53 protein-coding genes (1 of these 53 running past the window's edge) are annotated in these 57,671 nt (G+C 51.5%); 34 read left to right on the top strand and 19 right to left on the bottom strand.

Annotated elements, in window-relative coordinates:
• Positions 1-849: the 3' portion of an RNA polymerase sigma factor RpoH gene (rpoH, locus tag M977_RS10310; RefSeq protein WP_034499532.1), read on the top strand. It extends 6 nt beyond the left edge of the window; the window shows 849 of its 855 coding nt (coding positions 7-855); its start codon lies beyond the left edge, outside the window; the stop codon is at positions 847-849.
• A gap of 221 nt (positions 850-1,070) precedes the next feature.
• A complete protein-coding gene (locus tag M977_RS10305; protein ID WP_157092065.1) occupies positions 1,071-2,174 on the top strand; it encodes a branched-chain amino acid ABC transporter substrate-binding protein in 1,104 nt (367 codons plus the stop codon).
• Between the two features lie 281 nt (positions 2,175-2,455).
• Here the strand turns inward: M977_RS10305 and panM are convergent, their stop codons facing one another.
• Positions 2,456-2,836 (bottom strand): aspartate 1-decarboxylase autocleavage activator PanM, encoded by a 381-nt coding sequence (panM, locus tag M977_RS10300; RefSeq protein ID WP_064514641.1) that lies wholly within the window; start codon positions 2,834-2,836, stop codon positions 2,456-2,458.
• A 416-nt stretch (positions 2,837-3,252) separates the two neighbouring features.
• On the opposite strand from panM, the gene livK reads away from it, so the two are divergent.
• The 10 genes from livK to ugpQ all read left to right on the top strand — a co-directional run bounded on the left by livK (position 3,253) and on the right by ugpQ (position 13,297).
• On the top strand, positions 3,253-4,365 hold the full coding sequence (gene livK, locus M977_RS10295) for a high-affinity branched-chain amino acid ABC transporter substrate-binding protein LivK (protein ID WP_064514639.1): 1,113 nt from the start codon (positions 3,253-3,255) through the stop codon (positions 4,363-4,365).
• Positions 4,366-4,436: 71 nt separating this feature from the next.
• On the top strand, positions 4,437-5,363 hold the full coding sequence (livH, locus tag M977_RS10290) for a high-affinity branched-chain amino acid ABC transporter permease LivH (RefSeq protein ID WP_064514637.1): 927 nt from the start codon (positions 4,437-4,439) through the stop codon (positions 5,361-5,363).
• The gene (locus M977_RS10285) at positions 5,360-6,646 is read left to right on the top strand and encodes a high-affinity branched-chain amino acid ABC transporter permease LivM (RefSeq protein WP_064514635.1); all 1,287 of its coding nucleotides are present in this window, start codon (positions 5,360-5,362) and stop codon (positions 6,644-6,646) included. Before livH ends, M977_RS10285 begins: the two co-directional genes overlap by 4 nt.
• Complete coding sequence (livG, locus tag M977_RS10280) at positions 6,643-7,410, top strand: high-affinity branched-chain amino acid ABC transporter ATP-binding protein LivG (RefSeq protein WP_034460506.1); 768 nt, start codon at positions 6,643-6,645, stop codon at positions 7,408-7,410. The genes M977_RS10285 and livG overlap by 4 nt, the downstream gene beginning before the upstream one ends.
• A gap of 1 nt (position 7,411) precedes the next feature.
• Entirely contained in the window at positions 7,412-8,125 is a 714-nt protein-coding gene (livF, locus tag M977_RS10275) for a high-affinity branched-chain amino acid ABC transporter ATP-binding protein LivF (protein ID WP_034499522.1), read from the top strand.
• 202 nt (positions 8,126-8,327) lie between these two features.
• Complete coding sequence (gene ugpB, locus M977_RS10270) at positions 8,328-9,647, top strand: sn-glycerol-3-phosphate ABC transporter substrate-binding protein UgpB (protein WP_064514633.1); 1,320 nt, start codon at positions 8,328-8,330, stop codon at positions 9,645-9,647.
• A 106-nt stretch (positions 9,648-9,753) separates the two neighbouring features.
• Positions 9,754-10,641, top strand: coding sequence for a sn-glycerol-3-phosphate ABC transporter permease UgpA (gene ugpA / locus M977_RS10265; protein WP_064514631.1), 888 nt, complete (start codon positions 9,754-9,756; stop codon positions 10,639-10,641).
• Complete coding sequence (gene ugpE, locus M977_RS10260; RefSeq protein ID WP_064514629.1) at positions 10,638-11,483, top strand: sn-glycerol-3-phosphate ABC transporter permease UgpE; 846 nt, start codon at positions 10,638-10,640, stop codon at positions 11,481-11,483. Before ugpA ends, ugpE begins: the two co-directional genes overlap by 4 nt.
• Positions 11,484-11,486: 3 nt before the next feature.
• Positions 11,487-12,557 (top strand): sn-glycerol-3-phosphate import ATP-binding protein UgpC, encoded by a 1,071-nt coding sequence (locus tag M977_RS10255; RefSeq protein WP_064514626.1) that lies wholly within the window; start codon positions 11,487-11,489, stop codon positions 12,555-12,557.
• Positions 12,554-13,297: a glycerophosphodiester phosphodiesterase gene (gene ugpQ / locus M977_RS10250; protein ID WP_064514624.1), complete on the top strand. Its 744-nt coding sequence runs from the start codon at positions 12,554-12,556 to the stop codon at positions 13,295-13,297. The genes M977_RS10255 and ugpQ overlap by 4 nt, the downstream gene beginning before the upstream one ends.
• On the opposite strand, the gene M977_RS10245 is transcribed toward ugpQ, so the two are convergent.
• Positions 13,284-13,736 carry a DUF2756 family protein gene (locus tag M977_RS10245; RefSeq protein WP_064514621.1) on the bottom strand — a complete coding sequence of 151 codons (453 nt, stop codon included), beginning with the start codon at positions 13,734-13,736 and terminating at the stop codon, positions 13,284-13,286. The genes ugpQ and M977_RS10245 overlap by 14 nt on opposite strands.
• 252 nt (positions 13,737-13,988) lie before the next feature.
• On the opposite strand from M977_RS10245, the gene ggt reads away from it, so the two are divergent.
• The 3 genes from ggt to msrA are packed head-to-tail and all read left to right on the top strand — an operon-like array spanning position 13,989 to position 17,196.
• Positions 13,989-15,755 (top strand): gamma-glutamyltransferase, encoded by a 1,767-nt coding sequence (gene ggt, locus M977_RS10240; RefSeq protein WP_064514619.1) that lies wholly within the window; start codon positions 13,989-13,991, stop codon positions 15,753-15,755.
• Positions 15,756-15,786: 31 nt separating this feature from the next.
• The gene (gene msrB, locus M977_RS10235; RefSeq protein ID WP_245163502.1) at positions 15,787-16,440 is read left to right on the top strand and encodes a peptide-methionine (R)-S-oxide reductase MsrB; all 654 of its coding nucleotides are present in this window, start codon (positions 15,787-15,789) and stop codon (positions 16,438-16,440) included.
• A 30-nt stretch (positions 16,441-16,470) separates the two neighbouring features.
• Complete coding sequence (msrA, locus tag M977_RS10230; protein ID WP_064514617.1) at positions 16,471-17,196, top strand: peptide-methionine (S)-S-oxide reductase MsrA; 726 nt, start codon at positions 16,471-16,473, stop codon at positions 17,194-17,196.
• A 33-nt stretch (positions 17,197-17,229) separates the two neighbouring features.
• On the opposite strand, the gene yhhY is transcribed toward msrA, so the two are convergent.
• Positions 17,230-17,733 carry an N-acetyltransferase gene (gene yhhY / locus M977_RS10225; RefSeq protein ID WP_064514615.1) on the bottom strand — a complete coding sequence of 168 codons (504 nt, stop codon included), beginning with the start codon at positions 17,731-17,733 and terminating at the stop codon, positions 17,230-17,232.
• A 456-nt stretch (positions 17,734-18,189) separates the two neighbouring features.
• On the opposite strand from yhhY, the gene M977_RS10220 reads away from it, so the two are divergent.
• The 5 genes from M977_RS10220 to gntU all read left to right on the top strand — a co-directional run bounded on the left by M977_RS10220 (position 18,190) and on the right by gntU (position 23,398).
• The gene (locus M977_RS10220; RefSeq protein ID WP_064514613.1) at positions 18,190-19,227 is read left to right on the top strand and encodes an oxidoreductase; all 1,038 of its coding nucleotides are present in this window, start codon (positions 18,190-18,192) and stop codon (positions 19,225-19,227) included.
• Positions 19,228-19,351: 124 nt separating this feature from the next.
• Positions 19,352-20,047: a pirin family protein gene (locus tag M977_RS10215; RefSeq protein ID WP_064514611.1), complete on the top strand. Its 696-nt coding sequence runs from the start codon at positions 19,352-19,354 to the stop codon at positions 20,045-20,047.
• Positions 20,048-20,152: 105 nt separating this feature from the next.
• The gene (gene gntR / locus M977_RS10210; protein ID WP_064514609.1) at positions 20,153-21,148 is read left to right on the top strand and encodes a gluconate operon transcriptional repressor GntR; all 996 of its coding nucleotides are present in this window, start codon (positions 20,153-20,155) and stop codon (positions 21,146-21,148) included.
• A 379-nt stretch (positions 21,149-21,527) separates the two neighbouring features.
• Positions 21,528-22,061, top strand: a complete 534-nt coding sequence (gntK, locus tag M977_RS10205; RefSeq protein ID WP_064514608.1) for a gluconokinase — start codon at positions 21,528-21,530, stop codon at positions 22,059-22,061.
• Complete coding sequence (gene gntU / locus M977_RS10200) at positions 22,058-23,398, top strand: gluconate transporter (protein ID WP_064514606.1); 1,341 nt, start codon at positions 22,058-22,060, stop codon at positions 23,396-23,398. The genes gntK and gntU overlap by 4 nt, the downstream gene beginning before the upstream one ends.
• Before the next feature lie 119 nt (positions 23,399-23,517).
• Here the strand turns inward: gntU and xylB are convergent, their stop codons facing one another.
• Together xylB and xylA are read right to left on the bottom strand one after the other, a co-directional pair.
• On the bottom strand, positions 23,518-24,972 hold the full coding sequence (gene xylB, locus M977_RS10195; RefSeq protein WP_064514604.1) for a xylulokinase: 1,455 nt from the start codon (positions 24,970-24,972) through the stop codon (positions 23,518-23,520).
• 190 nt (positions 24,973-25,162) lie between these two features.
• Entirely contained in the window at positions 25,163-26,485 is a 1,323-nt protein-coding gene (gene xylA / locus M977_RS10190; protein ID WP_064514603.1) for a xylose isomerase, read from the bottom strand.
• Positions 26,486-26,861: 376 nt separating this feature from the next.
• Between xylA and xylF the strand changes: the two genes are divergently transcribed.
• From xylF to xylR, 4 genes are all read left to right on the top strand, one after another.
• Positions 26,862-27,854 (top strand): D-xylose ABC transporter substrate-binding protein, encoded by a 993-nt coding sequence (gene xylF, locus M977_RS10185; protein ID WP_064514601.1) that lies wholly within the window; start codon positions 26,862-26,864, stop codon positions 27,852-27,854.
• 58 nt (positions 27,855-27,912) lie between these two features.
• Positions 27,913-29,445, top strand: coding sequence for a xylose ABC transporter ATP-binding protein (locus tag M977_RS10180; RefSeq protein ID WP_064514599.1), 1,533 nt, complete (start codon positions 27,913-27,915; stop codon positions 29,443-29,445).
• Positions 29,432-30,613, top strand: coding sequence for a xylose ABC transporter permease XylH (gene xylH, locus M977_RS10175; RefSeq protein WP_064514597.1), 1,182 nt, complete (start codon positions 29,432-29,434; stop codon positions 30,611-30,613). The genes M977_RS10180 and xylH overlap by 14 nt, the downstream gene beginning before the upstream one ends.
• A gap of 93 nt (positions 30,614-30,706) precedes the next feature.
• Positions 30,707-31,885: a D-xylose utilization transcriptional activator XylR gene (gene xylR, locus M977_RS10170; protein WP_064514595.1), complete on the top strand. Its 1,179-nt coding sequence runs from the start codon at positions 30,707-30,709 to the stop codon at positions 31,883-31,885.
• 78 nt (positions 31,886-31,963) lie between these two features.
• On the opposite strand, the gene M977_RS10165 is transcribed toward xylR, so the two are convergent.
• The gene (locus tag M977_RS10165; protein WP_034460478.1) at positions 31,964-32,797 is read right to left on the bottom strand and encodes a protein bax; all 834 of its coding nucleotides are present in this window, start codon (positions 32,795-32,797) and stop codon (positions 31,964-31,966) included.
• A 314-nt stretch (positions 32,798-33,111) separates the two neighbouring features.
• Here M977_RS10165 and M977_RS10160 point away from each other — a divergent pair, with 314 nt between their 5' ends.
• Together M977_RS10160 and avtA are read left to right on the top strand one after the other, a co-directional pair.
• Positions 33,112-35,130 (top strand): alpha-amylase, encoded by a 2,019-nt coding sequence (locus M977_RS10160; protein ID WP_064514593.1) that lies wholly within the window; start codon positions 33,112-33,114, stop codon positions 35,128-35,130.
• A gap of 190 nt (positions 35,131-35,320) precedes the next feature.
• Positions 35,321-36,574: a valine--pyruvate transaminase gene (gene avtA, locus M977_RS10155; RefSeq protein ID WP_064514591.1), complete on the top strand. Its 1,254-nt coding sequence runs from the start codon at positions 35,321-35,323 to the stop codon at positions 36,572-36,574.
• 43 nt (positions 36,575-36,617) lie between these two features.
• On the opposite strand, the gene M977_RS10150 is transcribed toward avtA, so the two are convergent.
• The 4 genes from M977_RS10150 to hydN form a co-directional block, all read right to left on the bottom strand.
• Positions 36,618-37,640 carry a HoxN/HupN/NixA family nickel/cobalt transporter gene (locus M977_RS10150; RefSeq protein ID WP_064514916.1) on the bottom strand — a complete coding sequence of 341 codons (1,023 nt, stop codon included), beginning with the start codon at positions 37,638-37,640 and terminating at the stop codon, positions 36,618-36,620.
• A gap of 4 nt (positions 37,641-37,644) precedes the next feature.
• A complete protein-coding gene (gene hypF / locus M977_RS10145) occupies positions 37,645-39,864 on the bottom strand; it encodes a carbamoyltransferase HypF (RefSeq protein WP_064514589.1) in 2,220 nt (739 codons plus the stop codon).
• A gap of 115 nt (positions 39,865-39,979) precedes the next feature.
• Positions 39,980-42,130: a formate dehydrogenase subunit alpha gene (gene fdhF, locus M977_RS10140; protein ID WP_064514586.1), complete on the bottom strand. Its 2,151-nt coding sequence runs from the start codon at positions 42,128-42,130 to the stop codon at positions 39,980-39,982.
• Between the two features lie 52 nt (positions 42,131-42,182).
• The gene (gene hydN, locus M977_RS10135) at positions 42,183-42,728 is read right to left on the bottom strand and encodes an electron transport protein HydN (protein WP_064514584.1); all 546 of its coding nucleotides are present in this window, start codon (positions 42,726-42,728) and stop codon (positions 42,183-42,185) included.
• Between the two features lie 260 nt (positions 42,729-42,988).
• Here hydN and M977_RS10130 point away from each other — a divergent pair, with 260 nt between their 5' ends.
• Positions 42,989-43,303, top strand: a complete 315-nt coding sequence (locus tag M977_RS10130) for a type II toxin-antitoxin system RelE/ParE family toxin (protein WP_064514582.1) — start codon at positions 42,989-42,991, stop codon at positions 43,301-43,303.
• Positions 43,300-43,584 (top strand): helix-turn-helix domain-containing protein, encoded by a 285-nt coding sequence (locus M977_RS10125; RefSeq protein WP_083962926.1) that lies wholly within the window; start codon positions 43,300-43,302, stop codon positions 43,582-43,584. Before M977_RS10130 ends, M977_RS10125 begins: the two co-directional genes overlap by 4 nt.
• 77 nt (positions 43,585-43,661) lie before the next feature.
• On the opposite strand, the gene hycI is transcribed toward M977_RS10125, so the two are convergent.
• The 9 genes from hycI to hycA all read right to left on the bottom strand — a co-directional run bounded on the left by hycI (position 43,662) and on the right by hycA (position 51,474).
• On the bottom strand, positions 43,662-44,135 hold the full coding sequence (gene hycI / locus M977_RS10120; RefSeq protein WP_064514580.1) for a hydrogenase maturation peptidase HycI: 474 nt from the start codon (positions 44,133-44,135) through the stop codon (positions 43,662-43,664).
• The gene (locus M977_RS10115) at positions 44,128-44,538 is read right to left on the bottom strand and encodes a formate hydrogenlyase maturation HycH family protein (RefSeq protein WP_064514579.1); all 411 of its coding nucleotides are present in this window, start codon (positions 44,536-44,538) and stop codon (positions 44,128-44,130) included. The genes hycI and M977_RS10115 overlap by 8 nt, the downstream gene beginning before the upstream one ends.
• Positions 44,538-45,302, bottom strand: coding sequence for an NADH-quinone oxidoreductase subunit B family protein (locus M977_RS10110; RefSeq protein WP_064514577.1), 765 nt, complete (start codon positions 45,300-45,302; stop codon positions 44,538-44,540). Before M977_RS10110 ends, M977_RS10115 begins: the two co-directional genes overlap by 1 nt.
• Complete coding sequence (locus M977_RS10105; protein ID WP_064514575.1) at positions 45,299-45,844, bottom strand: formate hydrogenlyase complex iron-sulfur subunit; 546 nt, start codon at positions 45,842-45,844, stop codon at positions 45,299-45,301. Before M977_RS10105 ends, M977_RS10110 begins: the two co-directional genes overlap by 4 nt.
• Positions 45,845-45,856: 12 nt before the next feature.
• On the bottom strand, positions 45,857-47,566 hold the full coding sequence (locus M977_RS10100; protein WP_064514573.1) for a hydrogenase large subunit: 1,710 nt from the start codon (positions 47,564-47,566) through the stop codon (positions 45,857-45,859).
• A gap of 17 nt (positions 47,567-47,583) precedes the next feature.
• On the bottom strand, positions 47,584-48,510 hold the full coding sequence (locus M977_RS10095; protein WP_064514571.1) for a respiratory chain complex I subunit 1 family protein: 927 nt from the start codon (positions 48,508-48,510) through the stop codon (positions 47,584-47,586).
• A 10-nt stretch (positions 48,511-48,520) separates the two neighbouring features.
• Positions 48,521-50,329, bottom strand: a complete 1,809-nt coding sequence (hycC, locus tag M977_RS10090; RefSeq protein ID WP_064514569.1) for a formate hydrogenlyase subunit 3 — start codon at positions 50,327-50,329, stop codon at positions 48,521-48,523.
• Positions 50,326-50,931 (bottom strand): 4Fe-4S dicluster domain-containing protein, encoded by a 606-nt coding sequence (locus M977_RS10085; protein ID WP_064514567.1) that lies wholly within the window; start codon positions 50,929-50,931, stop codon positions 50,326-50,328. The genes hycC and M977_RS10085 overlap by 4 nt, the downstream gene beginning before the upstream one ends.
• Before the next feature lie 87 nt (positions 50,932-51,018).
• Entirely contained in the window at positions 51,019-51,474 is a 456-nt protein-coding gene (hycA, locus tag M977_RS10080) for a formate hydrogenlyase regulator HycA (protein WP_064514566.1), read from the bottom strand.
• Between the two features lie 414 nt (positions 51,475-51,888).
• Here hycA and hypA point away from each other — a divergent pair, with 414 nt between their 5' ends.
• From hypA to flhA, 6 genes are all read left to right on the top strand, one after another.
• Positions 51,889-52,248 carry a hydrogenase maturation nickel metallochaperone HypA gene (gene hypA, locus M977_RS10075; RefSeq protein WP_034460458.1) on the top strand — a complete coding sequence of 120 codons (360 nt, stop codon included), beginning with the start codon at positions 51,889-51,891 and terminating at the stop codon, positions 52,246-52,248.
• The gene (gene hypB, locus M977_RS10070) at positions 52,241-53,104 is read left to right on the top strand and encodes a hydrogenase nickel incorporation protein HypB (RefSeq protein WP_064514564.1); all 864 of its coding nucleotides are present in this window, start codon (positions 52,241-52,243) and stop codon (positions 53,102-53,104) included. Before hypA ends, hypB begins: the two co-directional genes overlap by 8 nt.
• Entirely contained in the window at positions 53,095-53,355 is a 261-nt protein-coding gene (locus M977_RS10065; protein ID WP_034460456.1) for a HypC/HybG/HupF family hydrogenase formation chaperone, read from the top strand. The genes hypB and M977_RS10065 overlap by 10 nt, the downstream gene beginning before the upstream one ends.
• Complete coding sequence (gene hypD / locus M977_RS10060) at positions 53,355-54,476, top strand: hydrogenase formation protein HypD (protein ID WP_064514562.1); 1,122 nt, start codon at positions 53,355-53,357, stop codon at positions 54,474-54,476. Before M977_RS10065 ends, hypD begins: the two co-directional genes overlap by 1 nt.
• Complete coding sequence (gene hypE, locus M977_RS10055) at positions 54,473-55,483, top strand: hydrogenase expression/formation protein HypE (protein WP_064514560.1); 1,011 nt, start codon at positions 54,473-54,475, stop codon at positions 55,481-55,483. The genes hypD and hypE overlap by 4 nt, the downstream gene beginning before the upstream one ends.
• Before the next feature lie 116 nt (positions 55,484-55,599).
• Positions 55,600-57,671, top strand: a 2,072-nt coding sequence (gene flhA, locus M977_RS10050; RefSeq protein WP_064514912.1) for a formate hydrogenlyase transcriptional activator FlhA, incomplete at its 3' end; no start/stop codon positions are given.

The following is a 57,671-nucleotide window of genomic DNA, read 5'->3' as shown; positions in this document are numbered from 1 at the left end:
AAAGAAATGCAAAATTTAGCTTTAGCCCCTGTTGGTAACCTGGAATCTTATATCCGGGCCGCTAATTCCTGGCCGATGTTAACGGCTGAGGAAGAGAAGGAGCTGGCTGAAAAGCTGCATTACCAGGGCGATCTGGAAGCAGCGAAAAGGCTGATCCTGTCTCACCTGCGCTTTGTTGTTCATATCGCTCGTAATTACTCGGGCTATGGCTTGCCGCAGGCTGACTTGATTCAGGAAGGCAACATCGGCCTGATGAAGGCTGTGCGCCGCTTTAACCCGGAAGTGGGTGTCCGTCTGGTGTCGTTCGCCGTGCACTGGATCAAAGCTGAAATTCACGAATACGTTCTGCGTAACTGGCGTATTGTGAAAGTGGCAACCACTAAAGCGCAACGTAAGTTGTTCTTTAACCTGCGTAAAACTAAACAACGTCTGGGTTGGTTCAACCAGGACGAAGTGGAAATGGTCGCCAACGAGCTGGGGGTTTCCAGCAAAGATGTCCGTGAAATGGAATCTCGAATGGCGGCGCAGGACATGACGTTTGACATGGGCAACGACGACGATTCAGACAGCGCGCCAATGGCTCCTGTGCTGTTCTTGCAGGATAAGTCTTCTAACTTTGCCGATGGCATTGAAGACGACAACTGGGAATCGCACGCGGCTGATAAACTCAGCGACGCTATGCTGGGACTGGATGAACGCAGCCAGGATATTATCCGTGCCCGTTGGCTCGACGAAGACAACAAAAGCACGCTGCAAGAACTGGCCGACCGCTACGGCGTTTCCGCTGAGCGTGTGCGTCAGCTTGAAAAGAACGCGATGAAAAAACTGCGCATGGCTATCGAAGCGTAAGTTATTTCGTCAGATAAAAAACCGCCTTCCGGGGCGGTTTTTTTATGCCCGTCACTTTCCCATTCAACTTGTGAAAAAATTGTTATTCCAAAAGCCGCAAATTCGGGTATGTTTTTAACTCTGAGTGCGGCGAAGGCACACGCGGTATTCGTAAATGAAAAATAAAATCGTGCCAAAACAACACAACAAATATCAATCAGAATAAGAATGGGGATCTCAGGATGAAAATGAAGGGCAAAGCGTTATTGGCGGGTTGTATTGCGCTTGCGATGAGCAACGCGGCATTTGCTAAGGACATCAAAGTAGCGGTAGTTGGGGCGATGTCTGGCCCGGTTGCACAGTATGGCGACCAGGAGTTTACCGGTGCAGAACAAGCGGTTGCTGACATTAATGCCAAAGGCGGCATCAAAGGCGACAAACTGGTTATCACTAAATACGACGATGCTTGTGACCCGAAACAAGCGGTAGCGGTCGCCAACAAAGTGGTTAACGACGGCATCAAATATGTTATCGGTCACCTGTGTTCTTCTTCCACTCAGCCTGCGTCTGACATCTACGAAGACGAAGGTATTCTGATGATTACACCAGCGGCAACAGCGCCTGAGCTGACCGCGCGTGGTTACAAATTGACAATGCGCACCACCGGCCTGGACTCCGATCAGGGCCCAACGGCGGCAAAATACATCCTTGAGCATGTAAAACCGAAAAATATCGCGGTAATTCATGACAAGCAGCAGTATGGCGAAGGCCTGGCGCGCTCGGTTCAGGACAACCTGAAAAAAGGCGGCGCTAACGTGGTGTTCTTTGACGGTATCACCGCAGGCGAGAAAGACTTCTCAACGCTGGTGGCACGCCTGAAGAAAGAGAACATCGACTTCGTTTACTACGGTGGCTACCACCCGGAAATGGGCCAGATCCTGCGTCAGTCTCGTGCAGCAGGCCTGAAAACTCAGTTCATGGGTCCAGAAGGTGTGGCGAACGTTTCGCTGTCTAACATCGCGGGTGAATCAGCCGAAGGCTTGTTAGTGACTAAGCCGAAGAACTACGACCAGGTTCCGGCGAACAAACCGGTTGTAGATGCGATTAAAGCGAAGAAACAAGATCCAAGTGGTGCGTTCGTATGGACCACATACGCAGCACTGCAATCTCTGGCTGCAGGCCTGAACAAGTCAGAAGATCCGGCTGAAATCGCGACGTACCTGAAAGGCGCAACGGTTGATACTGTAATGGGTCCGTTGAGCTGGGATCAGAAGGGTGACCTGAAAGGGTTCGAGTTTGGTGTGTTTACCTGGCATGCGAACGGTACTGCTACCGACGCCAAATAATTTATCGGGCACCTTTCGCGCCGCAGATGCGTTGGCTGCGTTGTTACTCGGCCCATCCTTGGGCCTCGCCCTTGTAGGGCCGCTGCAAGCAGCGTTCAAATCTGTTCCTGAGAGATTTGTTAACCCCGGTCACTTACTGGAGTAAGCTCCCGGGGATTTCACAACTTGCCGCCTTCCTGCAACGCGAAATGCTTCGATAAATAGGGGAGTGATAACAATTACAGTTATATCCCCCCATTTTTGTAGGTCGGATAAGCGAAGCGTCATCCGACGCTTCTATATCACTTTCCCCAACCGCTATTCTCAGCAGTAAACCCTACCGCTTCCATAAACGCATTCATCACATCGCGGTCTTCTACTCCCGCGTCGCTCATCCACCAACCGGTGATGTCAGGATTATCACGAATTACTTCTTCGACCAGATACTGCCCAACGCCACGGCGACGGGTGATTTCACGTACCCGCAGCGAATCCAGCGCGGCTTCATTGCCCGCGAGCGTAACCCGCACCGCGCCGAGCAGTCGGTCATTAAATTTTGCAGCGTAAATTCTGTGAGTATCAGTCAAAGCAAGCGAAGCGCTGGAGTATTCCGGCCAGATCTTAGCAAGATCAATCTCATCCTGAGCACTACACTCAAACAGACGAATGATGGTGAGTTTCATAAGCGAGCTAACCAAAAAGCGGGAAAACCCCGAGTGTAACCAATTTATTTGCGCCAGACGCTTTATCTTTTATCTGTCATATACCAGACGATTAATTTTTACGGCAAACGTATGCCAGTTCGATAAGCGGTAGATTGAAATATGGTCAGTATAAAACCCTAAAACCTAGTGATTTATTCCGCTCTTTGTATCGCTATTTTATGCTGAAAAAGCTGCTTTTTTTTGTTTAACTATGAGCAAATACAGAATAATATCTTTGCTTAATAGCCTGAAAAATAGAGAGTTTAGCTTTAAAAATTGTAAATTTTGGCGCTAAGCCCTTAAAGGCGCTCATAAAAATGGTTAAAGGCTAAAAAACACACAGTGCGTTTTTTGGTCACTATAAAACCACATAATCACGAACAGGAATTGGATCTATGAAAATGAACGCGAAGACATTACTCGCTGGAGTTATTGCGCTGGCGGTGTCTCACGCGGCAACCGCAGCAGACATCAAAGTTGCGGTTGTTGGTGCAATGTCTGGCCCGGTTGCGCAGTGGGGCGATATGGAATTCAACGGCGCGCGCCAGGCAATTAAAGACATCAACGCTAAAGGCGGCATCAAAGGCGACAAACTGGTTGCGGTTGAATACGACGATGCTTGTGATCCGAAACAAGCGGTAGCCGTTGCCAACAAAATCGTTAACGACGGTGTGCGTTATGTCATTGGCCACCTTTGCTCCTCTTCCACTCAGCCTGCGTCTGATATCTACGAAGACGAAGGCATCCTGATGATCACTCCGGGTGCAACGAACCCAGAGCTGACTGCCCGTGGTTACAAAATGATTATGCGTACCGCTGGCCTGGATTCTTCCCAGGGCCCAACGGCGTCTAAATACATTCTCGACACTGTGAAACCGAAGCGCATCGCGGTCATTCATGACAAACAGCAATATGGTGAAGGCCTGGCACGCTCTGTACAAGACGGCTTGAAAAAAGGCGGCGCGAACATCGTCTTCTTCGACGGTATCACTGCGGGCGATAAAGACTTTTCCACGCTGGTTGCGCGTCTGCAAAAAGAAAACATCGACTTCGTTTATTACGGTGGCTACTACCCGGAAATGGGGCAGATTCTGCGCCAGGCACGTGCTGTTGGCCTGAAAACCCAGTTTATGGGGCCAGAAGGCGTGGGTAACGCGTCACTGTCTAACATCGCGGGTGCAGCAGGTGAAGGTATGTTAGTGACCATGCCAAAACGCTATGACCAGGACCCGGCGAACAAAGCTATCGTAGACGAGTTGAAAGCTGAGAAGAAAGATCCGAGCGGCCCGTATGTCTGGATCACTTACGCAGCCGTGCAGTCTCTGGCGACCTCGCTTGAGCGCACGGGTAGTGCAGAACCTGCTGATTTAATCAAAGATTTGAAAGCAAACGGTGCGAAAACCGTGATTGGGCCGCTGAACTGGGATGAGAAAGGCGATCTGAAGGGATTTGATTTTGGTGTCTTCCAGTGGCATGCCGACGGTTCGTCTTCTGTAGCGACGAAATAGTAGCGGCAATTCTGGGTCATCCCACTTCTCCGGCGGCTATGCGCCGGAGAGGGTATAAATAAGGTTATTGTATGTCCGAGCAGTTCCTCTACTTCCTGCAACAGATGTTTAACGGCGTCACGCTGGGCAGTACTTACGCGCTGATTGCTATCGGTTACACCATGGTTTACGGCATTATCGGCATGATCAACTTCGCCCACGGCGAGGTGTATATGATCGGCAGCTACGTCTCGTTTATGATCATCGCAGCGCTGATGATGATGGGCATTGATGTGGGCTGGATGCTGGTGGGTGCAGGTTTCATTGGTGCTATTGTCATCGCCAGTGCCTACGGCTGGAGCATCGAACGTGTTGCTTATAAGCCTGTGCGTAATTCTAAGCGTCTGATTGCACTGATCTCTGCTATCGGGATGTCCATCTTCTTGCAAAACTACGTCAGCCTGACTGAAGGTTCACGTGATATTGCGCTGCCAAGCCTGTTTAACGGCCAGTGGGTCGTCGGTGCTAGCGACAACTTTACCGCAACCATTACCACCATGCAGTTGGTGATTTGGGTGGTGACATTCCTTGCGATGCTGGCGCTGACGCTGTTTATTCGCTACTCCCGCATGGGTCGTGCGTGCCGTGCGTGCGCAGAAGATTTGAAAATGGCGAGCCTGCTCGGAATTAACACCGACCGCGTTATCTCCCTGACCTTCGTGATTGGCGCAGCCATGGCTGCGGTAGCGGGTGTTCTACTGGGCCAATTCTACGGCGTTATCAACCCATACATCGGTTTTATGGCCGGGATGAAAGCCTTCACCGCAGCGGTTCTTGGCGGTATCGGCAGTATTCCTGGTGCGATGATTGGTGGCCTGATTTTAGGTGTTGCAGAAGCGCTGACCTCCGCGTATCTGAGCACTGAATATAAAGATGTTGTCTCCTTTGCGCTGCTCATCGTGGTTCTGCTGGTTATGCCTACCGGTATCCTGGGTCGCCCGGAGGTAGAAAAAGTATGAAACCGATGCATGTTGTTTTGGCGCTGCTTTCGGCGGCCATATTTTTCGTGCTGGCGGGCGTCTTTATGGGCGTTCAGCTAAGTCTTGATGGCACTAAGCTTGTAGTCCACAGCGCTGAAACGGTGCGCTGGGAATGGGTGTTGATTGGTACGGCGATTGTCTTCGTCTTCCAGTTACTGCGCCCTGCATTCCAGAAAGGTATGAAAAAAGTCTCCGGGCCGAAGTTTGTGCTGCCTGCGTTAGACGGTTCTACGCCGAAACAAAAACTGTTCCTGGCGGCACTGTTGGTGCTCGCTGTTGCGTGGCCGTTTGTGGTGTCACGCGGTACGGTGGATATCGCCACGCTGACCATGATTTATATCATTCTCGGTCTTGGCCTGAACGTGGTTGTCGGTTTGTCTGGCTTACTGGTTCTGGGCTACGGCGGTTTTTATGCCATCGGCGCTTATACCTTTGCGCTGCTCAACCACTACTACGGTTTAGGGTTCTGGACATGCTTGCCAATCGCCGGCCTGGTGTCTGCGGCGGCAGGTTTCCTGCTCGGCTTCCCGGTGTTGCGTTTACGGGGCGACTACCTTGCGATTGTGACGCTCGGCTTTGGTGAAATCGTCCGTATTTTGCTGCTCAACAACACCGAAATTACCGGTGGCCCGAACGGTATCAGCCAGATCCCAAAACCTACGTTGTTCGGTCTGGAATTCAGCCGCAGTACGCGTGAAGGCGGTTGGGACACTTTCAGCAACTTCTTTAACGTCGCATACAACCCCGGCGACAGGATTATCTTCCTGTACCTCGTTGCGCTGTTGCTGGTTGTGCTGTCGCTGTTTGTGATTAACCGACTGCTGCGTATGCCGCTGGGCCGCGCGTGGGAAGCGTTGCGTGAAGATGAAATCGCTTGCCGTTCGCTTGGCCTGAACCCAACGCGCATCAAACTGACCGCGTTTACCATCAGCGCCGCGTTTGCAGGCTTTGCCGGTACGCTGTTTGCTGCACGTCAGGGCTTTGTTAGCCCGGAATCGTTCACCTTTGCCGAATCCGCATTCGTGCTGGCGATTGTCGTACTGGGTGGTATGGGCTCGCAATTTGCCGTTATCCTCGCCGCCGTGCTGCTGGTGGTGTCGCGTGAATTGATGCGTGATCTGAACGAATACAGCATGTTGGTACTTGGTGGCTTGATGGTGCTGATGATGATTTGGCGTCCACAAGGCTTGCTGCCAATGTCGCGTCCGCAATTGAAGCTTAAAAAAGAGCAAGTGGAACAAGTGAAAGGAGAGCAGGCATGAGTCAGCCATTGTTATCCGTAAACGGCTTGATGATGCGTTTTGGCGGCCTGCTCGCCGTAAACAATGTTTCTCTGGAACTGCATCCACAAGAAATTGTTTCGTTAATCGGCCCTAACGGTGCCGGTAAAACCACGGTGTTTAACTGCCTGACCGGCTTCTACAAGCCATCAGGCGGTACGATTCTGTTGCGTGATCAGCACCTTGAAGGGCTGCCGGGTCAACAAATTGCACGAATGGGCGTGGTGCGTACTTTCCAACACGTTCGTCTGTTCCGTGAAATGACCGTGATTGAAAACTTGCTGGTTGCTCAGCATATGCAGCTGAAAACGGGTGTGTTCTCAGGTCTTTTGAAAACGCCTGCTTTTCGCCGCTCACAAAGCGAAGCGCTGGACCGCGCTGCAACTTGGCTTGATCGTATTGGCCTACTTGAGCAGGCTAACCGCCAGGCGAGCAACCTGGCGTATGGCGATCAACGCCGCCTTGAGATTGCACGTTGCATGGTGACTCAGCCAGAAATTCTGATGCTTGATGAACCAGCGGCTGGCCTTAACCCGAAAGAAACGCATGAGCTCGATGAATTAATCATGGAGTTACGCAACCATCACAACACCACCGTGCTGTTAATCGAGCACGATATGAAACTGGTGATGGGCATTTCTGACAGGATTTACGTGGTAAACCAGGGGACGCCGCTTGCGAATGGCACGCCGGAGCAAATCCGTAATAACCCTGACGTAATCCGTGCATATTTGGGTGAGGCTTAATATGGAAAATATCATGTTGTCATTTGACCATGTGAGCGCCCACTACGGAAAAATCCAGGCGCTTCATGAGGTCAGTCTGCATATTAAACAGGGCGAAATTGTTACCCTGATTGGCGCGAACGGCGCGGGAAAAACAACGCTGCTCGGCACATTGTGTGGTGATCCGCGCGCTTCCAGCGGCAAAATTACTTTTGATGGTAAAGACATTACCGACTGGCATACCGCGCGCATCATGCGTGAAGCCGTGGCGATCGTGCCTGAAGGCCGCCGCGTGTTTTCTCGCATGACTGTAGAGGAAAACCTGGCGATGGGCGGCTTCTTTGCGGAACGCGACCAGTATCATGAACGCATCCAACGCGTTTACGAACTGTTCCCGCGCCTGCTGGAGCGCCGTATTCAGCGTGCGGGCACTATGTCCGGTGGTGAGCAGCAAATGCTGGCGATTGGCCGTGCATTGATGAGCCAGCCGCGTCTGTTGCTGTTAGATGAACCATCGCTCGGTCTTGCGCCAATTATCATCCAGCAGATTTTCGACACTATCGAACAACTGCGCAGCGAAGGCATGACCATCTTCCTGGTCGAGCAGAACGCCAACCAGGCGTTGAAACTCGCTGATCGCGGCTACGTGCTGGAAAACGGCCACGTGGTGCTGGAAGACACCGGTGATGCGCTTCTGGCTAACGAAGCGGTACGTAGCGCCTACCTCGGCGGCTAGTTTATCGCTTCAAACCTAAGGAGCCTTTTGGCTCCTTTTTTTATGACATTTTGCCTCCAGTCATAATTCCTTCACTTCATCGTAACGATCCTGTCACCTCACGGTTATTTTTCTGTCATTCGCGCATGTCATGTTTTGATGCGAACAAAAACGCGTATTTTCGCGCAACTTATTCAACTCAAAATAATTCGAGAGATAAGACATGACTGCATCGTTACGACACACCGCAATTTGCCTTGCGCTAGGATGCGTATTTAGCAGCAGCGCTATCGCCGCCACCTCCATTCCGTTCTGGCATTCAATGGAAGGCGAACTGGGCAAAGAAGTTGATTCACTGGCTCAACGCTTTAACCAGACGCATCCAGACTACAAAATTGTTCCGGTTTATAAAGGTAACTACGAACAAAACCTGGCGGCAGGGATTGCGGCTTTCCGCTCGGGTAATGCGCCAGCTATTTTGCAGGTTTACGAAGTAGGCACGGCGACCATGATGGCCTCGAAAGCTATCAAGCCTGTGTATGAAGTGTTTAACGATGCGGGCATTAAGTTCGACGAATCCCAATTTGTGCCGACGGTTTCCGGTTACTACACCGACGCGAAAACCGGGCATCTGCTTTCCCAGCCTTTCAACAGCTCCACGCCAGTGCTGTATTACAACAAAGATGCCTTTAAGAAAGCTGGCCTCAACCCGGACCAGCCGCCAAAAACCTGGCAGGACCTGGCTGAATACACCGCAAAACTTAAAGCGGCAGGCATGAAATGTGGTTATGCCAGCGGCTGGCAGGGCTGGATTCAAATTGAAAACTTCAGCGCGTGGAACGGCTTGCCGGTTGCGACCAAAAACAACGGTTTTGATGGTACTGACGCCGTGCTGGAATTCAATAAACCAGAGCAGGTGAAACACATCGCTCTGCTGGAAGAGCTGAATAAGAAAGGTGATTTTAGCTACTTTGGCCGTAAAGATGAGTCCACCGAGAAGTTCTACAACGGTGATTGCGCCATCACAACCGCCTCTTCCGGTTCGCTTGCTGATATCCGCCATTACGCCAAATTCAACTACGGCGTGGGCATGATGCCTTACGACTCAACCATTCCGAACGCACCACAAAACGCCATTATCGGTGGGGCAAGTCTGTGGGTTATGCAGGGTAAAGACGCCGCAACATACAAAGGCGTTGCCGAGTTTATGCAGTTCCTTGCTCAGCCAGAAATCGCCGCTGAGTGGCACCAGAAAACAGGTTATCTGCCAATTACCAAAGCTGCGTATGACCTGACGCGCGAACAAGGCTTCTACGAGAAAAATCCAGGTGCTGATATCGCTACGCGCCAGATGATGAACAAGCCGCCATTGCCATTCACCAAAGGTCTGCGTCTGGGCAACATGCCACAGATTCGTACCATCGTAGATGAAGAACTGGAATCGGTATGGACCGGTAAGAAAACCCCTCAACAGGCGTTAGATAGCGCGGTTGAACGTGGAAATCAGCTGCTGCGCCGTTTCGAGCAGTCGACGAAGTCTTAAGTTTTGTTGGTGTCGGATGGCGCTTCGCTTATCCGACCCACGAAAGCCGTTGTAGGGTGGATTAGCGCATGCGACATCCACCATTAATCTCTATAAGAGCAACACTATGTCATCATCTCGTCCGGTGTTTCGTTCCAGCTGGCTTCCGTATGCCCTTGTCCTGCCGCAACTGGTTATCACCATTATCTTTTTCATCTGGCCTGCGGGCGAAGCGCTGTGGTATTCACTCCAGAATGTCGATCCGTTTGGGCTTTCGAGTACTTTTGTCGGGCTGGATAACTTCAAACAGCTTTTCCACGACAGCTACTATCTCGACTCTTTCTACACCACCTTAATTTTCAGTGGATTAGTGGCGGGTAGCGGCCTGCTGGTATCACTGTTTTTCGCCGCCCTGACGGATTACGTGATTCGTGGCAGTCGTATTTACCAAACGCTCATGCTGCTGCCGTATGCGGTGGCCCCGGCGATTGCCGCCGTATTGTGGATCTTCTTGTTTAACCCTGGGCGCGGCCTGCTAACCCACGTTCTTGAGCAGTTTGGTTACCACTGGAACCACGCGCAAAACAGTGGCCAGGCGATGTTCCTCGTGGTGTTTGCTTCGGTCTGGAAGCAAATCAGCTACAACTTCTTGTTCTTCTTTGCCGCCCTGCAGTCGATTCCTCGATCCCTGGTCGAAGCCGCTTCCATTGACGGAGCAGGCCCGGTGCGCCGCTTCTTCAAGTTGTCGCTGCCGTTGATTGCCCCGGTCAGTTTCTTCCTGCTGGTGGTAAACCTGGTTTATGCCTTTTTCGACACCTTTCCGGTTATCGACGCCGCAACAGGCGGTGGGCCAGTGCAGGCGACCACCACGCTTATCTACAAAATTTATCGCGAAGGTTTTGCCGGACTCGATCTCTCCGCGTCGGCAGCGCAATCAGTGGTGTTAATGCTGCTGGTGATCATCCTGACCGTAGTTCAGTTTCGCTTTGTGGAACGTAAGGTACGCTACCAATGATTGAGAACCGCCGTGGGCTGACGATTTTCAGCCACACCATGCTGATTCTTGGCATCATCGTGATTCTGTTCCCGCTGTACGTCGCATTTGTGGCGGCAACGCTGGATAACGAAGCCGTTTTTCAGACGCCAATGACGCTGATTCCGGGCACGCATCTGCTGGAAAACATGGGCTATATCTGGACGCACGGCGTGGGTGCCAACAGTGCGCCATTTGGCCTGATGCTGCTGAACAGTTTTGTCATGGCGATGGTGATTACCATCGGCAAAATCACGGTTTCCATGCTCTCCGCTTTCGCCATTGTCTGGTTCCGCTTTCCGCTGCGTAACCTGTTCTTCTGGATGATTTTTATCACTCTGATGCTGCCGGTTGAAGTGCGTATTTTCCCGACGGTGGAAGTGATCGCCAATCTCAAAATGCTCGATAGCTACACCGGCCTGACGCTGCCGTTAATGGCATCAGCGACCGCAACCTTCTTGTTCCGCCAGTTCTTTATGACGCTGCCTGACGAGCTTATGGAAGCGGCGCGTATCGACGGTGCATCGCCGATGCGTTTCTTCCGCGACATCGTGCTGCCGCTCTCAAAAACCAACCTCGCAGCGCTGTTCGTCATCACCTTTATCTACGGCTGGAACCAGTATCTGTGGCCGTTGCTGATTATCAGCGACGTTAACCTCGGTACGGCTGTCGCGGGTATTAAAGGGATGATGTCGTCTGGCGAAGGCTCTACACAGTGGAACCAGGTGATGGCGGCGATGCTGCTGACGCTGATTCCGCCGGTAATTATTGTTTTAGCCATGCAACGCGCGTTTGTGCGTGGCCTTGTTGATAGTGAGAAGTAACCCATGGCAGGATTAAAACTACAGGCAGTAAGCAAAAGCTGGGATAACAAAACCCAAGTGATTCAACCGTTAACGCTGGATGTGGCAGACGGCGAATTTATCGTGATGGTTGGCCCGTCGGGCTGCGGCAAATCAACATTGCTGCGTATGGTCGCCGGCCTTGAGCGTGTTACCAGTGGTGATATCTGGATTGATCGCCAGCGCGTCACCGAAATGGAGCCGAAAGAACGCGGCATCGCGATGGTGTTCCAGAACTACGCGCTGTATCCACATATGAGTGTGGAAGAAAACATGGCCTGGGGGCTGAAAATCCGTGGCATGGGCAAAGCACACATCCAGCAGAAAGTGGTGGAAGCGGCCCGAATTCTGGAGCTCGATGGTTTACTTAAACGCCGCCCGCGTGAGCTTTCCGGTGGCCAACGCCAGCGTGTGGCAATGGGGCGCGCGATTGTGCGGGATCCGGCTGTTTTCCTGTTTGATGAACCACTCTCAAACCTTGATGCCAAGCTGCGTGTGCAGATGCGCCTGGAATTACAACAGCTACACCGCCGCCTGAAGACGACCAGTTTGTACGTCACACACGACCAGGTTGAAGCGATGACACTGGCGCAGCGTGTGATGGTGATGAACAAGGGCGTCGCCGAGCAAATCGGCACGCCAGTTGAAGTCTACGAACGCCCGGCAAGCCGCTTTGTGGCGAGTTTTATCGGCTCACCGGCCATGAACTTGCTGGAAGGGAATATCAGTGCTGATGGCTCACGCTTTGAGCTGGCAGGCGGCATGGCGTTACCACTGGGAAATGCGGCAAACCTGCAACGAGGACGGGCTGTAACCCTGGGTATCCGCCCGGAACATATTGCGCTAAGCTCACAAACCGCAGGTGGAATCCCCTTTATAGTGGACACGCTGGAGATGCTCGGCGCGGATAATTTAGTGCACGGGCGTTGGGGCGAGCAAAAAATGGTGGTGCGCCTGTCGCACCAGGAGCGCCCGCAACCTGGCAGCACGCTTTGGCTGCATCTGCCTGAAAATAATCTACATTTCTTTGATAAAGAAAATGGACAACGTTTATGAGTAACTGGCCATACCCAAAAGTCGCGGCCCATCGTGGCGGCGGAAAACTGGCACCGGAAAACACGCTGGCAGCCATTGATGTTGGTGCGCGCTACGGTCATACCATGATTGAGTTTGATGCCAAACTTTCACAAGACGGGCAAATCTTCCTGCTGCACGACGACACGCTTGAGCGCACCAGTAATGGCTGGGGAATTGCGGGCGATTTGCCGTGGGATAAGCTGCTGAATGTTGATGCCGGAAGCTGGTTTAGCGGTGAGTTTAAAGGCGAGCCATTGCCTCTGCTTTCGCAGGTTGCCGCACGCTGTAAACAGCACGGCATGATGGCAAACATCGAAATCAAGCCGTCGACCGGCACCGATACGCAAACCGGGCAAGTTATCGCTCTGGCAGCCATTGAATTATGGCAGGGGCAAACCGCACCGTTGCTGTCTTCGTTTTCTATCGAAGCGTTGGAGGCGGCGCAAAATGCCGTGCCTGAACTCCCACGCGGGTTGTTACTCGATGAATGGCGTGATGACTGGCGGGAACTGACCACCCGACTTGGCTGCGTTTCCATTCACTTGAACCATCAATTGCTTGATGAGTCTCGTGTGAATGAGCTTAAAGCGGCGGGACTGCATATTCTGGTTTATACGGTGAATGCTCCCCAACGAGCAGCAACGCTGCTGCGCTGGGGAGTTGATACCATTTGTACCGACCGTATTGACCAGATTGGCGCTGATTTTACGGCCCAATAGTTTTCAGCGGAATACTCGGCTGTAATGGCGCTGAGTGATTACTTTGGTTAAGCATGCTGCCATTGCTTTTCGGTTGCAGCATGTGATCCTGACTGCTTGTACTGCTACTTCCACTCAACATCCCGCCGTTGTTATTTGGCAACACCTGCTGCGTTCCTACTTCCATCTCATTCGGCAGCGTTTTTTTCACCTTAAAGACGTCCTGCTGGGAATTATTGTTTATCTGCCCTTCCAAATGCTGTTGTTGCATACGCGTCTGCGTTTGTAACTGCTGATTCAACATCCCTTTTTGCTGTATCTGCTGCGTTTGCATCTGCTGCTGCATGCGTTGCTGACTTGGGATCTGGTAATCCGGTTGGTTTGGATTATTCAGGGTATTAATCGGCTGTGCCAAACAGGTCAATGGCAGCACAGCCGCCAGCATGAGTATTTTTTTCATCTTCACTTCCTCCATTTGGGGGATCTACTAAGTTTAATCGTTTTCCGTAGTTGCGAAGATTATTTAGGAATTATGGACCAGGCTTTATGGGCGATTGACTCTAAAACCCGTCGTCTTTCACGTTACAGATGCGTTGGCTACGTTCACTCACCCGAATCACTTAGTCCACTAAGCTCATCGGGATTCGTTCGCTTGCCGCCTTCCTGCACCATGAAATCCATAGGGTTTTATAAATATATGGAGAAAACAACGATGAAGCAGTGGAAAAAGATTCGTTTAGAAATTCTGCGCTGGATGACCGTTCCCGCGCTGATGATAGGACTGTGCCTCTGCGTTAGTGCTGCGCCCCCTCCGGTTGCAGCTCCTGTTTCCTACGGTGTGGAAGCGGACGTATATCACCCGGTACGTGCTGAAAATGGCATGGTGGCCTCGCAAGATTCACTCGCAACACAAGTGGGTGTCGATATCCTTAAACAGGGTGGCAACGCGGTAGATGCCGCCGTTGCCGTGGGCTTTGCGCTAGCGGTAACACACCCGCAGGCGGGTAATATTGGTGGCGGCGGCTTTATGATGCTGCGAACCAAAGATGGCAAAACCACCGCCATTGATTTCCGTGAAATGGCGCCAGAAAAAGCCACGCGCGATATGTTCCTCGATGCGCAGGGCAATGCTGACAGCAAAAAATCCCTTACTTCTCATCTTGCTTCAGGCACACCAGGCACAGTGGCAGGCTTCTCAATGGCCCTGGAAAAGTACGGTACTTTGCCGCTCAACAAAGTTATCCAGCCCGCCATCAAACTGGCGCAAGATGGTTTCACAGTGAATGATGCACTGGCGGAAGACCTGAAAGTATATGGCGCAGAAGTGCTCCCTAATCACCCAAACAGCAAAGCTATTTTCTGGAAAGCTGATGGGGAACCGCTGCAAAAGGGCGACAAACTGGTGCAGTCGAACCTCGCCAAAAGCCTGGAGATGATTGCCGAAAATGGCCCTGATGCCTTCTATAAAGGGGCCATTGCCGACCAGATTGCCGATGAAATGGCAAAAAATGGGGGGTTAATTAGCAAGGCCGATCTGGCGAATTACAAGGCTGTCGAACGTGCGCCAATCAGCGGTGACTACCGTGGCTACCAGATTTTCTCTATGCCTCCCCCGTCATCTGGCGGCATTCACATCGTTGAAATCCTTAATATTCTGGAAAACTTTGATCTCGGTAAATATGGTTTCGGCAGTGCCAATGCGATGCAGCTTACCGCTGAAGCTGAAAAATATGCTTATGCGGATCGCTCGGAATACCTCGGTGACCCTGACTTTGTGAAAGTGCCGTGGCAGGCGCTAACTAACAAAGCCTATGCCAAATCACTGGCGGAACAGATAGACATCAACAAAGCGCGCCCGTCGAGTGAAATCAAACCCGGTAAACTCGCGCCGTATGAAAGTAACCAGACCACTCATTTCTCCGTGGTGGATAAAGATGGCAACGCCGTTGCAGTGACCTATACGCTCAATACTGTATTTGGCACCGGCATTGTTGCAGGCAACACCGGCATTCTGATGAATAACCAAATGGATGACTTCTCGGCTAAACCGGGCGTGCCGAACGTTTATGGGCTGGTCGGTGGCGATGCTAATGCCGTTGGGCCGCATAAACGCCCGCTGTCGTCGATGTCGCCAACTATTGTGGTGAAAGATGGCAAAACCTGGCTGGTTACAGGTAGCCCGGGTGGTAGCCGAATCATCACTACTGTGCTGCAAATGGTGATGAATACCATCGATTATGGAATGAACGTCGCTGAAGCAACTAATGCACCACGTTTCCATCATCAATGGTTGCCTGATGAGTTAAGAGTCGAAAAAGGCTTTAGCCCGGATACACTTAAGCTGCTGAAAGATAAAGGGCAGAACGTCCAGGTGAAAGAGGCGATGGGCAGTACGCAAAGTATTATGGTTGGGCCAGATGGCTCGCTATATGGCGCATCTGACCCGCGTTCGGTTGATGATCTCGCCGCTGGTTATTAATCAATAACACCACTCCTCCCGCTGGGGAGTGGTGTTTTCGCAGACTATTCCTTTCATTACTCATCTCGGCGCTGATAAGTCCAGTTGTCTCAAAAAGTTTAATCTTTCGGGAGGATTCGGAGACTTGTTCTTTTGTAGTTTGGTGACATCAGATACTGGAAAAGTTGAGGTAATGATGATCAACCGACGTAATTTCCTGCTGGGAAGTAGTGTGGTTTCAGGCGTGGCGTTGATGGGGTTGTTACCATCGCTGTTTTCCCGCAAAGCTGTTGCGCAGGCATTGGCTGAAAAATTTGAATTCACGCTAACAGATGCCCAGTGGCATCAACGCTTAAGTGACGCGCAATTTTATATTTTGCGCGAAGCGGGCACCGAGCGGCCCTATACCAGCCCATTGAATGATGAGCACCGCAAGGGTGAATTTTCCTGCGCCGGATGCAAGCTTCCCCTTTTTTCTTCAGAGACTAAATTCGACAGCCATACAGGTTGGCCGAGTTTCTGGCAGCCTTTACCCAATGCAGCACTCACCAGCCGGGATATTTCGTTGGGTATGGTGCGCGACGAAGTGCACTGCCGCCGCTGCGGTGGGCATCTCGGGCATGTATTTGATGATGGCCCAAAACCCACGGGCTTGCGCTACTGCATGAATGGGTTGGCGATGATATTTACTCCAAAAGCGGTTTAAGTCAGGCATAACCTGTAAGTGAGTCTCACCATGAAAATTAACCGAAAAAGTATTCTGTCTCTGCGTAATTACAGCTTAATTGTGGGCTTGGTGGCGGCATCCGCGTTTGCCTTTCAGAGCAGTGCCTGGTCGATGGGAGGAGCTGAACCCGCTGTGGTTATTCCTGCGCCTGCACGCGATGAAGCACCTGGCTCATCACACAGCGAAATTGCGCTGTTCTCTGGTGGCTGCTTCTGGGGAGTTCAGGGTGTATTCCAGCACGTTAAAGGTGTGACTAACGCAGTATCTGGCTATGCTGGTGGCGATGCGCAGACCGCGAATTACGATCAGGTTAGTAATGGCGATACGGGCCATGCGGAAACTGTCCAGGTCACTTACGACCCAACTCAGGTGACATACGGTGAATTGCTGCATATCTTCTTTTCTGTTGGCCATAATCCAACCGAACTAAATAGACAAGGTCCGGATACCGGAACGCAATATCGTTCAGCTGTGTTTCCGATGAATGCGCAGCAGTCCGAAGTGGTGAAAGCGTATATCGCACAACTGAATGGCAGCCATAGTTACAGCAAGCCGATAGTGACGAAAGTGGAAAGTAATGGGCATTTTTATCCGGCGGAGGCTTACCATCAAAACTTCTTAAACGACAATCCGAATCACCCGTACATTGTGGTGAATGATTTGCCGAAAATTAAAGAATTGCAGCAGTACTTTCCACACAACTACCGTGAGCAGGCTGTACTGGTAAAAGAATAAATTAAGCGGGGGAGATGAACTCCCCCGTGGCCTTCACTGCATGTTCACTTTGTGGCGCGCCATATAATACGCATCCACATACTGACCATTGCGCAGCGCGTAATTCTTACCGGTACCTTCAACCTCGAAACCGAATTTCCGGTACACCGCCAGGGCAGGCGCGTTATCAACAAACACCGTCAACTCAATGCGTTCGATGCGCAGCCAGTTATCACACAGGTCGGTCATGGCTGCCATCAGCGCGCTGGCGACACCAAGATTGCGATGTTTCATACAAACACTCATCCCGAAAGTCGCAACGTGGCTGCGGCGCGGGTTGGGTTCAACAGACAGAACTAAATGGCCCATAACCACATCGTCGATGCAAGCCACCAGGCTTTTGCGTCCAGAAGGTGGATGCTTCATTCGTTCTTCCCACATTTCTAGCGAAGGATGAGGAATTTGTAGCGTGTTGTGATAAACCTCTGGCTGGGCGTTAATCTGACGTAAAGCATCAAGATCTCTTAATTCAGCATGGCGTATCACGATTTCACTCATTCCTTTTATCCTCAATTGGTTAGGTAACCCCTTCAACATTATTGACTTTTTAATTTTCGTCAACTGCCAATTTTTTCTAAAAAAAAGTAGACAAGTGCGAATGATAATGATTATTATTGCCATGCATTCAGGGGAGACCCCTACGGAGACATCCTGAAAGCACGACATTGCTCACATTGCTTCCAGTATTACTTTAGCCAGCTCTGCTGGCTTTTTTTTTGCCCTGCTTATTTGAAGCTGTAGCTGTGTTGGCTGCACTCACTCACCCGAATCACTTACATAAGTAAGCTCATCGGGATTCGTTCCCTTGCCGCCTTGCTACAACTCCAAATAATTTGGGCAAAACCCTCGCTCTTTATTATAAAAACATTGTTTTCGTAGGACGGCTTAGCGCCGCGACATCCGCCAAAGACTCAAGTATGGTAATTGCAATTCAAAGTCAAAAAGGACGAAGCAATGACCCTACACTGCGCTTTTATAGGTTTTGGCAAAAGTACCACGCGTTACCACCTCCCTTACGTTCTGGTCCGCAAAGATAAATTCCACGTTGCCCATATCTTCCGCCGCAATGAAAAGCCGGATATCGAGCAGCAGCCGGAATATAACCACATTCATTTCACCAGCGATCTGGACGAAGTGCTGAACGACCCGCAGGTCAAGCTGGTGGTGGTTTGCACCCACGCTGATAGCCACTTTGATTACGCGAAACGCGCGCTGGAAGCAGGCAAAAATGTGCTGGTGGAAAAACCGTTTACCCCGACACTTGCTGAAGCCAAAGAGTTGTTCGAACTGGCGAAAGCCAAAGGGCTGACCGTCACGCCTTACCAGAATCGCCGTTTTGACTCCTGTTTCCTGACGATGAAAAAAGCCATCGAAAGCGGAAAGCTTGGCGATATCGTTGAAATTGAAAGTCACTTTGATATGTATCGCCCGGTTGCGGAAACTAAACCAGGGCTGCCGGCAGATGGTGCGTTCTATGGCCTCGGTGTGCATACCATGGACCAAATCATCTCGCTGTTTGGCCGCCCCGATCACGTTGCCTACGATATTCGTAGCGTGCGTAATAAAGCCAACCCGGACGATACTTTTGAAGCGCAGCTTTTCTATGGCGATATGAAAGCCATCGTCAAAACCAGCCATTTAGTCAAAATCGATTACCCGAAATTCCTAGTTCACGGCACCAAAGGTTCGTTCATTAAGTTCGGCATCGACCAGCAAGAAACCAGCCTCAAGGCTTACATCATGCCGGGTGAACCGGGCTTTGCTGCAGACAGCAGCGTAGGCTTGCTTGAATATGTCAACGACGTGGGCGAAACCGTGCGCGAAGAGCTGAAACCGGAAGCGGGAGACTACGGGCGTGTATACGACGCGCTGTACGAAACCATTGTTAACGGCAGGCCAAATTACGTCAGAGAAATTGAAGCATTAACCAACCTTGAGATCCTCGAACGTGGTTTCGAGCAAGCTGCACCTTCTACTGTGACCCTCGCTTAACCAGAAATTTTACGCCTCTGACTCGTTCACTTTTTTTGAACAGAGGCGTCAATTTTCACCCTCTATGATCATTTCCGATTCGGGTCCACACTTAGCCCATCAAACGAATTGCGGAGAAATGAAGATGATCTTTTTAAGAAAAGCTGAAGAACGTGGTCATGCGAATCATGGTTGGTTGGATAGCTGGCACACCTTCTCATTCGCTAACTATTACGATGCCAATTTCATGGGTTTCTCGGCATTACGTGTGATTAACGAAGACGTAGTGGACGCTGGAGAAGGATTCGGTACCCATCCGCACAAGGACATGGAAATCCTGACCTATGTGCTGGAAGGCGCGGTTGCACACCGGGACAGCATGGGGAATGAAGAGAAGGTTCCTGCGGGTGAGTTCCAGATTATGAGCGCCGGCACCGGGATTACTCACTCCGAGTACAACCCAAGCAAAACTGAGCGCCTGCGTTTGTACCAAATCTGGATCATTCCAGACAAAACTGGCATCACGCCGCGTTACGACCAACGTCGTTTCGATGCACCGCAAGGCCGCCAACTGGTGCTTTCACCGGATGCACGTGAGGGTTCCTTGCTGGTGAATCAGGATATGGAACTGTCGCGTTGGGCGCTGGCGAAAGACGAACAATCTGTTTATCAGATTCCGGCTGAACGCCGTATCTGGATTCAGGTCGTGAAAGGTGATGTGTCGATTAATGGCACTCAGGCCAAAACCAGCGATGCTATCGCCGTGTGGGACGAACAAGCGATTTCGATTCATGCTAACGAAGCGAGTGAGATTCTGTTGTTCGATTTACCTCCAGTGTAATAAATACCGTTAGTTACCGGTCACAACCTTCCTCGGAAACAGGGGAAGGTTGTGCTTTGTCCGTGCTAAACTTCGTTGTCGATAGTTAACCCGCACAGCAGGACAATGAAAAAGAAAAGACCGGTATTACAGGACGTTGCAGACCGCGTTGGCATAACCAAAATGACGGTCAGTCGCTTTTTGCGTAACCCTGACCAGGTTTCCGCTGCGTTACAGGTAAAAATTGCCGCAGCCCTTGATGAACTTGGCTATATTCCGAACCGCGCACCAGACATCCTCTCCAATTCTACCAGTCGCGCAATCGGCGTGTTGTTGCCTTCGCTTACCAACCAGGTTTTCGCTGAAGTGCTTCGTGGTATTGAAAACGTTGTCGATGCTTACGGCTACCAGACCATGCTTGCTCACTACGGCTACAAACCGGAGTTGGAAGAAGAGCGTCTGGAATCAATGCTTTCCTGGAATATCGACGGTCTTATCCTTACCGAGCGTACCCATACTCCGCGCACCTTAAAAATGATTGAAGTGGCGGGTATCCCAGTTGTTGAATTGATGGACAGCATTTCGCCGTGCCTGGATATTGCCGTAGGGTTTGATAACTTCGAAGCAGCACGCCAGATGACTGCCGCCATTATTGCGCGTGGCCACCGCCATGTAGCGTATCTCGGTGCACGTCTTGATGAACGTACTGTGATTAAGAAAAAAGGCTATGAGCAGGCGATGAACGATGCCGGGCTTGTGCCATATAGTGTAATGGTCGAAAACTCCTCCTCATATTCCACCGGTATTGAATTGTTCCGTCAGGCCAGGCGTGAATATCCGCAGCTCGATAGCATCTTCTGTACTAACGATGACTTAGCCATTGGTGCGGCATTTGAATGCCAGCGTCAAGGCTTGAGTATTCCAAAAGATATGGCGATTGCCGGTTTCCACGGCCACGATATTGGGCAGGTAATGGAACCGCGTCTTGCCAGCGTACTGACGCCGCGTGAACGTATGGGGCGTATTGGTGCTGAGCGTTTGCTGGCGCGGATACGTGGCGAAACTGTTACGCCGCAGATGTTAGATTTAGGTTTTACTCTCTCTCCCGGCGGTTCAATTTAATTCCCCCGTCATACTTCAAGGTGCAGGTGTGTTAGCTGCACCCGCGCGCCCCAGTCACATAGTTATCTATGTTCCTGGGGACTTACGGCCTTCCTGCACCTCGAATTATTTAGGGGGAGTGGCAGTATTTTTTGATTTGGTTCACAGTTATACGCTTTGCAAGCTAATGGTTATTGCTTATTGCGCAATCAGCTTAGACAATGTTACCGATAACAGTTACCCGTAACAGTTTTAATATTCCCAAAATAATTCGAGTTGCATCGCGGCGGCAAGAGAAGGAGTTCCGATGAACTTAGTAAACTAAGTGATTCGGACGAGTGAACGCAGCCAACAAAGAGGTAGCTTGAAGAATGAAGGGTATAACAGTCGGAGCTACGCTATGAGCACTACCAACCATGACCACCATATCTACGTCCTGATGGGCGTTTCTGGCAGCGGTAAATCTGCTGTTGCAAGTGAAGTAGCACATCAACTCAAAGCCGCGTTCCTTGACGGTGACTTCCTGCATCCTCGCTGCAATATCATGAAAATGGCATCCGGTGAGCCGCTCAACGATGAAGACCGCAAACCATGGCTGCAAGCGTTAAATGACGCGGCTTTCGCCATGCAACGCACCAATAAAGTCTCCCTGATTGTTTGCTCCGCACTGAAAAAGGTTTATCGCGACCAATTGCGCGACGGTAACCCAAATCTCTCTTTCATCTACATGAAAGGGGATTTTGAAGTCATTGAAAACCGTCTGAAAGCACGTAAAGGTCACTTCTTCAAAACTCAGATGTTGGTCACTCAGTTTGAAACGCTGGAAGAACCAAAAGCTGACGAACCTGATGTTCTGGTGGTGGATATTGACCAAACGCTGGAAGGCGTGGTGGCCAGCACTATTGATGTGATTAATGAAGGCAGTGCGCAGTGAGTACATTAACACTTGTTTTAACAGCAGTAGGTTCGGTTTTACTGCTGCTGTTTTTAGTGATGAAGGCTCGTATGCATGCCTTCGTCGCTTTGATGGTGGTTTCAATTGGTGCAGGGATATTTTCCGGGATGCCGCTCGATAAAATCGCGGCAACCATGGAAAAAGGCATGGGTGGCACCCTTGGATTTCTGGCCATCGTCGTCGCACTCGGTGCGATGTTTGGCAAGATCCTTCATGAAACAGGTGCCGTAGACCAGATAGCCGTCAAAATGCTGAAGGCTTTTGGCAAGAGTCGCGCACATTACGCGATTGGCCTCGCGGGTTTGATTTGTGCGCTACCGTTGTTCTTCGAAGTTGCCATTGTTCTGCTGATTAGCGTGGCGTTTTCTATGGCCCGTCATACCGGAACAAACCTGGTCAAATTAGTTATTCCTCTGTTCGCAGGTGTCGCCGCTGCCGCAGCATTTCTGCTGCCAGGGCCTGCGCCAATGCTGCTCGCCTCCCAGATGCACGCCGACTTTGGCTGGATGATTCTGCTGGGCCTGTGCGCCGCCATTCCAAGTATGATTATCGCCGGGCCGTTGTTTGGTAACTTCATCAGTAAATACGTCGAACTGCATATTCCTGACGACATCACCGAACCGCATCTGGGCGAAGGCAAACTGCCATCGTTCGGCTTCAGCCTGTCGCTTATTCTGCTGCCGCTGGTGCTGGTTGGCATGAAAACCATTGCTGCACGTTTCGTCGAACAGGGTTCCACGCTGTACGAATGGCTTGAGTTTATTGGTCATCCGTTCACCGCGATTCTGGTGGCGTGTCTGGTGGCTATTTATGGCCTGGCATATCGTCAGGGAATGGCGAAAGAAAAGGTCATGGAAATCTGCGGCCACGCGCTGCAACCGGCTGGCATTATCTTGCTGGTTATCGGTGCGGGCGGGGTGTTTAAACAAGTGCTGGTGGATTCTGGCGTTGGCCCTGCACTGGGCGAAGCACTGACGGGTTTAGGTTTGCCCATTGCTTTAACCTGTTTTGTGCTGGCTGCTGCGGTTCGCATTATTCAGGGTTCAGCGACGGTTGCTTGCCTGACCGCCGTTGGTCTTGTGATGCCGGTTATTGAGCAGCTGAACTATAACGGCGCACAAATGGCTGCTTTGTCGATTTGTATCGCGGGTGGTTCTATTGTTGTGAGCCACGTTAACGACGCTGGTTTCTGGTTGTTTGGTAAATTCACTGGTGCAACCGAAGGGCAAACCCTGAAGACCTGGACCATGATGGAAACCATCCTCGGCACCACGGGTGCGGTTGTTGGAATGATTGCGTTCTCGCTGCTATCTTAAGCATTCGAGGTGGATATCGCTAACGCTAATCCACCCAACAACAGTTTTCCGTAGGTCGGATTAGCGCAGCGACATCCGACATTTACTGGGCGGGCACATCACCGCCCAGCAAAATATCTCTATGACATCAAAGGCAAAATCTGCTGATAAATCTGGCTAAACACTTTACGGCGAGTTTTGTAACGCTCATGGCGTGCCATATCTGGCTTGTGTTGCTGCTCAAACGGTAACTGCCCAAGCATTGATTGCAAAGGTTTATCTGGTGACATGGCGATTTGAGCCAGACGCGCCGCACCCAACGCTGGGCCTACATCACCTCCCGTACGGTAATCCAGCGTTTGCCCACTAATATCTGCCAGCATTTGCCGCCAGTACGGGCTACGCGCACCGCCTCCGATTAGCGTCACGCTTTGTGGTGTCACTCCACAGGAATGCACCACGTCCATACCTTCAGCCAGCGCATAACCCACCCCCTCAAGCACTGCACGAGCCAACTCTGCCGGGCCATGTTGATGTGTCAGGCCAAAGAAAACCCCTTTTGCCTGAGGATTGTTATGCGGAGTACGCTCGCCGGAAAGATACGGCAGGAACCACACATCGCCTGCTTCCTCATTCGCTTTTTCAGCAGCTGCCAGTAATGCTGGAACGGTATCTAACCCGGTGAGTTTTGCAGCCCAGTCAAGGCAGGATGCGGCGCTTAGCATCACGGACATCAAGTGCCAGCGGTTTGGCAGCGCGTGGCAGAAACTGTGTACGGCGCTTTCAGGCTTACTGCGAAAGCCATCGCTAACGGCAAAGTAAACGCCAGATGTGCCCAGCGACAACATTGTCTGGCCGACATCCATCATGCCTACGCCAACAGCCCCTGCGGCGTTATCCCCACCGCCTGCAACAACTGGCACGGCGGACATATTCCAGGCTTTTGCCACGTCTTCTTTCAGCTTGCCGGTGATTTCACTGCCTTCGAATAATTCAGGCATTTGCTGGCGGCTCAGCTGGCAGGCGTCGAGCATTTTGTCGTTCCAGTCGCGCTTCGCGACATCCAACCACATGGTGCCTGCCGCATCGGACATATCGCTGGCGAACACACCGGTCATGCGCAAACGCAGGTAATCTTTCGGTAACAGGACTTTATCTATTTGCGCGAAAACCTCAGGCTCATGGCGTTGAACCCATAGCAGCTTCGGCGCAGTAAAACCTGGCATCATCAGGTTGCCGGTAATCTTGCGAGATTCTGGTACGGCGGCTTCCAGCAGCGCACATTCTTCACCGCAGCGGCCATCGTTCCACAAAATCGCCGGGCGTAAAACGTTCTGCTGTTTATCAAGCAGGGTTGCGCCATGCATTTGCCCGGCAATCCCCAGCGCTTTCACGCCCTGAAGAGAATGCTGCTCGCCAAGTGCTTTCATTGCTCTGTCTGTCGCTTGCCACCAGTGCTCTGGATCTTGCTCAGACCACAACGGGTGGGGGCGTGAAACAGTCAGTGTTTCAGTGCGTGATGCCAACACCTCGCCTTGCTCGTCCAGCAAAATCGCTTTAACACCCGATGTTCCGAGATCGATTCCTATGTACATACCGACTCCTACTTATATGCCCTTCATACTTCAAGTTTCAGGGGTGAGATCCTTTGCCGCGTTACTCGGCAGAGCCTCGCCCCGTTGGGGCCAGCGCAAGCACTGTTCAAAATGCTGAAGCCTTTTGTCCTGCAATTCGAATTATTTAGGGCATTCGCTACAGGTTGCACTTCATGACTACGGCTTAAATTTATTTATCAAAAAGATAATGATTCACCAGGTTTTCCAGTAACTCCTGATGCCCGCTTTGATGCTGCGGTGCCAGGTTATGCTGCTCAGCGTACTGTGCAATCTGCGCAAGAGACATTTGTCCTTTCAGAATTTGCTGGCCCAGTTCACCATTCCAACCGGCATAACGCTTCGCAACGCGTTTATCCAGTTCACCGTCTTCAATCATACGAGCCGCAATTTTCAGCGATAGTGCCATCACATCCATGGCCCCAATATGACCATAGAACAGATCGTATTTATCGGTGCTTTGGCGGCGCACTTTGGCATCAAAGTTCAGGCCGCCCGTGGTGAAACCACCTGCTTTCAGGATTTCGTACATCACTAATGAGTTTTCTTCCACGCTATTTGGGAACTGGTCGGTATCCCAGCCCAATTGCGGGTCGCCACGGTTGGCATCAACTGAACCAAAGATGCCCAGGGCAATAGCACTGGCGATTTCGTGATGGAACGAGTGACCCGCAAGTGTTGCGTGGTTTGCTTCGATATTTACTTTGATCTCTTTTTCCAGACCAAATTGTTTCAGGAAACCATAAACCGTGGCGACATCGTAATCGTACTGATGCTTCGTTGGTTCTTGTGGTTTTGGTTCGATAAGCAACGTGCCACGGAAACCAATTTTGTGTTTGTGCTCAACGACCATTTGCAAGAAGCGGCCAATTTGCTCGCGTTCTTGACGCAAATCGGTATTGAGCAGGGATTCGTAGCCTTCACGACCACCCCAAAGCACATAGTTTTCACCGCCCAGTTTGTGAGTGGCGTTCATCGCGGTCACCACTTGCGTGGCGGCCCAGGAAAACACTTCCGGATCCGGGTTGGTTGCCGCACCCGCACCAAAGCGTGGATTGGTGAAGCAGTTAGCGGTACCCCACAGCAATTTCACACCGCTTTCTTGCTGCTTTTGCGCCAGCACGTCGGTCATTTGTGCGAAGTTGTTCAGATACTCTTTCAGTGACGTGCCTTCTGGCGATACGTCCACATCATGGAAGCAGTAATACGGCACATTCAGTTTGTGGAAGAATTCAAACGCCACATCCGCTTTCAGTTTTGCCAGGCCTAATGCATCGCCTGCTTGTTGCCATGGACGTTCAAAGGAACCGGCACCAAACATGTCGGCACCGTTCCAGCAGAAGTTATGCCAGTAACAGGCGGCAAAACGCAGGTGCTCTTCCATGCGTTTACCCAGAACAATTTCGTCCGGATTGTAGTGGCGGAAGGCCAGAGGGTTAGTGGATTTAGTACCTTCAAAACGTACACGTTCAAGTTGGTCGAAATAGGCTTGCATAATTGACTCCGTAATCATAATCAAGAGGGGGGCGGCAAGTAAGAGATTCTGTAACTATCCTGTATTTTCCTCCGACGTTGCTCAATTACGTTATTTCACACTACGATTAAGAGAATGCTCAAACGTGCGCCATCTCGCAAAAAATGATGAAAATAAACCAAAAAACAACTCGAGCATTATTCCAGTAAATATCGCAATGAAATGGATTTATAAATTAAAGTACGATCGCCATCATAAATTAACAATTAAACAAAAAAACGTAATGAGAAGATAAAAATCTGTAATTGCTGGATTGCCATTCACAGACAACAATTGCCCGGTCGACAGATGTTAATAATATTTAATCCGATTTATTTCACCCTACAGGTATAACAAAATGAAGATTAAGAACCTTTTACTAACGTTGTGTGCCTCGCTCGTCCTTACCAGCATCAGCGGTATCGCTAAAGAAGTTAAAATCGGTATGGCAATCGATGATTTACGTCTTGAACGCTGGCAGAAAGACCGCGATATTTTTGTTAAAAAAGCCGAATCGTTGGGCGCGAAAGTCTTTGTACAATCCGCTAATGGCAACGAAGAAACGCAAATGTCACAAATCGAAAACATGATTAACCGTGGCGTAGATGTGTTGGTCATTATCCCTTACAACGGCCAGGTATTAAGTAATGTGATTGCCGAAGCAAAAAGAGAAGGGATAAAAGTATTAGCTTATGATCGCATGATTAATAATGCCGACATTGACTATTACATCTCTTTCGATAATGAAAAAGTCGGCGAATTGCAGGCGCAAAGTATTGTTAATAAAGTGCCTTCTGGTAATTATTTTTTAATGGGTGGCTCGCCTGTTGATAATAATGCAAAACTGTTCCGCGCCGGGCAGATGAAAGTATTAAAACCTTATATTGATAGTGGAAAAATAAAGGTTGTCGGCGACCAATGGGCTGATGGTTGGCTGCCTGAGAATGCATTGAAAATTATGGAAAATGCCCTCACCGCTAATAACAACAAAATTGATGCAGTGGTGGCATCAAATGATGCCACTGCGGGTGGTGCAATACAGGCGTTAAGTGCGCAGGGTCTGGCTGGCAAAGTGGCGATTTCCGGGCAGGATGCTGATCTTGCCGGGGTGAAGCGCATTATTGCCGGTACGCAAACCATGACCGTATATAAGCCCATCACCAAATTGGCAAATACCGCCGCTGAAATTGCCGTGGAATTAGGAGAAGGCAAACAACCTGCATCTGATGCTGTATTGAACAATGGCATTAAAGATGTTCCCTCGCGTCTACTGACACCTATCGAAGTCGATAAAGCCAATATCGACAGCACCGTTGTGGCAGACGGTTTCCACAAGAAGAACGAGCTATAACCCACTCCGCCCGTGTTTTTTGCGCGGGCGATACCTTTAAAGCAGGTAAGGAGGGGTCATGCCTTGTTTACTGGAAATGAAAAATATCACCAAAGCTTTCGGCGTTGTGAAAGCAGTGGATAACGTCAGCCTGGCGGTGGATGCCGGTGAAGTGATGTCCCTTTGTGGTGAAAACGGCTCTGGTAAATCCACGCTGATGAAAGTGCTGTGCGGTATCTATCCCTACGGCAGTTACGAAGGTGACATATGGTTCGCCGGTGAAAAACTTCAGGCGAGCCATATCCGCGATACCGAACGCAAAGGTATTGCGATTATTCACCAGGAGCTGGCTCTGGTTAAACACTTAACAGTACTCGAGAATATTTTCCTCGGTGCTGAGCTTTCACAATATGGCGTGCTGGATTACGACAGCATGACGCTGCGCTGCCAAAAATTGCTGGCGCAGGTGAGCCTGAATATTTCCCCGGATACGCGCGTCGGTTCGCTGGGACTTGGGCAGCAGCAATTGGTCGAAATTGCCAAAGCGCTTAATAAACAAGTGCGCTTACTCATTCTGGATGAGCCTACGGCATCACTAACTGAGCAAGAAACTGGGGTGCTACTAGCAATTATTCGTGATCTACAGGCTCATGGTATTGCCTGTATTTACATCTCCCACAAACTCAATGAAGTGAAAGCTATTTCCGACACCATTTGCGTTATCCGCGATGGGCAGCCGATTGGTACACGGGATGCGGCATTGATGCGTGAAGAAGACATCATCACCATGATGGTGGGGCGCGAGCTTACGGCGCTTTATCCTAATGAACCGCATCAGACTGGTGAAGAAGTGCTGCGCGTTGAGCACCTCACTGCCTGGCACCCGGTCAATCGGCATATCAAGCGAGTCAATGACATTTCGTTTTCACTGCATAAAGGTGAAATTCTTGGGATAGCAGGCTTGGTCGGCGCAGGGCGTACCGAAGCTGTGCAGTGTCTGTTTGGCGTCTGGCCGGGCAAGTCTGAAGGTCGTATTTTCATTGATAATCAACCGGTCACTATCGGCAATTGCCAGCAGGCGATAGCTCACGGCATTGCGATGGTGCCAGAAGATCGCAAAAAAGATGGCATCGTGCCGGTCATGGCTGTTGGGCAAAACATCACACTTGCCGCATTAAGCCAGTTTTCTGGCGCGTTAACTCACCTGGATGACGCTGCCGAACAAAACTGCATTCTGCAATCGATTGGGCGACTGAAAGTTAAAACGTCATCACCAGAATTGGCAATCGGTCGCCTGAGCGGTGGCAACCAGCAAAAAGCCATTCTTGCGCGTTGCCTGCTTCTCAATCCACGCATTTTGATTCTCGACGAACCCACGCGTGGCATTGATATCGGCGCGAAATACGAAATCTACAAACTTATTAATCAGCTGGTTCAGCAAGGTATTGCGGTCATTGTTATCTCATCGGAATTGCCGGAAGTGCTCGGTCTGAGTGACAGAGTGCTGGTGATGCATGAGGGGCGAATCAAAGCCAATCTGATTAATAATAACCTGACCCAGGAGCAGGTTCTGGAAGCTGCACTGAGGAGCGAAAAGCATGTCGAAAAGTAATCCGTCTGAAATGAAACTCACGGCACCTACGGCATCACCTTTTGCCGGACTGCGGGCACTTAATCTCCAGGTTTTTGTCATGATCGCGGCGATTGTGGTGATTATGCTGTTCTTTACCTGGACCACCGAAGGCGCTTATCTCAGTGCCAGAAATATCTCCAATTTGTTACGCCAAACCGCGATCACCGGGATTCTGGCGGTCGGCATGGTGTTCGTCATCATTTCGGCAGAAATCGATCTGTCTGTTGGCTCGATGATGGGTCTGCTGGGCGGAGTGGCCGCCATTTTTGATGTCTGGCTGGGCTGGCCTTTACCGCTCACGATTGCCGTAACGCTGGTTCTTGGCCTCGTTTTAGGTGCGTGGAACGGTTGGTGGGTGGCGTATCGCAAAGTGCCGTCATTTATCGTGACGCTTGCCGGGATGCTGGCGTTTCGCGGTGTGCTGATTGGCATTACTAATGGCACCACCGTGTCGCCAACCAGTGCGGCGATGTCGCAAATCGGGCAAAGTTACCTGCCAGATGGTATTGGCTTTGGTATTGGCACTTTAGGGCTGGTGATTTTTGTTGCCTGGCAATGGCGGATGCGCACTCGACGCCAGGCTCTGGGGCTGGAAACACCCGCCTCCACAGGTGTCGTAGGGCGACAAGCCATCACAGCAGTTATCGTGTTGGGGGCTATCTGGCTACTCAATGATTACCGTGGCGTACCTACACCTGTGCTGATCCTCACGTTATTACTGCTAGCGGCAATGTTTATGGCGACTCGCACAGCGTTTGGCAGACGTATTTACGCGATTGGCGGCAATATCGAGGCGGCGCGGCTATCGGGTATAAATGTAGAGCGCACCAAGCTTGCGGTGTTTGCCATAAACGGTTTGATGGTGGCGATTGCCGGGTTAATTCTCAGCTCGCGATTGGGGGCTGGCTCTCCGTCTGCCGGGAACATTGCTGAACTGGATGCCATTGCAGCATGTGTCATTGGCGGTACGAGTCTTGCTGGCGGTGTGGGAAGCGTTGCTGGGGCGGTGATGGGGGCATTTATCATGGCTTCGCTGGATAACGGCATGAGCATGATGGATGTCCCTACGTTTTGGCAATACATCGTAAAAGGTGCCATTTTATTGCTGGCTGTGTGGATGGATTCAGCAACAAAACGCAAAGCGTAAGTGTGCAAATGTTCACAATGCCGGGGCGATGTTTCCCGGCATTGTTGCAATTGTGGTATTGAGTTTAATGTTTTGTTATCAGGGAATAAAAGCATGTTTGAGAAACGTCATCGCATTACGTTGTTATTCAATGCCAACAAAGCCTACGACCGCCAGGTAGTGGAGGGAGTTGGAGAATACTTGCAGGCGTCTCAATCTGAGTGGGACATTTTTATTGAAGAAGATTTTCGTGCCCGCATAGACAATATCAAAGAGTGGCTAGGCGACGGTGTGATTGCCGATTTTGATGATACTGAAATCCAGCGTTTATTAGATGGGGCGGATGTTCCGATTGTTGGTGTAGGAGGGTCCTACCATTTGCCAGAACACTATCCACCCGTACATTACATAGCTACCGACAACCATGCCCTGGTGGAAAGTGCATTTTTGCATCTAAAAGAGAAGGGCGTTCAACGTTTCGCCTTCTATGGTTTGCCGAACTCCAGTGGCAAGCGTTGGGCAATGGAGCGTGAGTACGCTTTTAACCAACTTGTGGCAAAAGAAAAATACCGGGGTGTGGTTTATCAGGGTATAGAAACGGCCCCCGAGAATTGGCAGCATGCGCAAAACCGCCTGGCGGATTGGGTGCAAACACTCCCTCCGCAAACGGGGATTATTGCCGTGACGGATGCACGTGCACGTCACCTGCTGCAAGTTTGCGAACATCTGCATATCCCTGTGCCGGAGAAACTCTGTGTGATTGGGATAGATAACGAAGAACTAACGCGTTACCTATCGCGCGTGGCGCTCTCATCGGTTGCGCAGGGGACAAGGCAGATGGGCTACCAGGCCGCAAAGTTGTTGCATCGTTTGATGGACAATGAACCACTTGCTTTACAACGCATTCTGGTGCCGCCGGTGCGTGTGGTTGAACGCCGTTCAACGGATTACCGTTCTTTGCATGATCCCGCAGTGATTCAGGCAATGCACTACATCCGAAACCATGCCTGTAAAGGTATCAAAGTTGAGCAAGTTTTGGATGCGGTAGGGATCTCGCGTTCGAATCTCGAGAAGCGGTTTAAAGAAGAAGTTGGTGAGACGATTCATACAATAATTCACACCGAAAAGTTAGAAAAAGCGCGCAGTTTGCTGGTGTCTACGTCTTTGTCTATCAATGAAATATCGCAAATGTGCGGTTACCCATCACTGCAATATTTCTATTCGGTATTTAAAAAAGAGTATGACTCAACGCCGAAAGATCATCGTGAAAGGCATAGTGAAATATTGGTTTAGTGAATGAGTTAAGCAAAAAAAACGCCTTCGAATTGAAGGCGTGAATTATTACTTATTATTAACATTCTATTTTTTTAATTAGTTCGGTGCCATAAACCGCTGATTGGTTTGGTACATCGCAAATAGGTAATTGTTATAGCTACTACCTTTTGTAGAATACCCTTTCAGCTTATGAATCATATTGCTGGCAGTCACTTCCTGGTCCGCTTTACGCAATTGCGCACGTGATTTACGGAAGGAATTATAGGCCGGGTGCGTATTCAAATTTGTTACGTAAGCGTTAACGCCTTCTTTAACTGAATCGTAATGCAAATAGCCTTTAACTTTACCTGGTTCGCTGTTGCAATGGCGCTTGCTGCACTTCATACCAAACAAGTTGTTATTGCTACGGGCAAGTTTAGACGTACCCCAGCCGCTTTCAGCTGCAGCCATCGTTGCCACCATGTTGGTAGGAATGATGTCGACTTTTTCCATCAGCGTATTCCACGGCACACGCTTAGTATTACCATTCCACGCAATTTTGTAGCGCTGGGTAATTCCTTTCAAGCGAGTACGCTCTGATGGTGACCAGCGTTTTTCATACTGCTTAGAAACCAACCAGTTACGGTCTGCAGTAATCGCTGCATTTTGACTAGTAATATATGGCATGACCGTCCGGAGAAACGCTTTTTTTCTAGGTGTTCCGGAAGGGTATTTTCGCAAGTCAGGGAGCGATGCAATTTCACTATTGCGAGAATACTCTTTTTTACTACTTACCAATTTCTTACTGTGTGTCGTTGTGCTTTTGGTCTTAACTATGTGGGCTTTATGCGATTTTGGCTCATGTTTACTTGCTAATACCCCAGTTGAAAAACTGAAGGTGAGTAACATAAGTATCGCAGCCCCAAATCGTCGGAAATGGGTTGATATCATTAGATCTCCTGGTCGGATCGTTACGTTTCCAGTGCCTTATTTATAAAAGGTTTCGAATAAAGTAAACGCGGATACTAACAAATTTAGACCTTCTGAGCACCAAAATAAATAATCCGATTCTTAATTGATGTCACGTACGATCTTCTTATGACGGTAAAAAGTATCGTAATATGCGATGGTTATCCCATATTTGAGCAAACTGATAACCCCGTCACTCACCCTATTATCTCATCCCCAACTATCCATTTTGAGGATGAATTCAGTTAATTAAAACAGTGCCAAACTGAATAAAAGATAAACACGGGCTTAACCCTATGAAAAAATTACCTCTGCTATTTCTCCTGTTCCCTGGACTGGTACAAGCCGCCTGGACAGCTCCCGGTTTACCTGCGTTTAAAGAGCAAAATCCAGGGCTATTTGTGAGCGAAGGTAAGCTTGCGAAAGGCATATTACCGCTCAGTCTTAAATCAGATCAGTCATGCTGGCAACCTGCGGAATCAATCAAACTTAACCAGGCGCTGTCGCTTAAACCTTGCGAAGGGGAAGCACCCGTCTGGCGTTTATTTCGTGAAGGAGAGTATCGGGTTCAAATTGATACGCGCAGTGGCACTCCTACGCTCATCCTGAGCGTCAATAGCGAGGCACAAGCCGCTCCTGTTGATGTCACCCGTCAGTGCCCGAAATGGGATGGTAAACCGTTGACCATTGATGTCAGTAAAACCTTCGCAGAGGGCAGCGAAGTGCGTGATTTCTACAGTGGTGCCACCGCCACGGTGAAACAAGGCCAGGTTATGCTGATGCCTGCGGCAAATAGCAACGGCCTGTTGCTTCTGGAATCAGCCTCTACCAAACAGACCGCTCCGTTTAGCTGGCACAACGCGACGGTCTATTTTGTGCTGACTGACCGCTTTGAGAATGGGAATCCGAAAAACGATAACAGCTATGGCCGCCATAAAGATGGAATGCAAGAGATCGGCACGTTCCACGGTGGTGACCTGGCTGGACTAACCCAAAAACTCGATTATCTACAGCAACTGGGTGTGAACGCATTGTGGATAAGCTCGCCTCTCGAGCAAATTCACGGTTGGGTTGGTGGCGGCACAAAAGGGGATTTCCCACACTACGCCTACCATGGTTACTACACCATGGACTGGACAAAACTCGATGCCAATATGGGGACTGAGGACGAACTACGTACGCTGGTAGACGAAGCCCATAAACGCGGCATTCGAATTTTGTTCGACATCGTGATGAACCATACAGGTTATGCAACGCTTGCCGATATGCAGGAGTACGATTTTGGTGCGCTGTATCTTAAAGATGACGAGCTGACTAAAACCCTCGGCAAGCACTGGACAGACTGGAAACCAGGCCCTGGCCAGAGCTGGCACTCCTTTAATGATTACATCAACTTTGGTGATAAAACGGCCTGGCAAAACTGGTGGGGGAAAAACTGGATTCGCACCGATATTGGCAATTACGACTCCCCTGGATTTGACGACCTCACCATGTCGTTGGCCTTCCTGCCTGATTTAAAAACGGAATCCACACAACCGGCGGGCTTGCCGATCTTTTATCGCAATAAACCCGATACCAAAGCAAAAGAAATGGCGGGTGCTACGGTGCGAGATTATCTGACGCATTGGCTCAGCCAATGGGTGCGTGATTACGGCATCGACGGATTCCGGGTGGATACGGCAAAGCATGTCGAAAAAGCCGGCTGGCAGCAGCTTAAAGAGCAATCTGTTACTGCACTGGCCGAATGGAAAAAAGCTAATCCAGATAAAAAGCTGGATGATGCGCCGTTCTGGATGACGGGTGAGTCCTGGGGCCACGGCGTGATGCGGAGCGATTACTACAACAGCGGCTTTGACGCGATGATCAATTTTGATTATCAGGAACAAGCGGCAAAAGCGGTGGATTGCCTGGCAAACATCGATCTCACCTGGCAGCAGATGGCGACTAAGTTGCAGGATTTCAATGTGCTTAGCTACCTTTCCTCGCATGATACTCGCCTGTTCCGCGAAGGCGGTCAGCGTGCGGCCGAATTGCTGTTGCTGGCACCTGGAGCGGTGCAGATTTTCTATGGTGATGAGACTGAGCGCCCATTTGGCCCGACAGGTTCCGACCCGCTTCAGGGAACTCGTTCTGATATGAACTGGGGGCAAAATGTTGCCACTCTGTCGCACTGGCAGAAAATCAGCCAGTTCCGAGCCCGCCACCCGGCAATTGGCGCGGGCATGCAGAACACACTGAGCATGAAGCAAGGGTACGGCTTTAGCCGTGAATCTGCAGGCGACAAAGTAATGGTCGTTTGGGCGGGGAATCAATAACGAATGGCGCTTCGCTTACCCGCTCTACAAATGCACTTGTAGGCCGCAAAGCGAAGCGCAGTACTTAATGCTTTTTATCTTATCTAAAGCAGCATATTCCATGACTGCAACTATCCTTAATGCGTTTGCACCATGTCTTCTCCGGCGCTATGGTTAGCCTCTTTTTGATAGTCAAAGACAGATCTACGCTATGACGTTTTCACTTTTCGGCGACAAATTTACCCGCCATGCAGGCATTACACGCCTGATGGAGGACCTCAACGACGGCCTACGCACACCTGGAGCTATCATGCTCGGTGGCGGTAATCCTGCCCAAATTCCTGCGATGAACGACTACTTCCAGGATCTACTGGCAGACATGCTGGCAAACGGGAAAATGACCGATGCACTATGCAATTACGACGGTCCGCAGGGGAAAAGTGAGTTACTTGGCGCGCTTGCAGAAATGCTGCGTACAGAATTAGGTTGGGATATTGCTCCACAGAATATTGCACTGACTAATGGTAGCCAAAGCGCATTTTTCTACTTGTTTAATCTGTTCGCGGGTCGTTATGCGGATGGCAGCACTAAAAAAGTCCTGTTCCCGCTCGCTCCGGAGTACATCGGTTATGCCGATTCAGGCCTTGAAGAAGACCTGTTTGTCTCTACGCGCCCAAATATCGAGCTGCTGCCAGAAGGCCAGTTTAAATATCACGTCGATTTTGAACACCTGCACATTGGCCCGGATACCGGCATGATTTGCGTGTCGCGCCCAACCAACCCGACGGGCAACGTCATTACCGATGAAGAGCTGATTAAACTCGACGCTCTGGCGCACCAGCACGGTATTCCACTGGTGATTGATAACGCATATGGCGTACCGTTCCCGGGCATTATTTTCACCGAGGCACGCCCGTTGTGGAATCCGAACATTATCCTTTGCATGAGTCTGTCGAAGCTCGGCTTGCCGGGTAGCCGCTGTGGCATCATCATCGCCAATGAAAAAATCATTTCCGCTATCACCAATATGAACGGCATTATCAGCCTGGCTCCTGGCGGGGTTGGCCCGGCAATGGCCACTGAAATGATTAAGCGTAACGACTTGCTGCGCTTGTCTGAAACAGTGATCAAACCGTTCTATTACCAGCGTGTTCAGGACACGATCGCGGTTATTCGCCGCTATTTATCGCCAGAACGCTGCCTGATCCACAAGCCAGAAGGGGCGATTTTCCTTTGGTTGTGGTTTAAAGACCTGCCGATTTCGACCGAGCTGCTTTATCAGCGCCTGAAAAAGCGCGGTGTATTGATGGTGCCGGGGGATTACTTCTTCCCAGGACTTGATAAGCCGTGGCCGCACACGCATCAGTGCATGCGCATGAACTATGTGCCGGAGCCGGAGAAAATAGAAGCGGGTGTGAAGATTCTTGCTGAAGAGATTGAACGCGCGTGGGCTGAAGCGAAGTAAATTCTAATAACCTTCTCCCTGGAAAGGGAGAAGGTTTGCCTGATTAGCGAACCACCAACGAATCGTACCCCTTCCAACGGTAGTTCAGCATCGACACAATCCAGCAGCCAATAAACAGCCCAACCACAATAAAGCCCGCATTGCCGAGGTTTTCATTTAGCGCATCGACCCACTTCCACATACCGGAGTGCAGGTTGAATTTATCCGCTAACAACCCTAACGCTTCCATGCCACCAATAAACAGCGCCACGACAACCGATGTGCCCGTAATCGTCATGTTGTAATAGAGCTTGCGCTGCGGCTTGTTAAACGCCCAGCCATAAGCGCCAACCATAATCATATTGTCGAGCGTATCAATCAGCGCCATGCCGCTGGCAAACAGCGCTGGGAACACCAGAATCGACCATATCGACATCCCGCTGGATGCGCTGGCGGCAGAAATGCCCAATACGCCAATTTCTGTTGCGGTATCAAAACCCAGACCAAACAAAAAACCGACCAGATACATATGCCAGCTTTTGCTAATCAGCTTAAACGTGGAGCGGAATAGCCAGCTCATCATGCCGCCGCCGTTAAAATCGGTGTTTTCGGCAGACAGCGACTCGCCACGTTTTAACTGACGGAAATTGCGCCATACGCCGCGTAAAATCACCAGATTGACCAGCGCCATTGCCAGCAAGAAACACGCCGATACGGCAGTGCCAATCACGCCGCCCACATCATGGAACCAGTCCATATCATTTTGAAATGCTGCCGCGGTTGCGGCAATCGCGATAGACGCCAGCACCACAATGCTGGAATGGCCGAGTGAGAACCAGGCGCCGATACCAAACGGGCGTTTCCCTTGCTGCATCATCTTGCGCGTCACGTTATCAATTGCCGCGATATGGTCGGCGTCCACCGCATGGCGCAAACCGTAGCACCAGGCCAGTAGACTGGCGGCCATCAGCGCGGTGCTGTGGTGAAACGAAACCAGCGCCCAGGCCCAGGCGGCAAGATTGGCTGCGACTAAAACCACCAACAAAACAGCGGCACGCGGATTATCACGAAGAACACGCAATAACATCATTTTATCCTTGTGGGGGAAGGGTGATACGGGCGGCGGCAACAAGCGCCTGGCCCAATGCAAGGGCACCGTCACCGGCAGGCAACTGTGTCGGGAAGAGCAGGTTGAAATCTGCTAGGTGATACGAAAATCTTTCGCGCATCAGGCGGTTATGCAGCACGCCGCCGCTGAAGACGAGAGTCTTTATGGCGAGCCTTTGCGCATGGCTGCGGGCTAAATCAGCAAAACCTTTTGCCAGGGCGTCATGAAATGCCCAGGCACGAGCGGACGCGCAATCATGCCAGCTCAACCACTGCTGCCAGAATGTCGCCATGTCGAGCTGGCCTGCGATAACCGGCAGCGTAACGGGGTGGAGGCACCCGCGACTTTGTGACGCCAGTGCTTCGAAGCGGCAGGCGGCTTCCCCTTCATAGCTTTGCTGTAAGGGCGTGCAGTGCAGCGCCGCTGCGGCGGCATCGAAAAGGCGGCCCGTGGAGGAGGCGACTGGCGCATTAATGCCACGTTCAATGGCAGTGGCCAGCAATGGCCAGTTTTGTGCGCGAATGACGGCCGTTTCCGGGTGGCGTTGCCAGCCATGTACAAACGCCAGGCAATGGGCGAGCAGGTTACGCCATGGCTGGCGAGCGGCGAGGTCACCACCAGGCAGCGCCACTGCAGGCAAGCCCCCGAGATGTTCACAGTCGCGATAGTTAACCCGCAGGCATTCGCCGCCCCACAGCTGGTCGTTCTCGCCATAACCAATGCCATCAAGAGTTAGGGCAATCACATCGCCAGCATCCTGTGGCCAGTTGTGTTCAGCCATACACGCCACCGCGTGAGCGTGATGATGTAAAACGGTGCTCACTGGCAAACCCATTTCTTTCCCGATGCGGGAGCTGTGGTAGCCGGGATGCGCATCTATCGCGACGTATTGCGCTTTAAAATCATAAGTCTCACACATTAACGTGCGCGCTTTTTGCCACTGCTGTTCCACGCCTTCTTCAGCGAGATCGCCCAGATGCTGGCTCAGCACCGCCTGGTTGCCGCGCAGCAAGCAGAAGGTGTTTTTCAGGTCAGAGCCTAACGCCAGAATTGGCGGCAGTGCGTCAAAACCTGGGGGTAACGGAAGTGCATCTGGCACAAAACCTCTGGCACGACGCAGCATCTCACCGTTTGCCCGTACCACGGAATCATCCATGCGCTGGACGATATCGCGGTTGTGCAGCAACCAGCCGTCGGCAATCTCAGCCAACTCTTCAACCGCCTGCTGATTGGTTATGGCGGGCGGTTTGCCGTTTAAATTGCCGGATGTCATCACCAGCGGGCCGCCAAAATCCTGCATCAAAAGGTGTTGTAGCGGGTTGGCGGGTAACATCACGCCAACTTCGCTTAGGCCCGGGGCGATAAACGTGCTTAACCCGTGCAAAGCAGATTTCGCCATTAGCACAATCGGTGCCGCTGGCGTGTTGAGCTGTGCCGTTACCTCTGCGGGCAACCGGTGCGAATCGGGCAGCATGACAGCCAGCGGTTTAGAAGGGCGATGTTTGCGGGCGCGTAAGCGCGAAACGGCGGCATCGTTGCTTGCATCAACCGCCAGGTGGAACCCACCCAGCCCTTTAATCGCGACGATTTTCCCGTCTTTTAACGCTGCAATGGCTGCTTGTAACGCCTCTTCGCGCGCAAGTTTTTGCTCGCCACATTGCCAGCTAATTTGCGGCCCGCACTCAGGGCAGGCGACAGGCTGGGCATGGAAGCGGCGGTCCATTGGGTCGCGGTACTCTTTTTCGCACGCCGGGCAGAGCGGGAACGCAGCCATCACCGTGTTTGGGCGGTCATAGGGCATGGCATTAATTATCGTAAAGCGCGGGCCACAGTGGGTGCAGTTGATAAACGGATAACGGTAGCGACGATCGTGCGGGTCATTCAGCTCGCGCAGGCAATCCGGACAGGTTGCGGCATCCGGAACGATTTGCGTGTCCATCGAGCTGCTCGCGCTGTGGCGAATGGTGAAATCATGGGGGCGTGTTTCCCACAGCATTGTCGATTGTTCAATGCTATCGATACGCGCCAGTGGCGGGCATTTGGCGTGAAGCTGGGTGATAAACGCATCGGCGGGGGAAGTCAGGCGCACCAACACACCGGCGCCGTCATTGCAGACATCGCCTGTGAGTTTGAGAAGTTGTGCCAGTTGCCAGACGAATGGCCTGAAGCCAACGCCCTGTACTTTGCCGCGAATGCGTAGCATCACGCCGTTAAAATTCACTATTGGTACTCGTATGGGGAAATTTTTTCGGATGTCGCTTACGCTAATCCGACCTACAAAACCCGTAGGAGGGATTAGCGCAGCGTCATCCACCGTTTTAAGCTTCTACTGCCTGGCGCAAACGCGCTTTCATATCGCTATACGTCGTCTGAGCGTAGTTTTCTGCCCACTGCTGGTCGGCAATTTGGCTGACGTTGACCGCGCAATACTTGGTTTCCGGTGTTTTGGATATCGGGTCAAGGTTGTCCTGAGTCAGCTCATTACAAGCCCCAATCCACCACTGGTAAGTCATGTACACCGAGCCCACGTTAATGCGCTCGTTCACTTCGGCACGGCTGATAACTTTGCCGCGACGCGAACTGACCCACACCAGTTGCTTGTCTTTAATCCCAAGCAGGTTGGCATCTGTCGGGTTCATCTGCACAAAACCAGGTTCATCGGCCAGAGTCTGCAATGCAGCACAGTTCCCGGTCATTGAACGGCAGGAGTAGTGGCCGACTTCACGCACGGTGCACAGCACCAGTGGATATTCGGCATCCGGTACTTCGGCTGGCGCACGCCACTGCGCAGCAAACAGCTGGCCTTTGCCGGTTGGGGTGTCGAACTTGCTGTCTTTGTAGAGATACGGCGTACCCGGGTGATCAAGTGTCGGACACGGCCACTGTACATGGCCCATATCGCCCATTTTCTCGTAGGTTACGCCATAGAAAAGCGGGCAGAGTTCACGCAGTTCGTCCCAGATTTGCTGGTTGTTGTCGTAGTGCATTGGGTAGCCCATCTCGGTGGCGAGCAGGCTGATAATTTCCCAGTCACGTTTGACGTTGTACTTCGCATCAATGGCTTTTTCAAAACGCTGGAAACCGCGGTCAGCACAAGTAAACACGCCGCCGTGTTCGCCCCAGGAAGTGGCTGGCAAAATAACGTCGGCCACTTCAGCGGTTTTGGTCATAAAGATGTCCTGCACGACGACAAAATCGAGCGCTTCAAAACCTTTGCGTACCAGGCCAAGATCGGCTTCGGTCTGCAACGGGTCTTCGCCCATGATGTAGTAGGCTTTCATCTCGCCATGGATAGCCATATGCGGTACTTCGGTGATACGCACGCCAACCTGGTCGTCCATATCTTCAACGTTGATGCCCCAGGCTTTGGCGAATTTCGCACGTACTTCTGGGTCAACCACATCCTGGTAACCCGGGAACTGGTTTGGTAGCACGCCCATGTCACACGCGCCCTGCACGTTGTTCTGGCCACGAACCGGGCCAACGCCGACGTTTTCACGCCCGAGGTTTCCAGTCAGCAGCGCAAGGCTTGAAAGCCCTTTCACTACGTCAACCGCCTGGCCGAACTGTGTCACGCCCATACCCCACATAATGGTGGCTGAAGGTGCGGCGGCAAAAGTACGCATTGCCTGACGCACCTGGTGCGCCGGAACACCGGTCAGGTGCTCAACGTCTTCTGGCGCGTAGCCTTTAACCACTTCACGGTAAGCGTCCAGACCTTCGGCAAATTTCGCAACGTACTCGGTGTCGTAGAGATTCTCTTCGAGCAGCACGTAACCAAAGGCATTCACCAGCGCCATATTGCAGCCGTTTTTCAGTTGCAGATGCTGATCGGCAATACGCGCGGTTTCGATCCGGCGCGGATCGCAAACAATGATTTTCGCGCCATGTTCTTTGGCTTTAATCACACGACGCGCCACGATCGGGTGCGAATCGGCGCAGTTATAGCCGAACACCAACAGGCATTTTGAGTTTTCGATATCGCCGATGGAGTTACTCATCGCGCCATTACCCAGCGTCACCTGCAAACCTGCGACCGACGGCCCGTGGCAAACACGCGCACAGCAGTCAACGTTGTTGGTATGCAGCACACCGCGTGCAAACTTCTGCATCACATAGTTGGTTTCGTTACCTGTCCCACGTGACGAGCCTGTCGTCATAATTGAGCGTGGGCCATGCTGCTCTTTGATAGCTTTCAGGCGTTTAGCCGTGTAGCTAATCGCCTCTTCCCAGCTCACCGGCTGAAGCTTGCCGCCTTTTTCATAGCGGATCATTGGCTGCGTCAGACGCGGTGTTAGCAGCTTGGTATCGTTGAGAAAATCCCAGCCGTAATAGCCTTTCAGGCAGAGTTCATTTTGGTTAGTCACGCCATCAGCCGCTTCGGCACGGATAATTTTGTTCTTCTCAACAACCAGTTTCAGTTTGCAGCCTGCACCACAGTAAGGGCAGACGCTGGTAATTTTTTTCATCAGTAACAGACCTGTTAAAAGTTGAAAATTTCGTTCCCGTCAGGGGATGAAATTAGAAAATCAGGGATGAAGTTGCATCGAACGCAGCACGGCGGCGTTTTTCGGCACTCATTTGTTCAAGTTTATTGCGATCAACACAGATAATTGCGTTGGTTGGGCAGGCTTCCATACATGCCGGGCCTTCTGAACGGGTGTGGCAAAGGTCGCATTTATTCGCTTCGGCTTTTTCTGCCATCACGTTAAGACCTGCACCGCTGTTACGTACAACAGGGCGAACAACCACTTCCATTGCGCCATACGGGCAGGCAACCACACAGGTTTTGCAGCCGATGCAACGTTCTTGCATCACATTCACAAACCCATGCTCGCGGCTGATTGCGCCATTAGGACAAACGTTGGCGCATGGTGCGTCTTCGCACTGGCGGCACATTGTCGCGGTGGAAACATTCACGCCTTTAATCACATGAATACGTGGAAGGAAGGTTTGCGGTGTTAATACCGCGCAATCTTGTGCTTCCTGATGTGCTACGACACAGGCCACTTCGCAAGTGCGACAGCCAATACATTTGCTCGAATCAGCAATGATGAAACGGTTCATCATAGACTCCTGGATAGAGTGTTTTTTTATAAGACTGCTCTAGGCATACATAAAGTGTGCCAACTTTGAAACTAGCGTGATTCAAGGCTTTGCGTATTGATCGGGGGAGGGGTGACAGTGACTTCGACACATTTGACGATGTCATTTGGGCAGATGACAGAGAGTTCTGGAAAGCTGCTCGCAGTTCGTGCCAATAAGTAGAGAAATTGATTAGGGAAAGCTTCCCCTCTTGATATGTTTCAGGGAACGGAGGGGTTAGAATGTATACAATATTGACGCATGGAGCTGCTGCTGAAGAACTTGTTGCTTTGCCTTCACAATTGCGAGGCCGCATGTTTCGCTTAATTGAACGTCTGGCATCTGAAGGTAATCAGCTAAAAATGCCTCATAGCCGAGTCCTGGGAAATGGGCTTTTCGAACTACGAGTTGGTGACAAAGATATTGCTCGAGCGGTCTATGCTTTTAGTTATGGGCAAACCATTTATATTTTGCATGCCTTTACGAAAAAGACAGCTAAGACGCCGGCTAACGCAATCGACATTGCCCGGTTAAGGCTGAAGGAGTTTATGAAGTGAAACCACTCTCTCTTGATGAATTGAAAACAAAAATGCTTTCTGATGCGGAGTCCGTTCAGGCATATAACGAAGCCGATCAGGAGCTGATGCTGATTCAGGCACTTTATGAAATGCGTGAAAGAGCAGGGCTTTCGAAAACAGAGTTGGCTAACAAACTCGGGACAAATTCATCAGGTATTAGCCGTCTTGAGAAGAACCCACTTAGCGCTAGCGTGAAGACGCTTGAACGCTATGCTGCAGCCTGTGGCGCAAAGATCTCACTCAATATTCAGTACATGTGAGATCAAATGGTCGGATGCTGCTGCGCTAAACCTACAAAACCTGCAAGTCAGATAAGCGCAGCGTCACCCGGCAACTATTACTCGAACTCCGGCGCTTCTAAATCCGCAAAACCGCCTTTAGCTTCCCAGCCCGCCAGACGTTGATACACCGTTTCCACCGCCGCTTTTATCGCGTCGGTCATCGGGTAGTAAAAGCCGACAATATCAGGCTGAATGCCGAGGAAAATCACCTCGCCAACATCTTCTTTAATCTGATCGATTAAATAGTTAAGCGGCATGTTGTGGGTGGTCATCATAAACATTTCAGCGATATCGTCCGGGTCGATGACACGGATTTCGCCTGGGTTCAGTCCCATATCTGTGGCATCAACCAGCAGCAATCTTTCCGGGCGCAATTCGCGAATTGCCACCACATCATTTTCAGGAGCGGTGCCGCCGTCAATAACAATCCAGTCGCCTTGTGGGGCGGCCTGGCATTTCTCGGCAAGTAGCGGGCCTGCGCCATCGTCACCCATCATGCTGTTGCCGACACACAGTAAAACGTTAGTCATAGCGTCTCCGTACCATCAAATAAATGGCGGGTTCTTGTTGAATAGCTTGCAGCATATCGAGCAATTCCTGGCTCCACTCTTGCTGCTGCTCAGTTTGCGTGGGTTTGGCGGCATCAAACGCTTTCGCCAGTAAAACCACGTGGCTTTGGTCGATAACGATTTCACCGTAACGCGGCACACCTTCCATTTTGCGCCGCGCTTCGCTGCCTTCTTCAAGCGTGGAAATCCACGCTTTGTAAGGCTCATACGAGCAAACCAGATTCTCTTTCAGGCAGTCGATAACGCCGAGATGGTGGCCGATTGCCAGGCTGTAATAAACCACCTGTTGCGCATCACTCGGTGTGTTGTCGTTTTCATCGACAAACTTACGGCTAAGCTGGCAAAACACCACCGACTCGCTCATTACACGCGCTCCTGCTTAACCAGTGCTTCCAGATGCGTGACGATTTCAGTCAAACGCGGATCGTTCTCGTGTGCCAGCCATTGCTGAACACTACCGCCACCGGCGGTGAGGTTTTCCATATAGCTGTCAGCAATCTGGCGGCCATAGCGATAACCCGCAAGGCTGCGTGCGGCACGGTCGATACGAACACGCAATGGCTGAACCATATCCGGGTGCAGAATTTGCGCCGGTTGTGCATCCATTTCACTGGCTTCACGCGCGTGGATTTTTTGCTCCAGCAGACCAAGCGCCATCGCAAAACCATACAGCGTTGCCGCAGGCGTTGGAGGGCAACCCGGAATATAGACATCCACCGGAACGATTTTGTCGGTGCCGCCCCAGACGCAATACAGGTCGTGGAAGATACCGCCGCTGTTACCGCACGCGCCGTAGGAGATGCAAATTTTAGGGTCCGGCGCTGATTCCCAGGCACGTAGCGCGGGGGAACGCATGGCGCGAGTCACAGCGCCGGTAAACAGTAAAATATCCGCGTGACGAGGAGATGGAACAACTTTAATCCCGAAGCGTTCTGCATCGAAAAGTGGCGAAAGGGTAGCAAAAATTTCAATTTCGCAGCCGTTGCAACCGCCACAGTCAACGCGATAAACATACGCGGAACGCTTAATTTTTTTGAGCAGTGAGGCTTTCATGCTGGCGATGGATTCATCCACCGTCATTGGTACTGGCATGCCTTTATCGTCACGTGGACCGAGTAACATACTCATGAGCGCACCTCTCTTATCTGGCGGCTAAGATCGATTTGGTCGGAAGAGACCAGGCTTTGCTGGCGTTTGCATTCCGGGCAAGTTTCAAACGAGGTGCGATGCGCTTCGGCAAGCTTGTCGCCATTGTGCTCAAGCAAGGCAATCGCGTAATCAATCTCTTTTTGTACCGCGAAAGGCTTGCTGCACTGGCGGCAGTTGCACAGGTCAAAACGCGCCTGTTGCAGGAAGTCGGCTTTGTTCCAGACGGCCAGTTCGTATTCCTGAGAAAGCTTGATGGCAGCCGTTGGGCAAACTTCTTCACAGCGCGCGCAGAAAATGCAGCGCCCAAGGTTGAAGGTCCACGCCAGTTGCCCCGCCATGAGGTCGGTTTCCACCGTTAATGCGTTCGATGGGCAGGCGTTAACACACGCCGCACAGCCGATACATTGCTGTGGATTATGTTCCGGTTTACCACGGAAGTTCGGATCCACGGCTATCGGTTGTAGCGGGTACGACTCAGTGGCCACGCCGCCTTTAATGGCTTTTTTGATGAAGTTAAACATGGTGACTCCAGCTTATTTCAGCGGCGAATTGGTGCGCTCAATGCTGTAGCGCTCAAGCTCTTTGTACGGCACCACTTTGGTCTTGCGCTTACGCACATCGACAATCGTCATGCGGTCGGTACATGAGTAGCAAGGATCCAGGCTGCCGATGATCAATGGCGCATCAGAAACGGTGTTACCGCGCAGCATGTAACGCAGAGTTGGCCAGTTGGCATACGTTGCCGCACGGCAGCGCCAGCGATACAACTTCTGGTTATCGCCAGTCATTGACCAGTGAATATCGTCACCGCGTGGTGCTTCGGAGAAGCCAAGGGCGAAGCGGTTTGGAATGTAGGTGAAACCATCTACAGCCAGTGGGCCGCCAGGCAGGTTATCGAGACCGAAATCAATCATGTTCAACGCGGTATAGACTTCGTTGATACGCACTTTCAGGCGTGAAAGCACGTCGCAGCCTGTTTCGCTGTGAACTTCCATTGGCAGCAAACCGTAACCAACGAACGGGTGATCAGCGCGGGTATCACGAGCGTGACCGCTGGCGCGAACCATTGGGCCGACGTTACTGAAATCGCGGGCGATTTGCGGGTCAAGGCGGCCAATGCCGACGGTGCGCTGTTCGATGTTTGGCGTGGTCATCAGAATATCGACCAGATCTTTCACTTCGCGACGCATCTGTTGGGCAAGCTGGCGCGTCTGGATCATGTCATCTTTCAACAGATCGCGACGAATCCCGCCGATCAGGTTCAGGCCATAAGTCTTACGTGCGCCGGTGAGGATTTCCGCCATTTTCATGGACATCTCACGCACGCGGAAGAACTGCATAAAGCCTGAGTCGAAGCCAACAAAGTGACAAGCCAGGCCGAGGTTCAGCAGGTGGCTGTGCAGGCGTTCAACTTCCAGCAAGATGGCGCGGATCATCTGGGCGCGTTCTGGCACCACGATACCCATCGCGTTCTCAACTGAGGTGGTGTACGCGGTGCTGTGGGCGAAGCCGCAGATGCCACATACGCGGTCAGACAAGAAGGTGACTTCGTTGTAACCCATGCGGGTTTCAGCCAGTTTTTCCATGCCACGGTGGACGTAGAACAGGCGGTAATCGGCGTCGATAATGTTTTCGCCATCAACGAACAGACGGAAGTGACCTGGTTCATCGCTGGTTACGTGCAGTGGGCCAATCGGCACCACGTTGTTCTTCTTGCTGCCCAACTCATTGATGAACTGGTAAGTTTCCTGATCGCTGGTTGGTGCCGGGCGCTGACGGTAATCCATGCTGTCTTTACGCAGTGGATACAGGTCATCTGGCCAATCATCTGGCAGCACTAAACGGCGCTCATCCGGCAGGCCAACAGGTTGCAGGCCGTACATATCACGCACTTCACGCTCACCCCAAACCGCAGCAGGAACGCGTGGTGTAACGGATGGGAACTCTGGTTTGTCAGCGTCGACTTCTACGCGCACGGTGATCCAGCATTTCACGCCGGTTTCCATCGAAAGCACGTAATACACCGCATAATTGCCGCACAACTGGCGTTCGTCGTTACCGAACAATACGGATAACCAACCGCCTTGCTGGTAGTAAAGCCACTCCACCACTTCTGGCAGCATGTTGAGCTTCACGGTGACGGTGATTTGGTCTTTGGTTTGCCACGCTTCGTCGATCACCGCATGAGGAAATTGCTTATGCAGTGCGGCGAGATAATGTTGACCAATCTTTTCTTCAGACATAGATAAATTCTCTTAAATCACGCCGCCAGCAAGGAGACGAAGGCTAAAAAGGCAAAGCCAAAACCGGCCCAGGTAACTGTTGAGGCTTCCAGCATGCGCAAGCGCGCCATGCTGTTTTCAAACAGCGCGATAATCAGCACGCCAGCAACCAGTTTTACTGCCGCCAGAACCAGCGCAATCACGAGGCCGCCCCAGCTAAATTCGCTCATCTGGCCCCATGGCAAAAACACGCCAACAAACATCTGCAGCACGACCAATTGCTTGAGGGAAATCCCCCATTTCAGCACCGCAAAACCTGCGCCGCTGTACTCGGTCAGCGGGCCTTCCTGCAACTCTTGCTCAGCTTCTGCGAGGTCGAACGGCAGCTTGCCCATTTCGATAAACGTGGCGAAGGCACAAGCAGCGAGTGCCAGAATCAGCGTCAAACTCTGCGCGGCAGGCCAGTGGTAGATGGTGGAGGCGATATTGCTGATATGTGTGCTGCCAGCAACTTGTGCCGCAACCCACAACCCCAGAATCAGGATAGGCTCAACCAGCACACCAAGCATCGCTTCACGGCTGGCACCAATGCCGGTAAACGGGCTACCGGTATCCAGGCCTGCAATTGCAAAGAAGAAACGCGCGATGGCGAATAGGTAGATAAGCGTTATCAAATCACCCAGTGAAGGCAGTGGTGAATAGAGCGTGACGACCGGCAGTGCGGTAGCAATGGTCAGCATCACGCCAACCATCACAAACGGCATCAGACGGAACACCCAACCGGACGCGGCCGGGGCCACGCTTTGGCGGCTGAACAATTTGAACAGGTCACGGTATTCCTGCATCACGCCCGGCCCACGGCGGTTGTGCATGCGGGCGCGAGTGACGCGGGTAATACCGGACAGCAGTGGCGCGACGGCAAACAGAACCAGCGCCTGAATCAACGAAAAGAAAATGGTATTCATCTCAGGCTCCTTAAGCGCAAACCGCAACCAGCAACACGGCCAGTTCGATCATCGCCAGGCGACGGAACGTACCGGCAAGGCAATCACACTGCCAGCCAGGTACCCATTTCACCGGGTTCAGGGTTTTGCGCAGTTTCAGCAGTGGCGCGAACGCCGCTTTGACTGGTTGAGCAAAACCACCCGCAGTAATCACCATCGCTTGTTCGTGGTCGTAGCCACAAACCCAGGCCGTGCCGCGCGAACGGTTTGGCAGGCGATCGCCACGGAAAATCACCATCAGAATGAATGGCAGCAGTGGGCTGGCAATCAGCAGCAGGGTGATCATCGGTTGTGAAACGGTGGTGTTTGCGGTTTCCAGCGGCAGTGGAATCGCGTTTTGCAGCAGTGGAATCAGCCAAGGAGCGGCAACACCGGCAATCACACAACATGCTGCAAGGGCCGCCACACTCAGGTTCATCAGGAACGGTGCAGACGTCGCGTTTTCAGCTTCTGGTGTGCGTGGTGCGCCAAGGAAGGTGACGCCATAGACTTTCGCCATACACATCACTGCCAGTGCGCCAGTAATCGCCAGGCCTACAGCCAGCATTGGGCCTAAGAAACGTGCGATAAACAGCGGCAAGGTGCCAAGGTGGAAGAACGACTGGTAAATAACCCACTCGCCAGCAAAGCCATTAAGCGGAGGCAGTGCGGCCATCGCCATTAAGCCAACAAGCATTGCGATGGAAATCAGCGGCATACGCTTGCCGATACCACCGAGTTTTTCGATGTCGCGATGACCAGTACGGAACCACACCGCGCCTGCGCCAAGGAACAACGTGGTTTTGAATACGCTATGGTTGAACAGGTGATACAGGCCACCAATCATGCCGAGCGCAACCAGCGTGGATTCATTCAGCGCAAGACCCATCATGCCGCAGCCCAGGCCGAGTAGAATAATGCCGATATTCTCAAGGGAGTGGTAAGCCAGCAGACGGTTGATATTGTGTTCCATCAGCGCATACAGGCCGCCAATAAACGCAGTAATCATCCCCAGAATGACGACCAGAACACCCCACCACAGCGGCATAGTGTTGCTGATGAGCGAGAAACTCATGATGCCGTACAGGCCAATTTTCAGCACAACGGCAGAGAATAATGCAGCAGCCGGAGCAGATGCATTGGCGTGTGCCTGAGGTACCCAACCATGAAGTGGGATAATGCCTGCCATCAAACCAAAACCAACCAGGCCCAGCAGCCAGACAACAGAGCTAATCGGCGCGCCGTTGGTCATCAGGTGCAATTCGGCGTAACTCAACGTGCCGTACTGGTTCCACAGCAACCAGCACGCAACCGCCAGCAGCACGGTGCCGAGACGGCCCAGCGCAAACCACAACTGCCCGGACTTCTGGCAGCCAGTCAGGAAGTAGCCGCTCAGTGCGACAATTTCTGCCAGCACAACTAACATGCCGATATTATCGGCCACCAGTGCTGCCACCGCTGCGGCCATCACCAGGTTTACCAACAAGCCATTAGCTTTAACGGCGTGATGACGATGCCAGTCGATATTAAACAGAGAGATAAACAGACCCGGCAGACCCAGCGTTACCAGCCAGATGCCGTTAAAGGCGTTGAGCTGTAGATGCAACTGCCAAACTTGCGCCATACCGCTAAACCCGGTTAACGCATCGAAACCGGCAATCAGTACCAGTACAGAGCTAATTGCGCCACCAAGCCCAGCAATAACGCCGCTCAGCGGTTTATTAAATGCCGTGATACCTGCCAGAATTGCACTTAGCAGAAAGCCCATCAGCGCCCAATGAATCAGGATAAAAGCACTCATTTTTTCACCTCTGGTTGGGTAAACAGAGTGAGATCGCCAAGCGTCGTGCCCAGAGTCAGTTCACGTTTAAGTTTGCTTGATTTGGCAATGTCATTGTTATCAACCACGCGCAGCGCTTTGGTTGGGCAGGTGCGTACGCACGCCGGACCATCTTCATCGAAACTGCACATGTCGCATTTCACCGCGATTGCGCGAATGCCAGGCACCCAGTCAATAAGCGTACTGACACGCGCAGGGGCCGGTGGCGCAGGTGGCGCTTTCGGGCTGTTAGCGTTTGCCGGGATATGAATAGGACGGCTGCCGGAGAATTCGATAGAGCCGAATGGGCAGGCGATAGCGCACAGTTTGCAACTTACGCACAGGCTTTCATTAAGCTGTACGGCCCCATCGATGCGGGTGATGGCATTAGCCGGGCAAACGCCCGCGCAAGGCGCATCTTCGCAGTGGTGGCACATTTGCGGTGCGGAATCATTAGCATCACGCATGACTTTCAGGCGCGGCATAGATTGCAGGCCATGCAGACGGTGCGTTTCAGAGCAAGCCGCCTCACAGGTGTGGCAACCCATGCAAAGTTTGGAGTCGGCGATAATAAAGCGATTCACCAGGTCTTCCTTAGAACACGTCATCAATTTTGACGAAACTGTGCCGACGGCTGTCGTTTCGACAGTTTTCGACACCCAACATGGCTATCAGGCCTGAGCGCTTTGTTGTAGCTGCCCCATCGATACCGGAGTATCGGTGTGAACGGCGCTGTACAAGCTTTCGTACACCGGGTGAATTTTTTCGAGGTAATGCTCGAGAACACTTTCACGGTTACGGTTGCTGATGCTGTTATCGATGCGGCCTTCGTCATCAAGGATTGCTTTGGCAATCAATACTCTATCTTCGCCATTACGCTTCTCAACGTAGTACTCGATGGTATGGCTGTTGAAGCCTTCGGCCAGGCGCACGTGAATGACGAAATGGTCAAATAAGAAGAAGCGCAGGGAATCATCAGGATTGCACCCTACGGCGTGATGCAGTTTTGCTTTAGAAAGGGTGATGCCCTGAATCAAGCTATTGCAGTAATGTTGCCATTGCGCGAGCAAGCGCTGGTGCTTGTCGGCAATGTATTCGGCTTTTTCGCTCAGTTCCCAAATGTTCATTATTAAATCACTCTGTTTTTGCTGTTGCGTCTACAGAGCACGTTTCGTGCCAATATTGTATTTTGTTGAAATTATTGATTTTTGTATTAATAAGATACAAATAGCCACAGGAATGACATGTCATTTCGTCATGTTTGACGGGGGAATGTCGCCATTGTTTATACTTATGCTTGGAATGGTGATTTTCCGTTCACCCGACAGTTCTCCGATCCTACATATATCTGCGAACGGTGAACGTGCCAGGTGGCTCACGCCAGCCCCCTTGATATGTTCACCGTTCACAAATCCATGCGGGATCGAAGAACGTCCGGGTGAACGGAAAACCTCCATACCCTATATATCTCGTATGGGCATCGCCCCCAAATTCCTGGCATCATCCTTGCATTACCTCCAGCAGACATCCCCGGAGGCAATATGCACGAAATCACCCTCTGCCAACGCGCACTGGAACTCATCGAAGCTCAAGCCCGCCAACACGGCGCCACCCGCGTTACTGGTGTTTGGCTTGAAGTAGGCGCTTTCTCATGCGTTGAGCAAAGCGCACTGGAGTTCTGTTTCGAATTAGTGTGCCGCGACACATTAGCCGAAGGCTGCCAGCTTCATATTCACCAACAAGAAGCGGAGTGCTGGTGCTACGACTGCCAGCAACACATCACCTTGTTAACCCAGCTGGTACGGCGCTGCCCGTTGTGCGAAGGCAGCAATTTACGCGTAGTGGCAGACGATGGCGTGCAGATCAAGCGTCTGGAAGTGGAGGAGACGAATCATGTGTAGTACTTGTGGTTGCGCTGAAGGCAACTTGTATATAGAAGGCGACGAGCGCAACCCGCACTCAGGATTCCGTAGCGCACCTTTCGCGCCAGCTGCGCGCGCAACAATGCAAATTACAGGGGTGAAATTTGCCCCCACCGCCGATGAACAAGGCGACCTGCATTATGGCCACGGTGCCGCAGGCACCCACGCGCCGGGTATGACTCAGCGACGTATGTTGGAAATCGAACTTAACGTGCTGGATAAAAATAACCAGCTCGCAATGTATAACCGTGAACAGTTTGCGAAACAGCAACAGCTGGTCCTGAACCTGGTTTCAAGCCCGGGTTCCGGCAAAACCACATTGCTGACCGAAAGCCTGAAGCGCCTGCACGGCAATGTGCCTTGCGCCGTTATTGAAGGCGATCAGCAAACGGTGAACGATGCCGAGCGTATTCGTGCTACCGGCACGCCAGCCATTCAGGTGAATACCGGTAAAGGCTGCCATCTCGACGCGCAGATGATTCGTGATGCCATGCAGCGACTGCCGCTTGAGCGCAACGGCATTCTGTTTATCGAAAACGTCGGCAACCTGGTGTGCCCGGCGAGTTTTGACCTTGGCGAACGCCATAAAGTGGCGGTGCTTTCCGTGACCGAAGGTGAAGACAAACCGCTTAAGTATCCGCATATGTTTGCCGCCTCTTCATTAATGCTGCTTAACAAAATCGACTTGCTGCCATATTTGCAGTTCGATGTTGAGAAGTGCCTCGACTACGCCCGCCAGGTGAATCCGAATATTGAAATCCTGTTGGTTTCTGCGACCAGCGGCGAAGGCATGGATGAGTGGCTTAATTGGCTGGAGACGCAACGATGTGTATAGGCATTCCGGGCCAGATTGTTGAAAAACTGCCAGACGGCAGCGCCAAAGTAGATGTGTGTGGTATCAAACGCGATGTAAACCTGATGCTGGTGGGCGATGCGCAAATCGGCCAGTGGGTGCTGGTTCATGTTGGTTTTGCGATGGCGATTATTGATGAAGCCGAAGCTCGCGACACCTTAGATGCCCTGCAAAACATGTTCGAAGTGGAACCCGATGTCGGCGGCCTGCTGTTTGGGGAAGAACGCGGATGATGCACTTCGTTGACGAATACCGTGCGCCGGAAAAAGTCATGCAGCTTATTGATGTGCTGCGTGAACGCGCCCCAAAACTGACTTACACCGCCGAGCGTCCTCTGCGCATTATGGAAGTCTGTGGCGGCCATACTCACGCTATCTTTAAGTTTGGCCTCGACCAGTTGCTGCCCGAAAACATTGAGTTTATCCACGGACCGGGTTGCCCGGTTTGCGTGCTACCGATGGGGCGCATTGATGCGTGTATTGAAATCGCCAGCCATCCGGAAGTGATTTTTTGCACTTTTGGCGATGCGATGCGTGTGCCGGGTAAAAACGGTTCGCTGATGCAGGCCAAAGCGCGTGGCGCAGATGTGCGCGTGGTTTACTCGCCAATGGACGCCCTGGCGATTGCGAGCCATGACCCAGATCGCAAAGTGGTATTTTTCGGCCTCGGTTTTGAAACAACGATGCCGACCACCGCGATTACGCTCAAACAAGCGAAAGCGCAGGGCATTAATAATTTTTACTTTTTCTGCCAGCATATTACGCTTATTCCAACGCTGCGTAGCTTGCTGGAGCAGCCGGATAACGGCATTGATGCCTTCCTGGCTCCCGGCCACGTCAGTATGGTGATTGGCACCGAAGCCTATGATTTTATTGCCACCGAGCATCAGCGCCCGCTGGTGGTTGCTGGATTTGAACCACTGGATTTGCTGCAAGGTGTGGTGATGCTGGTTGAGCAAAAAATCCATCAAAACAGCAAGGTGGAGAACCAATACAAACGTGTGGTGCCGGATGCTGGTAATAACCTTGCGCAGGAAGCTATTGCAGACGTCTTTACCGTGCGTGGTGATGCTGAATGGCGTGGGCTAGGTACTATTAGCGATTCTGGCGTTCAACTGACTGACGAATATCGTCAGTTCGATGCGGAAGATCATTTCAAACCCGCACCGCAGCAGGTTTACGACGACCCGCTCGCCCGTTGTGGCGATGTGCTCACCGGGCGCTGCAAACCGCATCAATGCCCGATGTTTGGCAAAACCTGTAATCCACAAAATGCCTTTGGCGCACTGATGGTGTCATCTGAAGGGGCATGTGCTGCCTGGTATCAATATCGCAGCCAGGAGTGTGAAGCATGAAAACAATCGAATTGGCCCACGGCAGCGGCGGCCAGGCAATGCAAAAATTGGTAGCTGACTTGTTTATGCAGGCGTTTGATAATCCCTGGCTTGCTGAGCAAGAGGATCAGGCGCGTTTACCGCTGGCTGAACTCACCGCAAGCGGCGATCGCCTGGCATTTTCAACCGACAGCTATGTAATCGACCCGCTGTTTTTCCCCGGCGGCGATATAGGCAAGTTAGCCATTTGCGGTACGGCGAACGATGTAGCTGTCAGCGGTGCAACGCCACGCTGGTTATCCTGCGGGTTTATCCTTGAAGAAGGCTTGCCGCTTGAAACACTGGAGCGTGTGGTTACCAGTATGGCGGCTACCGCAAAAGCGGCGGGTATTGTGGTGGTTACCGGTGATACCAAAGTCGTGCAGCGTGGAGCGGCAGATAAGCTGTTTATCAATACGGCTGGGATTGGCGCCATTCCCGTAGGTTTGAACTGGGGTACGCAACAGATCGGCGTGAGTGATGTGCTGATTGTCAGCGGAACTCTGGGCGACCACGGAGCGACTATCCTAAATCTGCGAGAATCGCTGGGTCTGGAAGGTGCGCTAATCAGTGACTGTGCGGTGCTGGCACCTCTGATCGCGCCACTGCTCAATATTCCCGGGGTTAAAGCATTGCGTGACGCGACGCGCGGCGGCGTGAATGCTGTACTGCATGAGTTTGCAGCGTCGTGTGGTTGTGGAATGGAAGTGGCGGAAAGTCAGCTGCCATTGAACCCGGCGGTGCGTGGTGTTTGTGAATTGCTTGGTCTCGATGCGCTTAATTTTGCCAATGAAGGTAAATTGGTTATCGCTGTAGAGCGTGAATCTGCTGAAGCGGTACTTACAGCACTGCGTGCTCACCCTTTAGGAAGGGACGCGGCAATTATTGGTGATGTTGTTGAACGTAAAGGTGTACGTGTCGCCGGGCTATATGGTGTAAAACGGACATTAGATTTGCCGCATTCAGAGCCGCTGCCACGCATTTGTTGACCTAAGCCAGGAGCGCTGTGTGCCGTCCTGGCTACACTAAAGCGTCTAGCGCCATTTATATGATAAATATATTCCCTACCCGGTAACTCACCGGGTCTATTTTTTGGATGAGCAAAATGCCATACACACCGATGAGTGATCTCGGGCAGCAGGGCCTATTTGATATTACGCGTACCCTGTTGCAGCAACCTGATCTCCCGGCACTTGCCAATTGCCTGACTCAATTGGCAAAACAAGGTGCGCTGGCGAACAGAGTGAATATTCTGCTTTATCATCCGCTACATCAGCGCGTGGCCTTCTATGGCATGGATAAACACGGCAAAGAACTGCATTACGAAGATGAAATGGTGCTGGCTAATGGGCCGGTGCGGCGTGTGCTTTCGCGCCCGGAAGCGTTGATTTGTACTCAGGAAGAGTTCAATGACACCTGGCCACAGGTGATGAACCTTGAACTGTATGCGCCCTTTGGTCGTTACTGTCTGTTGCCGCTTGCCGCAGAAGGGAAAATCTTTGGCGGCTGCGAGTTTATTCGCGACAACGATACTGCCTGGACAGATAAAGAACTCAACCGCATGCATACCCTGGCCCATGTTGTGGCCCTGGCTGCGGAACAAATCCAAAACCGTATCGACTCAAATCTAGGTTACCAACAACTGTGCCGCGAACGTGACGATTTCCGTATCCTGGTTGCAGTGACAAACGCGGTACTTTCTAAGCTCGATCTTGATGAACTTATAAGCGAGATCGCCAACGAGATTCACCACTATTTCTCGATAGACTCGATAAGTATCGTGCTACGCGGAAACCGCAAAGATCGCCTTACCGTCTATTCCACCCATTTCGTGAAAGAACAGTCGCCAATCCACGATCAGAGTGATGTCGCTTTAGGGGGGACACTTTCTGAACGGGTATTCAAAAGCGGTGAAATGCTGCTATTGAATCTGCATCACGGTGACCAACTCGCGCCATATGAGCGCATGTTGTTTGAAATGTGGGGTAACCAAATTCAGACGCTGTGTCTGCTGCCTCTCACTTTTGGCAATAACATTGTGGGTGTGTTGAAGCTGGCGCAATGTGAAGCGGGCGTCTTTACTCCGCAAAACCTCAAGCTTATGCGCCAGATTGCGGAACGTATTGCCATTGCAGTAGATAACGCGCTGGCGTATCAGGAAATCAATCGCCTGAAAGAAAACCTGGTCGACGAGAACCTCTATCTCACCGAGCAAATCAATAATGTCGCCAGTGATTTTGGTGAGATTATTGGCCGCAGCGACGTGATGTCGAATGTGCTTAAACAAGTCGAGATGGTAGCCAAAAGCGACAGTACGGTGCTGATCCTCGGCGAAACGGGTACCGGTAAAGAGCTGATTGCTCGCGCTATTCACAACCTGAGCGAACGCAACAGCCGTCGTATGGTGAAAATTAACTGTGCGGCGATGCCTGCCGGGTTGCTGGAAAGCGACTTGTTTGGTCATGAGCGCGGTGCATTTACCGGTGCAAATACTCAACGTATCGGGCGGTTTGAACTGGCAGATAAAAGCTCGCTGTTCCTTGATGAAGTTGGCGATATGCCACTGGAGTTACAGCCTAAGCTGTTGCGTGTGCTACAGGAGCAGGAATTTGAACGCCTTGGCAGCAACAAAGTTCAGCAGGTCGATGTACGCCTGATTGCCGCCACCAACCGCAATCTGAAAGAGATGGTGAGTGAGCGTGAATTCCGAAGCGATCTCTATTATCGCCTGAACGTGTTCCCGATTATGTTGCCACCGCTCCGTGAGCGCCCGGAGGATATTCCGCTGTTGGTGAAATCTTTCACCTTCAAAATCGCCCATCGTATGAACCGTAATATTGACAGTATTCCAGCCGAAACCTTGCGCGCACTCAGCCGTATGGATTGGCCAGGTAATGTGCGTGAACTGGAAAATGTGATTGAACGAGCGGTTCTGTTAACTCGCGGCAATGTGTTGCATCTTTCCTTGCCTGAGATGGACTACCAGCAGCTGGAAGAAAAACCGATGCAGCTTGTCGCGAGCGAAGAAATCCGCGAAGGCGAAGATGAAGCGCAGAGAATTTTGCGTGTGCTGAAAGAAACCAATGGTGTGGTTGCCGGCGCACGTGGTGCGGCACAGCGATTGGGATTAAAACGCACGACGTTGCTTTCACGTATGAAACGTTTGGGGATTGATAA

Source organism: Buttiauxella gaviniae ATCC 51604 (genome assembly GCF_001654835.1).
Lineage (GTDB): Bacteria > Pseudomonadota > Gammaproteobacteria > Enterobacterales > Enterobacteriaceae > Buttiauxella > Buttiauxella gaviniae.
The sequence above is the reverse complement of the archived record's forward strand: the minus strand, read 5'-3'. Positions and strand labels throughout refer to the sequence as shown.

What these genes read in the sequence shown, in the direction of transcription:
- M977_RS10305 (WP_157092065.1), top strand. Translation starts at nt 1,071, where the DNA reads ATGAAAATGAAGGGCAAAGCGTTATTGGCGGGTTGTATTGCGCTTGCG.
- panM (WP_064514641.1), bottom strand. Translation starts at nt 2,836, where the DNA reads ATGAAACTCACCATCATTCGTCTGTTTGAGTGTAGTGCTCAGGATGAG.
- livK (WP_064514639.1), top strand. Translation starts at nt 3,253, where the DNA reads ATGAAAATGAACGCGAAGACATTACTCGCTGGAGTTATTGCGCTGGCG.
- livH (WP_064514637.1), top strand. Translation starts at nt 4,437, where the DNA reads ATGTCCGAGCAGTTCCTCTACTTCCTGCAACAGATGTTTAACGGCGTC.
- M977_RS10285 (WP_064514635.1), top strand. Translation starts at nt 5,360, where the DNA reads ATGAAACCGATGCATGTTGTTTTGGCGCTGCTTTCGGCGGCCATATTT.
- livG (WP_034460506.1), top strand. Translation starts at nt 6,643, where the DNA reads ATGAGTCAGCCATTGTTATCCGTAAACGGCTTGATGATGCGTTTTGGC.
- livF (WP_034499522.1), top strand. Translation starts at nt 7,412, where the DNA reads ATGGAAAATATCATGTTGTCATTTGACCATGTGAGCGCCCACTACGGA.
- ugpB (WP_064514633.1), top strand. Translation starts at nt 8,328, where the DNA reads ATGACTGCATCGTTACGACACACCGCAATTTGCCTTGCGCTAGGATGC.
- ugpA (WP_064514631.1), top strand. Translation starts at nt 9,754, where the DNA reads ATGTCATCATCTCGTCCGGTGTTTCGTTCCAGCTGGCTTCCGTATGCC.
- ugpE (WP_064514629.1), top strand. Translation starts at nt 10,638, where the DNA reads ATGATTGAGAACCGCCGTGGGCTGACGATTTTCAGCCACACCATGCTG.
- M977_RS10255 (WP_064514626.1), top strand. Translation starts at nt 11,487, where the DNA reads ATGGCAGGATTAAAACTACAGGCAGTAAGCAAAAGCTGGGATAACAAA.
- ugpQ (WP_064514624.1), top strand. Translation starts at nt 12,554, where the DNA reads ATGAGTAACTGGCCATACCCAAAAGTCGCGGCCCATCGTGGCGGCGGA.
- M977_RS10245 (WP_064514621.1), bottom strand. Translation starts at nt 13,736, where the DNA reads ATGAAAAAAATACTCATGCTGGCGGCTGTGCTGCCATTGACCTGTTTG.
- ggt (WP_064514619.1), top strand. Translation starts at nt 13,989, where the DNA reads ATGAAGCAGTGGAAAAAGATTCGTTTAGAAATTCTGCGCTGGATGACC.
- msrA (WP_064514617.1), top strand. Translation starts at nt 16,471, where the DNA reads ATGAAAATTAACCGAAAAAGTATTCTGTCTCTGCGTAATTACAGCTTA.
- yhhY (WP_064514615.1), bottom strand. Translation starts at nt 17,733, where the DNA reads ATGAGTGAAATCGTGATACGCCATGCTGAATTAAGAGATCTTGATGCT.
- M977_RS10220 (WP_064514613.1), top strand. Translation starts at nt 18,190, where the DNA reads ATGACCCTACACTGCGCTTTTATAGGTTTTGGCAAAAGTACCACGCGT.
- M977_RS10215 (WP_064514611.1), top strand. Translation starts at nt 19,352, where the DNA reads ATGATCTTTTTAAGAAAAGCTGAAGAACGTGGTCATGCGAATCATGGT.
- gntR (WP_064514609.1), top strand. Translation starts at nt 20,153, where the DNA reads ATGAAAAAGAAAAGACCGGTATTACAGGACGTTGCAGACCGCGTTGGC.
- gntK (WP_064514608.1), top strand. Translation starts at nt 21,528, where the DNA reads ATGAGCACTACCAACCATGACCACCATATCTACGTCCTGATGGGCGTT.
- xylB (WP_064514604.1), bottom strand. Translation starts at nt 24,972, where the DNA reads ATGTACATAGGAATCGATCTCGGAACATCGGGTGTTAAAGCGATTTTG.
- xylA (WP_064514603.1), bottom strand. Translation starts at nt 26,485, where the DNA reads ATGCAAGCCTATTTCGACCAACTTGAACGTGTACGTTTTGAAGGTACT.
- xylF (WP_064514601.1), top strand. Translation starts at nt 26,862, where the DNA reads ATGAAGATTAAGAACCTTTTACTAACGTTGTGTGCCTCGCTCGTCCTT.
- M977_RS10180 (WP_064514599.1), top strand. Translation starts at nt 27,913, where the DNA reads ATGCCTTGTTTACTGGAAATGAAAAATATCACCAAAGCTTTCGGCGTT.
- xylH (WP_064514597.1), top strand. Translation starts at nt 29,432, where the DNA reads ATGTCGAAAAGTAATCCGTCTGAAATGAAACTCACGGCACCTACGGCA.
- xylR (WP_064514595.1), top strand. Translation starts at nt 30,707, where the DNA reads ATGTTTGAGAAACGTCATCGCATTACGTTGTTATTCAATGCCAACAAA.
- M977_RS10165 (WP_034460478.1), bottom strand. Translation starts at nt 32,797, where the DNA reads ATGATATCAACCCATTTCCGACGATTTGGGGCTGCGATACTTATGTTA.
- M977_RS10160 (WP_064514593.1), top strand. Translation starts at nt 33,112, where the DNA reads ATGAAAAAATTACCTCTGCTATTTCTCCTGTTCCCTGGACTGGTACAA.
- avtA (WP_064514591.1), top strand. Translation starts at nt 35,321, where the DNA reads ATGACGTTTTCACTTTTCGGCGACAAATTTACCCGCCATGCAGGCATT.
- M977_RS10150 (WP_064514916.1), bottom strand. Translation starts at nt 37,640, where the DNA reads ATGTTATTGCGTGTTCTTCGTGATAATCCGCGTGCCGCTGTTTTGTTG.
- hypF (WP_064514589.1), bottom strand. Translation starts at nt 39,864, where the DNA reads ATGCTACGCATTCGCGGCAAAGTACAGGGCGTTGGCTTCAGGCCATTC.
- fdhF (WP_064514586.1), bottom strand. Translation starts at nt 42,130, where the DNA reads ATGAAAAAAATTACCAGCGTCTGCCCTTACTGTGGTGCAGGCTGCAAA.
- hydN (WP_064514584.1), bottom strand. Translation starts at nt 42,728, where the DNA reads ATGAACCGTTTCATCATTGCTGATTCGAGCAAATGTATTGGCTGTCGC.
- M977_RS10130 (WP_064514582.1), top strand. Translation starts at nt 42,989, where the DNA reads ATGTATACAATATTGACGCATGGAGCTGCTGCTGAAGAACTTGTTGCT.
- hycI (WP_064514580.1), bottom strand. Translation starts at nt 44,135, where the DNA reads ATGACTAACGTTTTACTGTGTGTCGGCAACAGCATGATGGGTGACGAT.
- M977_RS10115 (WP_064514579.1), bottom strand. Translation starts at nt 44,538, where the DNA reads ATGAGCGAGTCGGTGGTGTTTTGCCAGCTTAGCCGTAAGTTTGTCGAT.
- M977_RS10110 (WP_064514577.1), bottom strand. Translation starts at nt 45,302, where the DNA reads ATGAGTATGTTACTCGGTCCACGTGACGATAAAGGCATGCCAGTACCA.
- M977_RS10105 (WP_064514575.1), bottom strand. Translation starts at nt 45,844, where the DNA reads ATGTTTAACTTCATCAAAAAAGCCATTAAAGGCGGCGTGGCCACTGAG.
- M977_RS10100 (WP_064514573.1), bottom strand. Translation starts at nt 47,566, where the DNA reads ATGTCTGAAGAAAAGATTGGTCAACATTATCTCGCCGCACTGCATAAG.
- M977_RS10095 (WP_064514571.1), bottom strand. Translation starts at nt 48,510, where the DNA reads ATGAATACCATTTTCTTTTCGTTGATTCAGGCGCTGGTTCTGTTTGCC.
- hycC (WP_064514569.1), bottom strand. Translation starts at nt 50,329, where the DNA reads ATGAGTGCTTTTATCCTGATTCATTGGGCGCTGATGGGCTTTCTGCTA.
- hycA (WP_064514566.1), bottom strand. Translation starts at nt 51,474, where the DNA reads ATGAACATTTGGGAACTGAGCGAAAAAGCCGAATACATTGCCGACAAG.
- hypA (WP_034460458.1), top strand. Translation starts at nt 51,889, where the DNA reads ATGCACGAAATCACCCTCTGCCAACGCGCACTGGAACTCATCGAAGCT.
- hypB (WP_064514564.1), top strand. Translation starts at nt 52,241, where the DNA reads ATGTGTAGTACTTGTGGTTGCGCTGAAGGCAACTTGTATATAGAAGGC.
- M977_RS10065 (WP_034460456.1), top strand. Translation starts at nt 53,095, where the DNA reads ATGTGTATAGGCATTCCGGGCCAGATTGTTGAAAAACTGCCAGACGGC.
- hypD (WP_064514562.1), top strand. Translation starts at nt 53,355, where the DNA reads ATGCACTTCGTTGACGAATACCGTGCGCCGGAAAAAGTCATGCAGCTT.
- hypE (WP_064514560.1), top strand. Translation starts at nt 54,473, where the DNA reads ATGAAAACAATCGAATTGGCCCACGGCAGCGGCGGCCAGGCAATGCAA.